This window comes from Pseudocitrobacter sp. 73 (assembly GCF_008369545.1).
Classification (GTDB): Bacteria; Pseudomonadota; Gammaproteobacteria; order Enterobacterales; family Enterobacteriaceae; genus Pseudocitrobacter; species Pseudocitrobacter vendiensis.
Genome location: NZ_VTZO01000009.1, coordinates 288,358 through 346,028, shown reverse-complemented (window position 1 = coordinate 346,028; position 57,671 = coordinate 288,358). Strand labels below are relative to the sequence as shown.

The 57,671-nt window shown below is 54.2% G+C and carries 51 protein-coding genes and 1 riboswitch (1 of these 52 running past the window's edge); of the genes, 21 read left to right on the top strand and 30 right to left on the bottom strand.

Features of this window, described 5'->3' with window-relative positions; all coding sequences use genetic code 11:
- Window positions 1–335: 335 nt before the first annotated feature.
- Window positions 336–1,898, bottom strand: a complete 1,563-nt coding sequence (locus F0Q32_RS11145; protein WP_149463119.1) for a recombinase family protein — start codon at window positions 1,896–1,898, stop codon at window positions 336–338.
- A 40-nt stretch (window positions 1,899–1,938) separates the two neighbouring features.
- On the opposite strand from F0Q32_RS11145, the gene ppdD reads away from it, so the two are divergent.
- From ppdD to hofC, 3 genes are read left to right on the top strand one after another with little or no spacing between them, the layout of a single operon-like run.
- Window positions 1,939–2,340 carry a prepilin peptidase-dependent pilin gene (ppdD, locus tag F0Q32_RS11140; RefSeq protein WP_149463118.1) on the top strand — a complete coding sequence of 134 codons (402 nt, stop codon included), beginning with the start codon at window positions 1,939–1,941 and terminating at the stop codon, window positions 2,338–2,340.
- Window positions 2,341–2,353: 13 nt separating this feature from the next.
- Complete coding sequence (gene gspE, locus F0Q32_RS11135) at window positions 2,354–3,739, top strand: type II secretion system protein GspE (protein WP_149463117.1); 1,386 nt, start codon at window positions 2,354–2,356, stop codon at window positions 3,737–3,739.
- Window positions 3,729–4,931, top strand: coding sequence for a protein transport protein HofC (gene hofC, locus F0Q32_RS11130; RefSeq protein WP_149463116.1), 1,203 nt, complete (start codon window positions 3,729–3,731; stop codon window positions 4,929–4,931). The genes gspE and hofC overlap by 11 nt, the downstream gene beginning before the upstream one ends.
- Before the next feature lie 31 nt (window positions 4,932–4,962).
- Here hofC and F0Q32_RS11125 read toward each other — a convergent pair whose 3' ends face one another.
- Window positions 4,963–6,006, bottom strand: coding sequence for a GMP reductase (locus F0Q32_RS11125; RefSeq protein WP_149463115.1), 1,044 nt, complete (start codon window positions 6,004–6,006; stop codon window positions 4,963–4,965).
- A 228-nt stretch (window positions 6,007–6,234) separates the two neighbouring features.
- On the opposite strand from F0Q32_RS11125, the gene coaE reads away from it, so the two are divergent.
- From coaE to yacG, 3 genes are read left to right on the top strand one after another with little or no spacing between them, the layout of a single operon-like run.
- On the top strand, window positions 6,235–6,855 hold the full coding sequence (gene coaE, locus F0Q32_RS11120; protein WP_149463114.1) for a dephospho-CoA kinase: 621 nt from the start codon (window positions 6,235–6,237) through the stop codon (window positions 6,853–6,855).
- The gene (gene zapD / locus F0Q32_RS11115; RefSeq protein WP_149463113.1) at window positions 6,855–7,598 is read left to right on the top strand and encodes a cell division protein ZapD; all 744 of its coding nucleotides are present in this window, start codon (window positions 6,855–6,857) and stop codon (window positions 7,596–7,598) included. Before coaE ends, zapD begins: the two co-directional genes overlap by 1 nt.
- Window positions 7,599–7,607: 9 nt before the next feature.
- Window positions 7,608–7,802: a DNA gyrase inhibitor YacG gene (yacG, locus tag F0Q32_RS11110; RefSeq protein WP_015965911.1), complete on the top strand. Its 195-nt coding sequence runs from the start codon at window positions 7,608–7,610 to the stop codon at window positions 7,800–7,802.
- Between the two features lie 91 nt (window positions 7,803–7,893).
- Here the strand turns inward: yacG and mutT are convergent, their stop codons facing one another.
- From mutT to leuO, 23 genes are all read right to left on the bottom strand, one after another.
- Window positions 7,894–8,286, bottom strand: coding sequence for an 8-oxo-dGTP diphosphatase MutT (gene mutT / locus F0Q32_RS11105; protein WP_149463112.1), 393 nt, complete (start codon window positions 8,284–8,286; stop codon window positions 7,894–7,896).
- A 58-nt stretch (window positions 8,287–8,344) separates the two neighbouring features.
- Complete coding sequence (gene secA, locus F0Q32_RS11100) at window positions 8,345–11,050, bottom strand: preprotein translocase subunit SecA (protein ID WP_149463111.1); 2,706 nt, start codon at window positions 11,048–11,050, stop codon at window positions 8,345–8,347.
- A 60-nt stretch (window positions 11,051–11,110) separates the two neighbouring features.
- Entirely contained in the window at window positions 11,111–11,623 is a 513-nt protein-coding gene (gene secM, locus F0Q32_RS11095) for a secA translation cis-regulator SecM (RefSeq protein WP_149463110.1), read from the bottom strand.
- A gap of 214 nt (window positions 11,624–11,837) precedes the next feature.
- Entirely contained in the window at window positions 11,838–12,755 is a 918-nt protein-coding gene (gene lpxC, locus F0Q32_RS11090; protein ID WP_015965915.1) for a UDP-3-O-acyl-N-acetylglucosamine deacetylase, read from the bottom strand.
- 100 nt (window positions 12,756–12,855) lie between these two features.
- Window positions 12,856–14,007, bottom strand: a complete 1,152-nt coding sequence (gene ftsZ, locus F0Q32_RS11085; RefSeq protein WP_015965916.1) for a cell division protein FtsZ — start codon at window positions 14,005–14,007, stop codon at window positions 12,856–12,858.
- A gap of 115 nt (window positions 14,008–14,122) precedes the next feature.
- Window positions 14,123–15,385, bottom strand: a complete 1,263-nt coding sequence (gene ftsA, locus F0Q32_RS11080; RefSeq protein ID WP_015965917.1) for a cell division protein FtsA — start codon at window positions 15,383–15,385, stop codon at window positions 14,123–14,125.
- Window positions 15,382–16,215 carry a cell division protein FtsQ gene (ftsQ, locus tag F0Q32_RS11075; protein WP_149463109.1) on the bottom strand — a complete coding sequence of 278 codons (834 nt, stop codon included), beginning with the start codon at window positions 16,213–16,215 and terminating at the stop codon, window positions 15,382–15,384. Before ftsQ ends, ftsA begins: the two co-directional genes overlap by 4 nt.
- A 1-nt stretch (window position 16,216) precedes the next feature.
- The gene (locus F0Q32_RS11070; RefSeq protein ID WP_149463108.1) at window positions 16,217–17,137 is read right to left on the bottom strand and encodes a D-alanine--D-alanine ligase; all 921 of its coding nucleotides are present in this window, start codon (window positions 17,135–17,137) and stop codon (window positions 16,217–16,219) included.
- Window positions 17,130–18,605 carry a UDP-N-acetylmuramate--L-alanine ligase gene (gene murC, locus F0Q32_RS11065; protein ID WP_149463107.1) on the bottom strand — a complete coding sequence of 492 codons (1,476 nt, stop codon included), beginning with the start codon at window positions 18,603–18,605 and terminating at the stop codon, window positions 17,130–17,132. Before murC ends, F0Q32_RS11070 begins: the two co-directional genes overlap by 8 nt.
- A 55-nt stretch (window positions 18,606–18,660) precedes the next feature.
- Window positions 18,661–19,728, bottom strand: coding sequence for an undecaprenyldiphospho-muramoylpentapeptide beta-N-acetylglucosaminyltransferase (gene murG / locus F0Q32_RS11060; RefSeq protein ID WP_149463106.1), 1,068 nt, complete (start codon window positions 19,726–19,728; stop codon window positions 18,661–18,663).
- Window positions 19,725–20,969, bottom strand: coding sequence for a cell division protein FtsW (gene ftsW, locus F0Q32_RS11055; protein ID WP_149463105.1), 1,245 nt, complete (start codon window positions 20,967–20,969; stop codon window positions 19,725–19,727). Before ftsW ends, murG begins: the two co-directional genes overlap by 4 nt.
- Window positions 20,969–22,285, bottom strand: a complete 1,317-nt coding sequence (gene murD, locus F0Q32_RS11050; RefSeq protein WP_149463104.1) for a UDP-N-acetylmuramoyl-L-alanine--D-glutamate ligase — start codon at window positions 22,283–22,285, stop codon at window positions 20,969–20,971. The genes ftsW and murD overlap by 1 nt, the downstream gene beginning before the upstream one ends.
- Window positions 22,286–22,287: 2 nt before the next feature.
- A complete protein-coding gene (gene mraY, locus F0Q32_RS11045; protein WP_149463103.1) occupies window positions 22,288–23,370 on the bottom strand; it encodes a phospho-N-acetylmuramoyl-pentapeptide-transferase in 1,083 nt (360 codons plus the stop codon).
- On the bottom strand, window positions 23,364–24,722 hold the full coding sequence (murF, locus tag F0Q32_RS11040; protein ID WP_149463102.1) for a UDP-N-acetylmuramoyl-tripeptide--D-alanyl-D-alanine ligase: 1,359 nt from the start codon (window positions 24,720–24,722) through the stop codon (window positions 23,364–23,366). The genes mraY and murF overlap by 7 nt, the downstream gene beginning before the upstream one ends.
- Complete coding sequence (gene murE / locus F0Q32_RS11035) at window positions 24,719–26,206, bottom strand: UDP-N-acetylmuramoyl-L-alanyl-D-glutamate--2,6-diaminopimelate ligase (protein WP_149463101.1); 1,488 nt, start codon at window positions 26,204–26,206, stop codon at window positions 24,719–24,721. The genes murF and murE overlap by 4 nt, the downstream gene beginning before the upstream one ends.
- Window positions 26,193–27,959, bottom strand: coding sequence for a peptidoglycan glycosyltransferase FtsI (gene ftsI, locus F0Q32_RS11030; RefSeq protein ID WP_149463100.1), 1,767 nt, complete (start codon window positions 27,957–27,959; stop codon window positions 26,193–26,195). Before ftsI ends, murE begins: the two co-directional genes overlap by 14 nt.
- A gap of 15 nt (window positions 27,960–27,974) precedes the next feature.
- Entirely contained in the window at window positions 27,975–28,340 is a 366-nt protein-coding gene (ftsL, locus tag F0Q32_RS11025) for a cell division protein FtsL (RefSeq protein ID WP_149463099.1), read from the bottom strand.
- Window positions 28,337–29,278 carry a 16S rRNA (cytosine(1402)-N(4))-methyltransferase RsmH gene (gene rsmH, locus F0Q32_RS11020; RefSeq protein WP_149463098.1) on the bottom strand — a complete coding sequence of 314 codons (942 nt, stop codon included), beginning with the start codon at window positions 29,276–29,278 and terminating at the stop codon, window positions 28,337–28,339. The genes ftsL and rsmH overlap by 4 nt, the downstream gene beginning before the upstream one ends.
- Before the next feature lies 1 nt (window position 29,279).
- Window positions 29,280–29,738, bottom strand: coding sequence for a division/cell wall cluster transcriptional repressor MraZ (mraZ, locus tag F0Q32_RS11015; RefSeq protein ID WP_149463213.1), 459 nt, complete (start codon window positions 29,736–29,738; stop codon window positions 29,280–29,282).
- A 591-nt stretch (window positions 29,739–30,329) separates the two neighbouring features.
- Window positions 30,330–31,334, bottom strand: coding sequence for a catabolite repressor/activator (gene cra / locus F0Q32_RS11010; protein ID WP_015965931.1), 1,005 nt, complete (start codon window positions 31,332–31,334; stop codon window positions 30,330–30,332).
- A 177-nt stretch (window positions 31,335–31,511) separates the two neighbouring features.
- On the bottom strand, window positions 31,512–32,003 hold the full coding sequence (gene ilvN, locus F0Q32_RS11005) for an acetolactate synthase small subunit (protein ID WP_149463097.1): 492 nt from the start codon (window positions 32,001–32,003) through the stop codon (window positions 31,512–31,514).
- A 2-nt stretch (window positions 32,004–32,005) separates the two neighbouring features.
- Complete coding sequence (gene ilvI, locus F0Q32_RS11000; RefSeq protein WP_149463096.1) at window positions 32,006–33,730, bottom strand: acetolactate synthase 3 large subunit; 1,725 nt, start codon at window positions 33,728–33,730, stop codon at window positions 32,006–32,008.
- Window positions 33,731–34,117: 387 nt separating this feature from the next.
- Window positions 34,118–35,089, bottom strand: a complete 972-nt coding sequence (gene leuO / locus F0Q32_RS10995; protein WP_149463095.1) for a transcriptional regulator LeuO — start codon at window positions 35,087–35,089, stop codon at window positions 34,118–34,120.
- A 591-nt stretch (window positions 35,090–35,680) separates the two neighbouring features.
- Here leuO and leuL point away from each other — a divergent pair.
- The 5 genes from leuL (at window position 35,681) to leuD (ending at window position 40,550) form a co-directional block, all read left to right on the top strand.
- Complete coding sequence (gene leuL, locus F0Q32_RS26785; protein ID WP_223145800.1) at window positions 35,681–35,776, top strand: leu operon leader peptide; 96 nt, start codon at window positions 35,681–35,683, stop codon at window positions 35,774–35,776.
- 92 nt (window positions 35,777–35,868) lie between these two features.
- Entirely contained in the window at window positions 35,869–37,440 is a 1,572-nt protein-coding gene (leuA, locus tag F0Q32_RS10985) for a 2-isopropylmalate synthase (protein ID WP_149463094.1), read from the top strand.
- Window positions 37,440–38,531, top strand: coding sequence for a 3-isopropylmalate dehydrogenase (gene leuB, locus F0Q32_RS10980; RefSeq protein WP_015965936.1), 1,092 nt, complete (start codon window positions 37,440–37,442; stop codon window positions 38,529–38,531). The genes leuA and leuB overlap by 1 nt, the downstream gene beginning before the upstream one ends.
- A 2-nt stretch (window positions 38,532–38,533) precedes the next feature.
- On the top strand, window positions 38,534–39,934 hold the full coding sequence (leuC, locus tag F0Q32_RS10975; RefSeq protein ID WP_149463093.1) for a 3-isopropylmalate dehydratase large subunit: 1,401 nt from the start codon (window positions 38,534–38,536) through the stop codon (window positions 39,932–39,934).
- 10 nt (window positions 39,935–39,944) lie between these two features.
- The gene (gene leuD / locus F0Q32_RS10970) at window positions 39,945–40,550 is read left to right on the top strand and encodes a 3-isopropylmalate dehydratase small subunit (protein ID WP_149463092.1); all 606 of its coding nucleotides are present in this window, start codon (window positions 39,945–39,947) and stop codon (window positions 40,548–40,550) included.
- 221 nt (window positions 40,551–40,771) lie between these two features.
- On the opposite strand, the gene F0Q32_RS10965 is transcribed toward leuD, so the two are convergent.
- From F0Q32_RS10965 to sgrT, 3 genes are all read right to left on the bottom strand, one after another.
- Window positions 40,772–41,053, bottom strand: coding sequence for a DUF5339 domain-containing protein (locus tag F0Q32_RS10965; RefSeq protein WP_149463091.1), 282 nt, complete (start codon window positions 41,051–41,053; stop codon window positions 40,772–40,774).
- A gap of 308 nt (window positions 41,054–41,361) precedes the next feature.
- On the bottom strand, window positions 41,362–42,540 hold the full coding sequence (locus F0Q32_RS10960; protein ID WP_149463090.1) for a sugar efflux transporter: 1,179 nt from the start codon (window positions 42,538–42,540) through the stop codon (window positions 41,362–41,364).
- Between the two features lie 85 nt (window positions 42,541–42,625).
- Window positions 42,626–42,778: a glucose uptake inhibitor SgrT gene (gene sgrT / locus F0Q32_RS10955; RefSeq protein ID WP_149463089.1), complete on the bottom strand. Its 153-nt coding sequence runs from the start codon at window positions 42,776–42,778 to the stop codon at window positions 42,626–42,628.
- 87 nt (window positions 42,779–42,865) lie between these two features.
- On the opposite strand from sgrT, the gene sgrR reads away from it, so the two are divergent.
- The 4 genes from sgrR to thiQ all read left to right on the top strand — a co-directional run bounded on the left by sgrR (window position 42,866) and on the right by thiQ (window position 47,980).
- Entirely contained in the window at window positions 42,866–44,521 is a 1,656-nt protein-coding gene (gene sgrR, locus F0Q32_RS10950; protein WP_149463088.1) for an HTH-type transcriptional regulator SgrR, read from the top strand.
- A gap of 36 nt (window positions 44,522–44,557) precedes the next feature.
- Window positions 44,558–44,650, top strand: a riboswitch (TPP riboswitch).
- A 30-nt stretch (window positions 44,651–44,680) separates the two neighbouring features.
- Window positions 44,681–45,664 (top strand): thiamine ABC transporter substrate binding subunit, encoded by a 984-nt coding sequence (gene thiB / locus F0Q32_RS10945; protein WP_149463087.1) that lies wholly within the window; start codon window positions 44,681–44,683, stop codon window positions 45,662–45,664.
- Complete coding sequence (thiP, locus tag F0Q32_RS10940; RefSeq protein WP_149463086.1) at window positions 45,640–47,247, top strand: thiamine/thiamine pyrophosphate ABC transporter permease ThiP; 1,608 nt, start codon at window positions 45,640–45,642, stop codon at window positions 47,245–47,247. The genes thiB and thiP overlap by 25 nt, the downstream gene beginning before the upstream one ends.
- Window positions 47,234–47,980, top strand: a complete 747-nt coding sequence (gene thiQ / locus F0Q32_RS10935) for a thiamine ABC transporter ATP-binding protein ThiQ (protein ID WP_149463085.1) — start codon at window positions 47,234–47,236, stop codon at window positions 47,978–47,980. The genes thiP and thiQ overlap by 14 nt, the downstream gene beginning before the upstream one ends.
- Before the next feature lie 39 nt (window positions 47,981–48,019).
- Here the strand turns inward: thiQ and F0Q32_RS10930 are convergent, their stop codons facing one another.
- Window positions 48,020–48,787 carry a DedA family protein gene (locus F0Q32_RS10930; RefSeq protein ID WP_149463084.1) on the bottom strand — a complete coding sequence of 256 codons (768 nt, stop codon included), beginning with the start codon at window positions 48,785–48,787 and terminating at the stop codon, window positions 48,020–48,022.
- A gap of 129 nt (window positions 48,788–48,916) precedes the next feature.
- Window positions 48,917–49,762: an arabinose operon transcriptional regulator AraC gene (gene araC / locus F0Q32_RS10925; RefSeq protein WP_149463083.1), complete on the bottom strand. Its 846-nt coding sequence runs from the start codon at window positions 49,760–49,762 to the stop codon at window positions 48,917–48,919.
- Window positions 49,763–50,100: 338 nt separating this feature from the next.
- Between araC and araB the strand changes: the two genes are divergently transcribed.
- The 6 genes from araB to rapA form a co-directional block, all read left to right on the top strand.
- Complete coding sequence (gene araB / locus F0Q32_RS10920; protein ID WP_149463082.1) at window positions 50,101–51,810, top strand: ribulokinase; 1,710 nt, start codon at window positions 50,101–50,103, stop codon at window positions 51,808–51,810.
- A 10-nt stretch (window positions 51,811–51,820) separates the two neighbouring features.
- Window positions 51,821–53,323, top strand: a complete 1,503-nt coding sequence (gene araA / locus F0Q32_RS10915) for an L-arabinose isomerase (RefSeq protein WP_149463081.1) — start codon at window positions 51,821–51,823, stop codon at window positions 53,321–53,323.
- Window positions 53,324–53,443: 120 nt separating this feature from the next.
- Window positions 53,444–54,139 carry an L-ribulose-5-phosphate 4-epimerase gene (gene araD, locus F0Q32_RS10910; protein WP_149463080.1) on the top strand — a complete coding sequence of 232 codons (696 nt, stop codon included), beginning with the start codon at window positions 53,444–53,446 and terminating at the stop codon, window positions 54,137–54,139.
- 142 nt (window positions 54,140–54,281) lie between these two features.
- Window positions 54,282–54,794: a hypothetical protein gene (locus F0Q32_RS10905; protein ID WP_149463079.1), complete on the top strand. Its 513-nt coding sequence runs from the start codon at window positions 54,282–54,284 to the stop codon at window positions 54,792–54,794.
- Window positions 54,795–54,875: 81 nt separating this feature from the next.
- A complete protein-coding gene (polB, locus tag F0Q32_RS10900; RefSeq protein ID WP_149463078.1) occupies window positions 54,876–57,233 on the top strand; it encodes a DNA polymerase II in 2,358 nt (785 codons plus the stop codon).
- Between the two features lie 132 nt (window positions 57,234–57,365).
- Window positions 57,366–57,671: the 5' portion of an RNA polymerase-associated protein RapA gene (gene rapA / locus F0Q32_RS10895; RefSeq protein WP_149463077.1), read on the top strand. The gene runs 2,601 nt beyond the window's last position; 306 of the gene's 2,907 nt are visible here — the first part of the coding sequence; its start codon is at window positions 57,366–57,368; its stop codon lies off the right edge, out of view.

The window sequence follows — 57,671 nt, the reverse complement described above, 5'->3', positions numbered from 1 at the left end:
TATGTCTATCTAGAAAGTACTTATCTGTTTATTGTACTTTTTTATTGTGCCGCATTGCCGTAACTCCTGCGTTCCTTAGTATTTGGTATCGGATTAACGCTCGGGAAATTGGTACGGGTCTCATTTGCACATCGAACTGCTTGAACTTCTCAACTGCCATCTACATTTTCGATAGGATCAGGTTTTTAACCATTAGTACTTCAGTACTATCAAGCAGAGTTTTACATCTATATTATACCACATTATTTTAATTCGTTTCATTTATTTTATAATACGACAATGTATTTCCTACAACATTATACCATATAAGTAAATTTTATTTCACTAATAATAGTTTAATCATTATTGATTAAGTACTCAATTGATTTTAGATCATCATTTTGCACTGCCATAAAAACAACCTCTCCTGTCTTACTATTAATTACCATAGCCTGTTTCTCATTAACGCCGACATAACTCACAACCAGCATGATAGTATTATCATAACGCTTCATTTTTATATTTTTAATAACACGCTTAACCTTTACATTAAAATCAAGCCTTAACTTTGTATTTTTTGGGTCTAGCAAATCATCAGTATATGAATCTTTTAGATCATTAAAAGTTTCGTAGCCAATATTTGATTGTTTCAGTATAGTAATTTCATTTCGGATCTCACTAATACGACGTTGAATGTTTTTCAGTATACGCCTATCATTAGGGTCAGGTATGTCTTCTTTTTCAAGATCAGCTAGAATTTCATTGCTGTATTTTTCATTAGAAACTAACTCCATTGAAAGATAGTTTATTTTAACCTGTATGTCATTATCATCACTTCTCAGCATAGAGAAGTCAAAATTCCTGAGATGTTCTAGTAACGCATTCTCTACAATCTTGTACTTAAAACCTCTCTCTTTACATTTATCTATTTTTACAAGGCTTCCGCCACATCGAAAATATGTATCACCTTTTTTATCAACACTGTTAACTTGCACATATCTTCCACAATTCATACATATGCATAAACCTGCAAATAAATTATTTGCCTTTACATTTATCTTCCCTAATGGGTTTCTTTGCTTTCTTAAATCATTAACCGCTTCAAATAATTCTGGTTCAACAACGACAGGGTAGATAGACATACCATCTAAAATTTTACGCCCTGTAGAATTAAACCTACCTATAAGCCTCTGATCTTTAATTATTTTCATTAAATGATTGATTGTTGGTTCTCTTTCATTTATCTGCATTCCTCTCTTTTTTAGCTCATCACGGATTGCTGCAGGCCCAAACCCGTCAGCATACATTTTAAAAATAAGATTGTACTTTTCTGACTCACCTTTTTTTAATACATATTTGTTGTTTTTTACTTCAATCCAGGATGGCACGCGATGAGTTAAAACAGACGTTCCGTCGATGGTGTTTTTTATTCTTTCATCCCAATTTTTAATACTTAAACGAGCTTTGCGTTTACTTTCATTATGTGCTCGCTGTAAGCCGCCTGAAATAATATTCAGATCACTATATTGGTGATGTATCATTTCTGTTTCCACCTCATGGATATCGCATCCTGCATTAATCAGACTCAAGAACAACCCTGCTGCTCGGTTCGGTGCGGCTCTACTAAAACGGTCAAGGTTTTCAATGACTAATACGGAATTAGTGATCTTCTTCTGTAACACATCATCTATAAAGGTTTTCAGTACAGAACCATCTTCGATATTTTTTCCGCTATACGCAGACACACCTTCAGCATACAACCAACTTATGTTCCCCAACTCATAGCCACGGTTATGTTGAGAATCATCGTATGCAGCAACGTAATCTCGCAGCATTTCTTGCTGTCTCGACATACCATAGCCATCTTTAGCTTGTCCTCTCGAACTGACGCGAGCATAGCAATACACCGCTTTTTTCATTTAATTTTCCTAAGATCACAACAGTAATAAGCAGTATATCATGGTCGTAATCGGCATCATCGCCATCTTAAGCGCCATTGGAATCCCAGCGTATCAAAACTACTTGCGCAAAGCCGCGCTCACCGACATGTTGCAAACCTTCGTCCCCTATCGAACGGCCATTGAATTGTGCGCCCTCGACCACGGCGGGCTGAACAGCTGCGATGGCGGCGGCAACGGCATTCCCTCGCCCACCACCACGCGTTATGTCTCTGGCATGAGTATCGCCAAAGGTGTGGTCGTGCTCACCGGCCAGGAGAGTTTGAACGGCCTGTCGGTCACCATGACGCCGGGCTGGGATAACGCCAACGGCGTGACCGGCTGGACGCGCGTTTGCGACATCCAGAGTGACAGCGCCCTGCAACAAGCCTGTGAAGATGTCTTCCGCTTCGATGCGCAGTAACCCGGAGGCCGTGATGAATCAGGAACAGCTACTTGCACTGTGCAAAAAACATCACGCCCTGTTGCTTGGCAACGATCAGAGCGTGTTAAGCATCGCCGTTGTCGGCGCGCCGTCGGATGAACTGATGGATGCGCTGCGTTTTGCAACACAAAAACGCGTTGATATCGAGTGCTGGAGCCAGGAGAGGATGGATGAACATCTACAGCTCACGGCAACCGCCAGCCAACCCGCCGCCAATGACGACTCTCGCAGCGCGGTTGATCTGCTGAACCGCTCGCTGGAGCAGGCGTTGCTACAGCGGGCATCAGATATCCATTTTGAACCCGATGCGCATCACCTGCGTCTCAGGCTACGCGTTGACGGCGTACTGCATGTTTTTTCTACGCTACCGCTTTCGCTGGCGGCGACGCTCACCGCACGTTTAAAGGTACTGGGCAATCTCGATATTGCCGAACGTCGCATACCGCAGGATGGTCAATTTACCGTGGAGATCGCCGGCCAGTCCGTCTCTTTTCGTATCGCGACGCTGCCGTGTCGTTACGGTGAAAAGGTAGTTCTGCGTCTGCTGCATAACGTTGAACAGGCGCTGGATATCACTCAACTCGGCATGAACGACGATCAACTGGCGCTGTTTGGCGATGCGCTCAATCAACCTCAGGGGCTGATCCTTGTGACCGGGCCGACGGGCAGCGGTAAAACCGTAACGCTGTATAGCGCCCTGCAACGCCGTAATCACAGCGACGTTAATATTTGCAGCGTGGAAGACCCGATTGAAATTCCCATCGAAGGGCTGAATCAAACGCAAATCAACCCGCGCGCCGGATTGACGTTTCAGAGCGTTCTGCGCGCCCTGCTGCGGCAGGACCCGGATATTGTGATGGTTGGTGAGATTCGCGATGGCGAAACAGCAGAAATTGCCATCAAAGCTGCGCAAACCGGACACCTGGTGCTCTCTACGCTGCACACCAACTCAACCGTTGAAACGCTGGTGCGCCTGGAACAAATGGGCGTGGCGCGCTGGATGATCTCATCGGCGCTCCAGCTTGTCGTCGCCCAGCGGCTTGTGCGTAAGCTGTGTCCGCACTGCCGGGAGAAAAACGGCATGGAAGCGCCACTGCCGCACGCGCTCTGGCCCCGTGCATTGCCACACTGGCAGGCAGCCGGCTGTCAGCATTGCTATCACGGCTATCTTGGTCGCGCGGCGATCTTCGAGATCCTGCCGCTTAACAACGATCTCCGCCACGCCATTGCCGCCGGTCGCGGGACCGAAGAACTGCTACAGAAAGCGCGTCTGGCGGGAATGACAACCCTGTTCGAGAACGGCTGTATGGCCGTCGAGCGCGGGCTTACCACGCAGGAAGAGTTACTGCGCGTGATGGGGCTTGCGCATGGCGACTAATCAACTCTGGCGCTGGCGCGGCCTGACGCTTCACGCCGAAGAACGGCACGGCACGCTATGGGCACTTAATCGTCCGGAAGCGCTGATGTCCTTGCAGCAGCAGGGCATCACCGCCCTGTCGCTACGCCGCTGTACCGTCAGGGCCGCCTACTGGCATTCAAACTGGCGCTGCGAAATTATCGAACAGTTGGCGACACTGCTGCATGCCGGGCTCACGCTCTCGGATGGGCTGGAGATGCTGGCTAGCCAGCATCCTGTTCCACAGTGGCAGGCGCTGCTCGCCACGCTCTCTCAACGGCTGGCGGAAGGCGTTTCGCTTTCCGACTCGTTGCGACAGTGGCCGGAAGCCTTTCCACCGCTCTATCTGGCGATGATTCGCACCGGGGAGGTAACGGGCAAGCTGGATATCTGCTGCCGCGCACTGGCACAACAGCAAAAAGCGCAGCAGGCTATGATGCAGAAAGTGAAAAAAGCGCTGCGCTATCCGTGCATCATTTTGCTGCTGGCTATCGCGGTGGTAGTGGCGATGCTGGGTTTTGTGCTGCCCGAATTCACGGCAATTTACCGCACCTTTAATACGCCGCTGCCCCTGCTCACGCAGGTCGTGATGAACATGGCGGATGCCGTGAAATTGCATTACGGGCTGATTGCGCTGTTCCTGACGCTACCTGTTCTTCCCGGAATATTGCTGAAAAAAAATCCGCGCTGGCAGCGGCTTCAGGCTCGGGTAGCACTGTCACTGCCGGTGATGGGCACTCTTGTTCGCGGGCAAATGCTGAGCCACATTTTTACCGTGCTTTCACTGACGCAAAGCGCAGGCATCGCCTTCCTGCAGGGGCTGGAAACCGTCGAGGAAACCGTCGCTCAGCCGTTCTGGCGGGAAGTCATTAGCAGGCTTCATCATGACATTTCGCAGGGAAGCCCCATCTGGCAGGCGATGGGAAATGGCCAGGTTTTCACGCCGCTGTGTATTCAACTGGTACGAACCGGGGAAGCGTCCGGCGCGCTGGACCAGATGTTGCAAAATCTGGCGGGCTACCACAGTGAGAAGACGCACCAGTTGGCGGAAAATCTGACATCACTGCTGGAACCCATGTTACTGGTGGTGACAGGCGTCATCATCGGCACGCTGGTTGTCGCGATGTATCTGCCGATATTTCATTTGGGGGATGCAATTAGCGGAGCGGGATAAGCGCTGGCGCAGGAAGCGCCAGCGCGAAACATTACAGGCTGTTGAACACGCGGTTCTCTTGTTCCTGCACGCGGATAAAGGTGGTGCGTTTGGTCAGTTCTTTCAGGCGAGAAGCACCGACGTAGGTGCACGCTGAACGCAGGCCGCCAAGGATGTCGCGCGCGGTGTTATCTACCGGGCCACGTAGCGGCAGCTTAACGGTTTTCCCTTCTGCTGCGCGATACTGAGCAACGCCGCCAACGTGACGATTCATCGCAGATTCAGAGCTCATGCCGTAAAAGAGCATGAATTTTTCACCGTTCTCTTCAACCACAGTGCCGCCGCTCTCTTCGTGGCCAGCCAGCATACCACCGAGCATCACGAAGTCTGCGCCGCCGCCAAAGGCTTTCGCCACGTCGCCAGGAACCGTACAACCGCCATCGCTGACGATTTGACCGCCCAGGCCGTGTGCGGCATCAGCACACTCAATCACAGCGGAAAGCTGCGGATAACCGACACCGGTTTTTACACGCGTGGTGCAAACGGAACCCGGGCCAATGCCCACTTTTACGATATCCGCACCGGACAGAATCAGCTCTTCGCACATCTCGCCGGTTACCACGTTACCCGCGCAGATAGTTTTGGTCGGCCAGGCCTGACGTGCTTTCGCCACGAACTGAACGAAGTGCTCAGAGTAGCCGTTTGCGACGTCGATGCACACGAAGTTCAGCATCGGGTGCAGCGCCAGAATCTGTTTGGTTTTCTCGAAATCGGCGTCAGAGGTGCCAGTCGACACCATCACGTGTTTCAGAACCTCTTCAGATTCGTTCTGAGCGAAAACTTTCCAGTCTTCAACGGTATAGTGTTTATGCACTGCTGTCAGAATATCGAAAGACGCCAGCGCTTTTGCCATTGCGAAGGTCCCCACGGAATCCATATTCGCGGCGATAACCGGCACACCGGACCAGCGTTGGTCAGAATGTTTAAAGGTGAATTCGCGTTCCAGTTCAACATCGGAACGGCTTTTAAGAGTAGAGCGTTTAGGGCGGATAAGAACGTCTTTGAAACCTAACTTCAGATCTTCTTCGATACGCATGTGCGGATTCCTGGGGTTAATGGCATTAATTATAAGAGCACAACTCCAGTAACGTTATCATACGCACTAATCAGGGCTTCGCAAGACTGCGATTTTCACTTTTTTTACGCTACAATCCTATAAATTTACCATTAGTTCGGTGAACATGAGCGCACGCAAACAGGCGCTGAAGTGTTTTGTTTTTAACGAATTGATTTATCTAATCAATTCTTATCAGGATTCACAGGAATGGCATATACCGTAGCGTTAACGGGTGGCATTGGCAGTGGCAAAAGTACCGTCGCTGATGCATTTTCTCACCTGGGAATTAACGTTATTGATGCCGATATCCTCGCCCGTCAGGTTGTCGAACCGGGAACCCCGGCTTTACATGCTATTGTGGAACACTTTGGCCCTCAAATCCTGACGCCGGATGGCGCTCTTAATCGCCGCGTGTTACGCGAACGCATTTTCGCAAACCCTGATGAAAAAGCCTGGCTTAACGCCTTGCTTCACCCGCTTATTCAGCGCGAAACCCAGCAACAAATGCGGCAGGCCACTTCGCCGTACGTTCTGTGGGTGGTCCCCCTGCTGGTGGAAAATAATCTCGCCTCTCGCGCCGATCGCGTGCTGGTGGTGGATGTTACACGCGATATGCAAATTCTTCGTACCATGCAGCGCGACCGCGTGTCGCGAGAGCATGCTGAGCACATACTTGCCGCCCAGGCGACGCGCGAACAGCGGCTTGCGGTGGCTGATGACGTCATTGATAACAACGGCACACCAGAAGCGATTACTTCGGATGTTGCCCGCCTTCACGCACGCTATCTTGAGCTCGCGGCGCAGGCTGTATCACAGGAAAAACCTTAATGCACACCCACATCCTTTTTGAGCACCCCCTGAACGAAAAAATGCGTACCTGGCTGCGTATTGAATTTCTGAACCAGCAGCTTCGCACCCAGCTCCCCATCACGGATCACGCCAGCGCATTACACTTTTTTCGTAATTTAGGGGATTTACTCGATGTGTTTGAACGTGGCGATGTTCGCACTGAGATGCTCAAAGAGCTGGAACGGCAACAACGTAAATTGCAGGCCTGGAATGAAGTGCCAGGCGTTGACCAGGGTCGCATTGACGCGGTGCGTCAGCAACTGAAAAACAGCGGCAGCATTCTGATGGCCGCGCCACGCATCGGTCAGTTTCTGCGCGAAGATCGCCTGATTGCCCTTGTGCGTCAGCGTTTAAGTATTCCCGGCGGCTGTTGCAGTTTCGATCTGCCGACGCTGCATATGTGGTTGCATGCGCCACAACAGCAGCGCGATGCGCAGGTAGAAATCTGGCTTGCCAGCCTCGAGCCGCTGAATCAGGCGCTGGATCTGATCCTCGATTTGATTCGTAACTCCGCGCCTTTCCGCAAGCAGACCAGCCTGAACGGTTTCTACCAGGATAACGGCGAAGATGCCGATCTGCTGCGCTTACAGTTGGATCTCTCCTCGCAGCTTTACCCGCAAATTTCCGGGCATAAAAGCCGCTTTGCCATCCGCTTTGTGCCGCTGGACAGCGAGAATGGCGTCATTCCTGAACGTCTGGATTTCGAACTGGCTTGTTGCTAAGGAGACACTATGTCTGAAGAAACTATCGTGAACTGCCCCACCTGCCAGAAGCCGGTCGTCTGGGGCGAACAAAGCCCGTACCGTCCGTTTTGCTCTAAACGCTGCCAGTTGATTGATTTAGGGGAATGGGCGGCAGAAGAGAAGCGCATTCCGAGCGCGGGAGATTTATCCGATAGCGACGACTGGAGTGAAACCCCGCAGTAAATCTGCGCGCTTAACTGTAGGTCGGATAAGGCGCTTGCGCCGCATCCGACACTTAACGCGCACAATGCCTGATACGCTTCGCTTATCAGGCCTACGGGGTTTGCACTAATTTTTCGATAACCGGTGCATTCGCTGGCGGAAATTCTTCGGCAACTAACGCATGCTGTGCAACCCATCGTCCCGGTTGCCCCTCTTTTCCCCACGGCTCACCCTGCCAGTTTTCCACCAGCCAGAACCACAGCGTGATATGGCGATCGGGAAATTCATACTCCAGCTTATCAAAAAGCTGCGGCTCACTGGCGGTAATGCCAACTTCTTCCTCAAGCTCGCGGATCATCGCCTCTTCAGCTGTTTCACCCGCTTCGATTTTACCGCCCGGAAATTCCCATTTATTTGCCATGTGAGCATCAGCGGCGCGTTGGGTAATGTAAATCTCCCCCGCGTCGTTGCGAATAATGCCGACGGCGATTTGCAGTATTTTCATAATGTCTCATCCAAAAAAAAGGCGCAGAGATCTGCGCCTTTTGCTCTTTTATCAGACCTTAGCTCAGACGGCCATGGCACTGTTTGTATTTTTTACCGGAACCACATGGGCACGGATCGTTACGGCCGATTTTACGCTCGCCCGTTTGCGCTGCCAGTTCCTGCGCGGCAGCAGTATTTTCGTCCTGGTGGCTAAGCTGCTGCATCTGTGCCAGGCGCTCGGCCTCTTCACGACGCTGCTGTTCCATCTCTTCCACTTCTTCCGGCATGCGAACCTGTACTTTGCTCAGGGTGCTGATCACTTCATATTTCAGTGATTCCAGCATCGCCGCGAACATAGAGAAGGATTCGCGTTTGTACTCCTGCTTCGGATCCTTCTGCGCATAGCCACGCAGATGGATACCCTGACGCAGATAGTCCATCGCCGCCAGGTGTTCTTTCCACAGAGAGTCGAGGGTTTGCAGCATCACGCCTTTTTCGAAGTGGCGCATCATCTCAGCACCAACCACTTCTTCTTTACGCTGGTAGACTTCAATTGCGCTCTGCAGAATACGCTCGCGCAGAGTTTCTTCATGCAGTTCCGGCTCTTTGTCCAGCCATTCGGAGATCGGCAGTTCAAGGTCGAAGTCGTTTTTCAGACGTTCCTGCAACCCAGGCACGTCCCACATCTCTTCCAGCGACTGCGGCGGAATGTGCGCATCAATGGTCGCTTTAAAGACATCTTCACGAATGCTGTTGATGGTTTCGCTTACGTCGCTCACATCCAGCAGTTCGTTACGCTGGGTGTAAATAGCGCGACGCTGGTCGTTGGCAACGTCATCGTATTCCAGCAATTGCTTACGAATATCGAAGTTGCGGCTTTCCACTTTACGCTGTGCGTTGGCAATCGCTTTGGTCACCCACGGGTGTTCAATGGCTTCGCCTTCTTTCATACCCAGTTTACGCATCATGCCGGAAACGCGGTCAGAGGCAAAAATACGCATCAGCGCATCTTCCATCGACAGGTAGAAACGGGAAGAACCGGCATCACCCTGACGACCAGAACGGCCACGCAGCTGGTTATCGATACGGCGAGATTCGTGTCGTTCGGTACCGATGATATGCAGCCCGCCTGCCGCCAGTACTGCGTCGTGACGTACCTGCCAGTCAGCTTTGATCTGCGCAATTTGCTCTTCAGTTGGGTTTTCAAGCGCGGCAACTTCTGCCTGCCAGCTACCACCAAGCATAATATCGGTACCACGGCCGGCCATGTTGGTGGCGATGGTTACCGCTGCCGGATAACCCGCCTGTGCAACAATCGCCGCTTCGTTGGCGTGGAATTTGGCGTTCAGAACGTTATGCTTGATGCCCGCTTTTACCAGCTCGTTAGAAACCACTTCAGATTTCTCGATGGAGATAGTACCTACCAGCACCGGCTGGCCATTGGCAGTACGCTCTTTAATATCGCCAATGATAGCCTGAATTTTTTCCGCTTCAGTCATGTAAACCAGGTCCGGCATGTCTTTACGGATCATCGGACGGTTGGTCGGTACTACCACGGTATCAAGCTTGTAGATGGAGCTGAATTCGAAGGCTTCGGTGTCTGCGGTACCAGTCATACCGGCCAGTTTTTCGTACAGACGGAAGTAGTTCTGGAAGGTGATGGAAGCCAGCGTCTGGTTCTCGTTCTGGATTTCCACGCCTTCTTTGGCTTCCACGGCCTGGTGCAGACCATCGGACCAGCGGCGCCCCTGCATGGTACGGCCCGTATGTTCATCGACGATGATGACTTCGCCATCTTTCACGATGTAATCAACGTCGCGGGTGAACAGCACGTGCGCACGCAGAGCAGCGGTAACGTGGTGCATCATCATGATGTTGCCTGGTGAATACAGCGACTCACCTTCTTCCATGATGCCTTCTTTAACCAGCAACTCTTCAATCAGAACCAGGCCGCGTTCTGTCAGGTTGACCTGACGAGCTTTCTCATCAACAGAGAAGTGGCCTTCGCCCTGGAAAGTGTCGGAGTCTTCTTTCTCCTGACGCACCAGATGCGGAATAATTTTGTTCATTTTCTTATACATTTCCGAGCTGTCTTCAGCCGGGCCGGAAATGATAAGCGGAGTACGGGCTTCATCGATAAGAATGGAGTCGACCTCATCCACCAGCGCATAGTGCAGTTTACGCTGTACGCGCTCTTCAGGGCTGAATGCCATGTTGTCACGCAGGTAGTCAAAGCCGTATTCGTTGTTGGTGCCGTAGGTGATATCTGCCGCATATGCCTCGCGTTTTGCCGGAGCCGGCAGGCCAGACATGTTGATCCCCACGGTCATGCCGAGGAATTCGAACAGCGGACGGTTGTTTTCGGCGTCACGTTGCGCCAGATAGTCGTTGACGGTCACTACGTGAACGCCTTTTCCGGTCAGCGCATTCAGATACGCCGGCAGAGTTGCGGTCAGAGTTTTACCTTCACCGGTACGCATTTCCGCGATGCAACGATCGTTAAGCACCATACCGCCGAGCAGCTGCACGTCGAAGTGACGCATGCCAAAGACGCGTTTGCTGGCCTCACGGACCACCGCGAACGCTTCCGGGAGCAGGCTTTCCAGGCTGGCGCCTTTTTCCAGGCGAGCGCGGAACTCCGCGGTTTTGCCTTTCAGCTCGTCGTCGGAGAGTTTTTCCATCTCCGGTTCCATCGCGTTAATGACGGTAACAGCTTTGCGCATACGGCGCAGGGTACGGTCGTTACGACTACCAAATACTTTCGTTAATAAATTGATTAGCATAATAAAATCTCAAACGCCCCGCTTTGCGGAGTCAGGAAAATAAAAGAAAGACGACTATTTTCAGACGAGGCGCTGCGGCCCGGCGCGAATGCCCTGAACCTGGCTCACCCACGCAGGGATGCTAAATACGGAAGGTGCGACCGACGGGACAACGGCTGCCTGGCGCACAATGGCCGGCGGCTTGCTTTCAACCGTGAGTAACGCATTAAGTGTGTCCAGCAAAGCAAGGTGCTGGGCGGCCTGCAATGGCGTGGTGGCCGTCGCTTCAGCAACGGGCAGCGCTTGTGGCGCCATGGCAAATGAGAGGTGGCGAATCACCGTGCGGATGGCATGCTGATGCCAGTAATCCACGCTAAACGATGGGCGACGATTCGCTTCCAGCAGGGCCAGCTGCGTGAAATTGACTTTCGTGGCAGGGTTATGGTTACTGGACGTCTCGCGGGCAGGCGAAGCAGGCTCGGCGTTATTTGCGAGCGCAGGCAGGCCGAAACTGGCAGCAACCATCCCCAACAGGAGATGCGGCCAGAAATAGCGTCTACCTAACTGTCGCCAACGCGTCAGTAACCCACTCACGTAATGTCTACCCCAGAGATTATTATTTTTCGCGCACAGATATTACCATTATTGCTGGATGTCGACAGCATCAATGAAGGGATCGTCGCTGAAAAGTGCGCAAGAAAAAAGCATTTGCACAAAAACAGGAATTTTCGAGGGGAAATAAAAAACGACTGGTTCCCTGACCGGAGAGAGTGCCAGGTTGCCAGTCGAATTTATGAAATGGTCAGGCTTATGCCAGAACCATTGTCGGTGCTTTGAACGCCAGCGGCAGTTCGGCGTCGTCTTCGAAGGTCACATATTCCCAGGCTTCCTGTTTTGCCAGGACCGCCTGCAGAAGTTTGTTATTCAGTGCATGACCGGATTTAAACGCGGTAAATGCACCAATAATGTTGTGACCACACATGAACAAGTCACCGATCGCATCCAGCATTTTGTGACGAACGAATTCATCTTCAAAACGCAGACCGTCTTCGTTCAGTACGCGATAATCGTCAACAACGATGGCACAATCGAAGCTGCCGCCCAGGCACAGGCCACGGGACTGCAGATATTCGATATCACGCATGAAACCGAAGGTACGTGCACGACTAATCTGGCGCATAAATGCGTCGGCAGAGAAGTTCATTGCATAACGCTGGGTACTGGCATCAATCGCCGGATGGTTAAAGTCGATGGTAAAGTCCAACGAAAAACCATTGTACGGTTTGAATTCAGCCCACTTGTCGCCATCTTCGACACGTACGGTCTCTTTGATGCGAACAAATTTCTTCGCACAGTTCAGTTCATCAATGCCGGCATCCAGCAGCAGATAAACGAACGGTGCAGCACTGCCGTCCATAATTGGGATTTCTGGCGCATCGACTTCAACAACGATGTTGTCGATACCCAGCCCCGCCAATGCGGCGTTGAGGTGCTCTACGGTCGAAATCCGCACGTCATGCTCGTTCACCAGACAAGTACAGAGCATTGTATCACGCACAGATTTGGCATCGGCCGGAAAATCTACCGGTGGATTCAAGTCGGTGCGACGATAGATGACCCCGGTATTGGCCGGCGCAGGGCGTAAGGTCAGTGTGACTTTCTTGCCGGTGTGTAAACCGACGCCAGTCGCCTGAACGATACGTTTAAGTGTCCTTTGTTTGATCATCGTATAATCTCGCCAAATTAACTATCCAACCGAAGTGTACTATACATTCGGACGGCCAGTTTAGCACAAAGAGCGGGGATTCCCAACTTTGAGCTAATTCTTAATCAGCCTGCTTACGTAAAAACGCCGGGATATCCAGGTAATCTGGTTCCTTAGTGGTCTGCGGCGTATTGTCGTTAACCACTTTAGCGGCTGGTTTCTGCTCCTGCGTTAGCGGCGTCATACCGTGCTGCTGGTAGCGATCCATAACCGGCTGCTGAGTCTGCTTGTTTGTCACCAGGGTAATTTCCGGACGTTTGTCCATACCGATACCGGTTGCAACAACAGTCACGCGCAGTTCGTCGTTCATATCCGGGTCGAGAGAAGTACCGATAACCACGGTCGCGTTATCCGAGGCAAATGCACGGATGGTGTTACCCACAGTTTCGAACTCATCCAGACGCAGGTCAAAGCCAGCGGTGATGTTGACCAGCACGCCACGAGCGCCAGACAGATCGATATCTTCCAGAAGCGGAGAAGAGATCGCCATTTCAGCCGCTTCTTCAGCACGGTCTTCACCGCTTGCCAGGCCAGAGCCCATCATGGCATAGCCCATTTCTGACATCACAGTACGCACGTCAGCAAAGTCGACGTTCATCAGGCCCGGGCGAGTAATCAGCTCGGCGATACCCTGAACCGCGCCCTTCAGTACGTCGTTTGCCGCGCCGAAAGCGTCGAGCAGAGAGATACCGCGACCCAGCACTTTCAGCAGCTTGTCGTTCGGGATGGTGATCAGGGAGTCCACGTGCTTGGACAGTTCAGTGATACCCTGTTCCGCGAATGCCATACGCTTTTTGCCTTCGAAGTTGAAAGGCTTAGTCACGACAGCAACGGTCAGAATACCTAAATCTTTTGCCACTTCAGCCACAACCGGCGCCGCACCCGTACCGGTGCCGCCACCCATGCCTGCAGCGATAAAGACCATGTCTGCGCCATCTAAAGCAGCGCGCAGTGCTTCGCGGTCTTCATCAGCAGCGTTACGGCCCACTTCCGGGTTTGCACCCGCACCCAGACCTTTGGTAATACCGCTACCGATCTGGATAGTCTGGCCAACAGCAGTTTTACGTAACGCCTGAGCGTCGGTATTCACTGCGAAAAATTCAACACCTTCGATGCGCTCGCGCACCATGTGCTCAACGGCATTACCGCCGCCGCCACCGACGCCGATGACTTTAATCACCGCGTCGTTGGTCAGTTCCATAGGTTCAAACATAGTCTCTCTCCGTTTTATACACTTTTTCAATCAGACCGCTCTACCACAGCCGGAAAGACATCGTGTATGTGCCTGTCGCCTGAAAGCGCTAATTTTCTGCGCTCTCTTAAAAAAATTAAAACTCTTTTCGCAGCCAGCTGTTCAATCGCTTAATCCATGAACCAACCGATGCGGTTACGCGCTTGTCTACTTCTGCTTCACCACTCAAGTGGGACTCTTTCCCGTAGTGCAGCAGGCCCACAGCCGTTGAGTAATACGGCTCCTGGGCGTAATCCGTCAAACCAGTGATGTTCAGCGGCGCGCCAATACGTACCTGCGTATGGAACACGCGCTGGGCGCAGGCCGCCAGGCCTTCAATTTGCGCCGCGCCACCGGTGAGTACAATCCCCGCCGCGAGGTGATGTTTGACCCCTTGCTGGCGAAGCTGTTCCTGTAACTGCAAAATTTCTTCGTTGACCAGATTGAGCAACTCGGTATAGCGCGGCTCAATCACTTCTGCCAACGTCTGGCGCTGCAGGCTGCGCGGCGGACGCCCACCCACGCTCGGCACTTCAACGCTCTCATCTTTGCCCACGATGGAGCCCAGTGCACAACCATGGCGCACTTTAATCGCTTCGGCATCGCTCGGTGGCGTACCGAAGGCGTAAGCGATATCGCTGGTGACCACGTTCCCCGCATAAGGGATGACTTTGGTGTGACGCAACGCCCCGCCAGTATAAACGGCGATGTCCATTGTACCACCCCCGATATCCACTACGCAGACACCCAGCTCACGTTCATCTTCCGTCAGGACCGAATAACTGGCAGCCAGACCGGCAAATATCAGTTGGTCAACTTTCAGGCCACAACGTTCCACGGCTTTAACAATGTTTTTCGCCATATCGTTGTGGCAGGTAATCAGATGGACCTTGGCCTGCATACGCACGCCAGACAAGCCGACCGGATTTTTGATGCCTTCCTGGTAATCAATCGCGTATTCCTGCGGAATCACGTGCAAAACACGGTGCTCATCGCGGACGCGAACGGATTTCGCCGTATGCACCACGTTTTCGACATCTTCCTGCGTCACTTCTTCTTCTGAGATAGGCACCATGCCAATCTCATTTTGACAGCTTATGTGTTTGCCGGAAAGCGCCAGATATACAGAGGAGATCTGGCAATCCGCCATCAATTCAGCCTGGTCGATAGCGCGCTGTACGCATTTCACTACCGACTCGAGGTCATTTACCCCGCCTTTGTCCATACCTCGCGATGGGCAACTGCCCACGCCGATGATATTGACCATGCCGTCGGGCAGAACTTCCCCTACTAAAGCGGCGACCTTCGCGGTGCCAATCTCCAGTCCAACTACCAGTTTTCTGTCCGTCGCCTTGATCATTGTTGTTCTGCCTGTGCCTGATTCTGTTGTTGACTGGTTTCTTCGACAGGGGCAGGCTCCCAACCTACTGACGCCCCTGAGTCATAGCGCAAATCAACGTAGCTAATCCGATTACCTTCTGTTTGCGCCTGCTGCTGAAGAACCGGATACAGTTCTAAAAAGCGCTCAAGCCGCTTCATGGTGTCACCCCGTCCCAGGTTGAGCTTGATACCATCGCCCAACGTCAACTGCCAGGAACGGCGCGCCGTCATTGCCGCCACTTTTAATGTGAACTTCCCTTTCGCCAGCACGGCCCCCATGTCGCGGTATCCCTGCAAGACTTCGCTTTCGCTGCCTTCAGGGCCGTACAACATGGGCAAACTCTGCTTGTTGGCGCGATCGGCGGGTACGCTGAAGGAGTTGCCTTCGGCATCCACCATATGCTGATCATTCCAACGTGCAATCGGCACATATTCAACCAGATGAATCTTCAATTCGTCTGGCCACTGCTTTCTTACGCTCGCCTGTTTAATCCACGGCAGGCGTTCAATTTGCCCCTGAACGATATTCACGTCCTGAGTCATAAAGGTTCCTGGCGACCCGAGCGCCAGAATAGACTGGCGGATGTCGTCGTTGCGCGTGTAGTGCCGCTCACCGGTGACCACCAGTTTCGAGATAGGCAAACGCTGCGCATCTTCCATCCAGCCCAGCACGACCCAGCCGCTAATCAACACGGTCAACAACACCGCCAGCAGGAAGACAATTCCTGCAAGACGCGTTCCATTATTGCGCCGCGAAGAATTGTACTCTTCTTCTTCACGGTTCCGCGTATTCAGCGCAGCCTGCGACATATCACCCCGCCAGGTCCAGAATTCGTACTACCAGTTGCGAGAAGCTCATTCCCGCCTGACGCGCCGCCATCGGCACCAGACTGTGGCTGGTCATCCCCGGAGAGGTATTCGCCTCCAGCAGATAAAGCTGACCATCACGGTCTTGCATCACGTCAATTCGACCCCAGCCACGACAGCCAAGAACAGTCCATGCTTTTAACACCAGAGACTGCATTGCTGCTTCCTGGGCGTTATCTTCGCAACCAGGACAGAAATACTTCGTCTCATCAGAGAGATACTTCGCATCATAATCATAGAAGGTTCCGGCAGGTTGGATGCGAATTGACGGTAAAATTTCTTCGCCAAGCACCGCAACGGTGAATTCGGGGCCACTGAGCCATTTCTCCACCAGAACTTCTTCATCATGTTGAAACGCCAGCGTTAACGCCTGGGTCAATTCACCACTCTCGTTAACTTTTGACATCCCAACGCTTGAGCCTTCACGGCTCGGCTTGACGATGAGAGGCAAACCAAGTTCGGTAAGCTGCTGTTTCACTTCGTCATTCAGCCCTAATTCAAACTCTTTACGCGTGATTGCCACCCATGGTGCGACCGGTAAACCCGCGCCCTGCCACAACAATTTACTGCGCAGTTTATCCATCGAAATGGCCGATGCCATCACGCCGCTACCGGTGTAAGGCAGTTTTAGCAGTTCCAGTAATCCCTGTAACGTGCCATCTTCCCCGCCTCGACCATGGAGTGCAATAAACGCTTTCTGAAAACCCATATTTTTCAGCTGGGTAACATCGACCTCTTTCGGGTCGACCGGATGCGCATCAACACCCGCCTCACGCAGGCCAGCCAGCACGGCGGCCCCGGAGTTCAGCGAAACCTCACGCTCTGCGGAGGTGCCCCCCAGAAGGACAGCGATTTTATCAGCCATGACGCTCTTCCTCCTGAGTTTGCGGCTTGAGTTTGATTTCAGCTAAGTTACGCGCGATTTTGCCGATATTTCCAGCACCCTGAATCAGTACTAAGTCGTTACCCGTCAGTACCGGCGCCAGCATTTCAGCGACCTGAGCCGGGTCGGAGACCAGAATCGGGTCAACTTTACCGCGACCGCGGATCGTGCGGCACAACGAGCGGCTGTCTGCGCCCGGAATCGGTGCTTCGCCAGCCGGATACACATCCAGCATCAGTAACGCGTCAACCTGCGTCAGCACGTTGGCAAAATCATCGTACAGGTCGCGCGTACGGGTATAACGGTGCGGCTGGAACACCATCACCAGATTTTTATCCGGCCAGCCCGCGCGTGCGGCTTTAATGGTGGCGTCCACTTCCGTTGGGTGATGGCCATAGTCATCAACCAGCATCGCAGTACCCGCTTTGCCATTCACCTCGTCCAGCGGATATTCGCCAAGGAAATCGAAGCGGCGGCCTGTGCCCTGGAAGCTTTCCAGCGCGCGCAGAATCGCATCGTCTTCAATGCCCTCTTCCGTGGCGACCGCGACGGCGGCGGCAGCGTTCAGCGCATTATGACGCCCAGGCGCATTCAGGGTGACGTGCAGATTTTCTTTATCCTGACGCACCAGCGTGAAGTGCCCCTGCGGACCCACCTGCTGATAGTCTTCAACGCGCACATCCGCATCATCGCTAAAACCGTAAGTGGTGGTCTGCCGGCCTACGCGCGGCAGCAGCTCGCGGATCACCGGATCATCCACACACATCACTGCACGACCGTAAAACGGCAGGTTGTGCAGGAAGTTGATAAACGTCTGCTTCAAATTCTCGAAGTCGCCCTGGTAGGTATCCATGTGGTCGGCTTCAATGTTGGTGACAATCGCCACCATCGGCTGCAGATGCAGGAACGACGCATCGCTCTCATCCGCTTCCGCAATCAGGTAACGGCTGTGGCCCAGACGCGCATGCACGCCTGCGGCTTTTACCAGACCGCCGTTAACGAAAGTCGGGTCCAGCCCGGCTTCCGCGTAAATACTGGAGACCATCGCGGTGGTGGTCGTTTTACCGTGTGTCCCGGCGATGGCGATGCCGTGACGAAAACGCATCAGTTCAGCCAGCATTTCGGCGCGGCGGATCACCGGGATACGCGCTTCATGTGCAGCAACAATTTCCGGGTTATCGGCGGCAATCGCCGTCGATACCACAACCACGCTCGCATCGCGGACGTTTTCCGGGCGATGGTTGAAATAGATAGTGGCGCCGAGTTGCGACAATTGCTGCGTCACTGGGTTCGGCGCCAAATCGGAACCGCTGATCTGATAACCTTCGTTGGCCAGAACTTCGGCGATACCGCCCATACCGGCACCGCCGATACCCACAAAGTGAATGTGCCGGACGCGACGCATCTCGGGCACAATGGAACGCAGTTTCGCCAGTTGTTGTGTATTCATTCTCTCAACGCCATCGACTTCTAAAATTCGTGCAGCGCAACGCGCGCCGCGAGGGTTAAGCCTGAGCTGCCAGGCTTACTGCTTTTGCTACTCGCTCGGTCGCATCCGGGATTGCCGTCGCGCGTGCGCGCTCTGCCATTTCCAGCAGGGTTTTGCGATCCCAGAGTTCGAGCGTCGTGGCAACCGCTTCAGCGGTAAACTGCGGTTGCTCATAAATCTTCGCTGCGCCAGCTTGTTCCAGCGGCAGCGCATTCCAGTACTGCTGTCTGTCTTTATGCTGGAACGGCACAAAGATAGCCGGCAGACCGGCCGCCGCGATTTCGCTGACGGTCAGCGCACCGGAACGGCACACCACCACATCAGCCCAGGCATACGCGGCAGCCATATCATCGATAAACTCGGTGACTTTATGCTGCGGCTCGCCCGCGTCTTCGTACGCCTGCTCGACAGTTTGCTGCGCGCCCTTACCGCTCTGATGCCAGATGGTAATGGTTTCGCCCAGCTTCGATGCCACCTGCGGCATGGTCTGGTTCAGGATGCGCGCACCCTGCGAACCGCCAACCACCAGAACACGTACCGGGCCTTCACGCCCCGCCAAACGCTGTTCCGGTAGCGGCAGCGCCAGCACATCGACGCGAACCGGGTTACCTACCACTTCCGCGTTTGGGAATGCGCCGGGAAACGCCTGCATCACGGTTTTCGCGATCTTCGCCAGCCATTTGTTGGTCAGGCCAGCAATGCCATTCTGTTCGTGCAGCACGACAGGAATTCCCAGCGACCACGCCGCCAGACCGCCAGGGCCAGACACATACCCGCCCATTCCCAGCACCACGTCCGGTTTAAAGCGTTTCATGATCGCGCGCGCCTGACGCCAGGCATTAAAGATGCGCAGCGGCGCGAGCAGCAAGGCTTTTACACCTTTGCCACGCAAGCCAGAAATACGAATAAAGTCGATCTCGATACCGTGTTTCGGCACGAGATCCGCTTCCATACGATCAGCGGTACCCAGCCAGCGTACTTGCCAGCCCTGGTCCATTAAATGGTGCGCAACCGCCAGCCCGGGGAACACATGCCCGCCGGTACCGCCTGCCATCACCATTAACCGCTTCGTTTCACCGCTCATCTGGAACCTCGGGTAAACGCCTGGGCTTTTTCCAGACGTGTTTCATAATCTATACGTAACAGGAACATAATCGCCGTCGACATAATCAGCAGACTGGAACCACCGTAACTGATAAGCGGCAGTGTCAGACCTTTGGTCGGCAGCATACCGGCCGCCGCGCCGACGTTAACCAATGCCTGGAAACTGAACCACACGCCAATGGCGCAGGCCAGAAAACCGGCGAATCGCTGGTTGAGTTCCAGCGCTTTCCGCCCGATGGACATCGCGCGGAAAGCGACGAAGAATACCATTAAAAGCGCCAGTACCACACCGATATAACCGAGTTCCTCGCCGATAATGGCGAAGATGAAGTCGGTGTGCGCTTCCGGCAGATACTCCAGTTTTTGCACCGAGTTACCCAGCCCTTGCCCCCACATTTCCCCGCGACCAAAAGCCATCAGGGATTGGGTAAGCTGGTAACCGCTACCAAACGGATCTTCCCACGGGTTCCAGAACGAGGTCACACGACGAATACGGTACGGCTCGGCGAGGATCAACAGCACCACCGCTGAAATCCCCATGCCGATAATGGCGATGAACTGCCACAGCTTCGCCCCCGCAAGGAACAGCATCGCAAGCGTAGTGACGAACAGCACCACAACCGTACCGAGGTCCGGCTGCGCCAGCAGTAAAATCGCCAGCACGAAAATAACGCCCATCGGCTTTAAGAAGCCGCGCAGGTTGTTACGCACTTCGTCGGCTTTACGCACCAGATAGTTGGCGATGTAGCAAAACAGCGACAGCTTGGTGAACTCCGCTGGCTGAATACGTAGTGGGCCGAAGGCGATCCAACGCGATGCCCCGTTAACCGAGCTACCCACAACCAGTACAATCAATAGCATGACGATAGAAGCAATCAGCATTGAAGTGCTGTAGCGCTGCCAGAACTCCATCGGCAGTCGCAGGGTGATCATCGCCAGTGCAAACGCCAGCACGATATAGAGACCATCACGTTTGGCGAACAGGAAAGGATCGTTCGCCAGACGCTGACCAACCGGCATGGATGCCGAGGTCACCATGATGAAACCGATCGCCGCCAGGCCGAAGGTCAGCCACAGCAGGGTGCGATCGTACATCACCAGACTGTCGTTATCCTGTGCCCGGGAGCCCATCACCCAGCCTTTCAGCGCAGCAAATACCCATGCCAGGATAGCAAACCCTGGCAAGCGAGGCATTTTCAGGCGCGGGAGGGATAAACGCATCAACCTAACTCCTTCGCAAGTCGCGCAAACACGTCGCCACGTTGCTCAAAGCTTTTAAACTGATCAAGGCTGGCGCAGGCCGGTGACAGCAGCACCATATCGCCCGCTCTCAGCTGCGGCGCAATGGCGCGCATCGCCTGTTCCATCGTCTCCGTTTCGGTGGCGATTTCCGGGCGTAACGCGGCAAGCTCGCTGCCGTCGCGGCCAAAGCAGTAAAGACGAATATTATCGCCAGTCAGATAGCGCGCAAGCGGGCTGAAATCGGCGGATTTCCCGTCACCGCCCAGCAGCAGCCAGAGCGTGCCATCAACGTGTAAACCGTTGAGCGCTGCTTCCGTACTGCCGACGTTGGTTGCTTTTGAGTCGTTGATCCAACGGACGCCATTGTGATTCAGCACCACCTGGAAGCGATGAGCCAACCCGGCGAAGGTGGTCAAGGCCTTCAGGCTGCTGGCGCGCGGCAGGCCTACGGCATCCGCCAGCGCCAGCGCCGCCAGCGCATTACTGTAGTTGTGCTGCCCGGTGAGGGTCATCTCTTTGACGTTGAGGATCTTTTCACCTTTCACACGCAGCCAGGTTTCCCCCTGCTGGCGATTAAGGTGATAATCACCGACATCAACACCAAAGCTCACACAGCGCTCATCAGCGCCGCGAATCGGCATGGTCAACGCATCATCAGCGTTCACCACACAGGTTTTGGCATTTTCATAGACGCGCAGTTTGGCAGCACGATACTGCTGCAGGCCAAACGGGTAGCGGTCCATATGATCTTCAGTAACGTTAAGAATGGTTGCCGCCGCAGCCTGTAAGCTGGAGGTGGTTTCCAGCTGGAAGCTGGAGAGTTCCAGAACATAGAGTTCGCGCGTCGGGTCGAGTAGCATCAGCGCAGGCAGGCCAATATTGCCGCCAACACCAACATTCACGCCCGCCGCTTTGGCCATTTCACCGACCAGCGTGGTGACGGTACTTTTCCCGTTGGAACCGGTGATCGCCACGATCGGCGCCTGCGCTTCGCGGCAGAAGAGTTCGATGTCACCGACGATCTCGACGCCGGCATCAGCCGCCGCGCTGAGCGACGGATGCGCCAGCGCGATACCGGGGCTTGCCACAATCAAATCTGCAGCCAGCAACCAGTCATCATTCAGACTACCAACGTAACGCTCAACCTCTTCCGGCAGTTTATCCAGCCCAGGGGGAGTGGCTCGCGTATCCATCACGCGCGGCGTTACACCACGCGCCATGAAGAAATCGACGCAGGAGAGCCCGGTCAAACCAAGACCGATAATGACAACATTTTTACCCTGGTAATCTGCCATGATTAACGTACCTTCAGCGTAGCCAGGCCAATCAGCACCAGCATCAGCGAAATAATCCAGAAGCGCACAATGACGCGCGGTTCCGGCCAGCCTTTCAGTTCATAGTGGTGGTGAATCGGCGCCATACGGAAGATGCGCTGACCGCGCAGCTTGAAGGAACCGACCTGCAAAATCACCGACAGTGTTTCAACCACGAATACGCCGCCCATAATCACCAGCAGGAACTCCTGACGCAGCAGCACGGCGATAATGCCCAATGCGCCGCCCAGCGCCAGCGAACCGACATCGCCCATAAAGACTTGTGCCGGATAGGTGTTAAACCACAGGAAGCCCAGCCCTGCCCCGACAATCGCGGTGCAAACAATGACCAGTTCACCTGCGTGCCGCAGATACGGAATATGCAAATAGTTAGCGAAGTTCATGTTACCCGTCGCCCAGGCGACCAGGGCAAACCCCCCGGCAACGAAGACGGTTGGCATAATCGCTAAGCCGTCCAGACCATCGGTCAGGTTCACTGCATTACCGGTACCGACAACAACAAAATAGGCCAGCAGAATGTAGAACAGACCCAGTTGAGGCATCACGTCTTTAAAGAACGGCACTACCAGCTGCGTCGCTGGCGTATCTTTACCCGCCAGATAGAGCGCGAACGCCACGCCCAGTGCAATCACCGACATCCAGAAATATTTCCAGCGCGCGATCAGGCCCTTGGTGTCCTTACGGACAACTTTGCGATAGTCATCGACAAAACCAATAATGCCGTAGCCGACCAGCACCACCAGCACGCACCAGACGTACGGGTTGGACGGATAAGCCCACAGCAACACGGAAATCACAATCGCGGTGAGGATCATGATCCCGCCCATTGTCGGCGTACCGCGTTTGCTGAAGTGCGATTCCGGACCGTCGTTACGTACTACCTGACCGAAAGAGAGTTTCTGTAAATGGGCGATCATGCGCGGGCCCATCCACAATGAGATGAACAGCGCGGTCAGCAGGCTGACGATGGCGCGAAACGTCAGATAGGAAAAGACGTTAAAGCCGGAATAATATTTGACCAAATGTTCGGCCAGCCAAACTAACATGTCCCGTTCTCCTGTAATGCGCGTACTACCTCTTCCATGGCGGCACTACGTGATCCTTTCACCAGAATGGTGAGGGTTTGCTGTTCATTAATGAGCGTTTTAAGACGCGCAATGGCTGCTGCTTTGTCGGTGAAATGTTCGCCGACGCCGCTGGCAGAACTGATTGCCTGGCTTAATTTACCTACGCTTAAGACTTTATCGATGCCCGCCACTTTCGCAGCTTCACCAACCTGAATGTGGCAGGCTTCGCTTTCTGCACCAAGTTCGGCCATATCGCCAACGACCAGCACCCGATAACCTGGCATCTCTTCGAGCACCTGCACCGCGGCGGTCATCGAACCGACGTTGGCGTTATAGGAGTCGTCGAGCAGCAGTTGGGTGTCGCTCAGGTGAATCGGGAACAAACGCCCCGGAACAGAGGTCAGCTTCGCCAACCCGGCTTTCACCGCGGTTAAGTCTGCACCCACCGCCATCGCCAGTGCCGTCGCGGCCAGCGCGTTAGCAATGTTGTGGCGACCCGGCAGCGGCAGCAATACGTCTATGTCGCCGGTTGGCGTTTGCAGCGTAAATTCGGTGCCATGGCTGGTAATGTGAATGTTGGTGGCGGTGAAATCACTGTTCGCCGCATTCGGCGAGAAGCGCCACACTTTGCGCGAGCCAATAATCGCTTGCCAGTTCAGCCAGTCGTTATTGTCGGCATTCAGGATCGCGATGCCGTTTACCGGCAGACCAGTGAAAATCTCACCTTTGGCTTTTGCCACGCCCGCCAGCGATCCGAATCCTTCCAGATGCGCCGCCGCAAGATTGTTCACCAGCGCCGCTTCCGGGCGAGTCAGGCTCACCGTCCAGGCGATTTCGCCCTGATGGTTGGCGCCCAGTTCAATCACCGCGTATTCGTGTTCTTTCGTCAGGCGCAGCAATGTCATCGGCACACCGATGTCATTATTAAGATTGCCTGCGGTATAAAGCGTATTGCCGCACTGACCCAGAATGGATGCGGTCATCTCTTTCACCGACGTTTTACCGGAGGAACCTGTCAGGGCAACCACGCGAGTGGGCACCTGCTGGCGAACCCATGCTGCCAGGTCACCGAACGCCAGACGGGTATCTTTCACTACCAGTTGTGGCAGATCGATATCCAGTTTACGGCTGACTAACAGTGCACCCGCTCCCCCCTCTTTCGCTTTTTCAACGAAATCATGGGCATCGAAACGCTCGCCTTTCAGGGCCACAAACAGGCAGCCCGGCGTTAATTTACGCGTATCGGTGGTGACATCGTCGATACGCAGGTCAGCACCGTTCAGTTCACCGTGCAGGATGCCAGCCAGTTCGCTAAGCGTTACGCTAATCATGCGATCACTCCCAGCAGACGCGCTGCGGTTACACGGTCGGAATAGTCGAGACGTTGAGTGCCGACAATTTGATAATCTTCATGACCTTTACCGGCCAGCAGCACCAGGTCATCAGGCTTCGCCTGCATGATGGCGTTAGTAACCGCTTGCGCACGTCCTTCCACTACTTTGGCGTGGCCGGCGTCAAGCATGCCCGCCAGGATGTCGTTGATGATGGCACGCGGCTCTTCGGTACGCGGGTTGTCATCGGTAACCACGGCGATATCCGCAAACTGCTCGGCAATCGCGCCCATCAGCGGGCGTTTACCTTTATCACGGTCACCGCCGCAGCCAAAGACGCACCACAGTTTGCCTGCGCAGTGCAGACGCGCCGCTTCGAGCGCTTTTTCCAGCGCATCCGGCGTATGAGCGTAATCGACAACGACCGTCGGTTTACCCGGCGCGCTAAACACTTCCATACGGCCACAAACCGGTTGCAGGCGGGAAGCGGTTTTCAGCAGATCCGCCAGCGGATAACCAAGCGCCAGCAGCGTGGCCAGCGCCAGTAACAAGTTGCTGACGTTGAACGCGCCCATCAGGCGGCTTTCGATTTCGCCGTCGCCCCAGGTCGAGCTGAAACGGATGGTTGCACCGCTGTCGTGATAATTCACCTCGGTCGCTTTTAACCAGCGTCCGTGGCAGTTCGGATTGATGTTACCTTCCATTGACACCGCAACCGCGTCCGGCAGTTTTGCCAGCCAGCGACGGCCCACTTCATCGTCGGCGTTAACAATCGCCTGGCCGCAGTGGTGCGTGGAGTACAGCAGCCATTTCGCTGCTTCGTAATGTTCCATATCACCATGATAATCAAGGTGATCGCGGCTCAGATTGGTAAACACAGAAGCCACAAATTTCAGTGCCGCCACGCGGTGCTGTACCAGCCCGTGGGAAGAGACTTCCATTGCCGCCAGCGTCGCGCCCTGGTCTACCAGGCCGGACAGCACGTGCTGAACATCAACCGCTGAACCGGTGGTATTTTCTGTTGGGATCACTTTACCCAGCAGGCCGTTACCGACCGTGCCCATCACCGCGCTGGTTTCGCCCAGCAGTTGTCCCCACTGTGCGAGCAGTTGGGTGGTGGTGGTTTTACCGTTGGTGCCGGTCACGCCCACGAGGCGCAAACGGTCAGACGGTTCATGGTAAAAGCGCCCGGCCAGTGCCGATAAGCGTTCATTCAACTGGCTGAGGTAGATAACCGGGACGCCGTGCATTTCACGGATTTCGCCATCGGTCGCTTCATCTTTTGCCTCGGCTATAATGGCAGCTACACCTTGCGCAATTGCCTGCGGGATATAACGACGCCCGTCCGCCTGATGACCAACCACCGCTACGAAGAGATCGCCCGAGGCAGCCACACGGCTGTCGAGTGTCATCTCTCGCAGTGCTCGCTCCGGCGCATTTGGCACCCACGGAGCGAGAAGGTCGCGCAAATTACGATCTGCCACCTGTTCCCTCGCCTTGATTAATCACAAATTCACTTTTTTCGCCCGTTGCCAGCGCATCCGGTTCGATGTTCATGGTGCGCAGAACGCCGCCCATGATGGCACCGAAGACCGGCGCGGAAACGGCGCCGCCGTAGTATTTACCTGCCTGCGGGTCGTTGATGACCACCACCAGCGCAAAACGCGGCTGGCTGGCTGGCGCAACGCCCGCGGTGTAAGCAATATATTTGTTGATGTAACGCCCGTCTGGCCCCACTTTTTTCGCCGTACCGGTTTTGATGGCGATGCGATAGCCTTTGATCGCCGCTTTCACGCCGCCGCCGCCAGGCAGCGCCACGCTTTCCATCATGTGAACCACGGTACGTACGATGGATTCCGGGAAGATACGTTCGCCAGGAACCGGAGGGTCAACTTTGGTTATCGACAGCGGTCGGTAAACCCCGTAGCTGCCTATCGTTGCGTAGACTCGCGCTAACTGTAACGGCGTTACCATTAGCCCGTAGCCGAAAGAGAAGGTGGCCCTCTCTATGTCAGACCACCGTTGTTTTTGAGGATATAAGCCACTGCGTTCTCCGACCAACCCCAAATTGGTCGCTTTTCCCAATCCAAAACGTGAGTAAGTCTCTACTAACGCTGAGGACGGCATCGCTAACGCCAGCTTGGAAACACCGACGTTACTCGACTTCTGTAGTACCCCGGTCAGGGTCAATTCACTGTAGCGCGCCACGTCTTTAATTTCGTGGCCGTTAATACGGTAAGGAATAGTATTCAGGACAGTATTTTCGCGCACCACGCCCCGCTGCAGGGCGGTCATCACGACCATCGGTTTAACCGTTGAACCGGGTTCAAACACGTCAGTGATGGCGCGGTTACGCATGGTGTCTTTTGCCGTGCCGGAGAAGTTATTCGGGTTATAAGACGGGCTGTTCGCCATCGCCAGCACTTCGCCGGTATTCACATCCACCAGCACCGCACTGCCCGATTCCGCTTTGTTAAACGCCACGGCGTTGTTCAGTTCGCGGTACACCAGCGCCTGTAAGCGCTCATCGATACTCAGCGCAAGGTTGTGCGCCGCCTGGCTGTCTGTTGAGGAGATATCCTCGATAACGCGCCCGTAGCGGTCTTTACGTACAATACGTTCGCCCGGTTGGCCGGTTAGCCACTTATCAAAGCTCTTCTCGACGCCTTCGATCCCCTGGCTATCGACGTTAGTAAAGCCGATGAGGTGAGAGGTGACTTCGCCTGACGGGTAGTAACGACGTGACTCTTCACGCAGATGAATCCCCGGCAGTTTAAGTTTTTTGATGTAGTCCGCCATGTCAGGGTTAACCTGGCGAGCAAGATAGATAAAGCGCCCTTTCGGGTTCGCATTGATACGGTTTGCCAGTTGATCCAGCGGCAGATTCAGCGCGGTGGAGAGCGCGTTCCAGCGATCGCCGACGCTCACGCCGCCCGCATCATGCACTTCTTTCGGGTCGGCCCAGATGGCTTTTACCGGTACGCTCACCGCCAGTGGTCGGCCAGAGCGGTCGGTGATCATCCCACGAGACGTGGATACTTCCTGAACACGCAGGGAGCGCATATCGCCCTGACGCACCAGCATATCCGGGTTGATTATCTGCAACCAGGCAACACGCCCCAGCAGAAAGCCGAGAGCCACCAGAATACAGCCGCACAGCAACGCAAAACGCCAACTGATAAAGTTGGCCTGTTCTTCCTGACGTTTTGGTTTAAGCGTCTTTCCCGCTGCTTTCATGCGTTGCGATAATCCTTATTTCTGTACAACTATGTTTTCTTTTGACGGATCAACATGTTGCATTTGCAACTTTTCCGTAGCGATACGCTCAACCCGGCTATGATCGCCGAGGGCGTTCTCTTCTAAAATCAGGTTGCGCCATTCGATATCCAGCGCATCACGTTCCAGCACCAGCTGCTCGCGTTGGGCGGTTAACAGACGGGTATGGTGAGCCGTCGTCACCACCGTGACAGCCGTAACAATGATGCAAATGAACAGGCAGAGTGGCAGCTTCCCAAACCGCAAAAGATCGTCTCCGATGACGCCAGGCAAGGCATGGCGCTCGTTACTTCCAATCGATCCCTTAACTTTGCTTAGGGCTTCTGACACTCTGCTGATCATGCGTTCGTCCTCTCTGCGATACGCAGCACTGAACTACGGGCACGTGGATTTTCAGCCACTTCTTCTTCGCCCGGCATCAACTTGCCTAGCGCTCGTAAATGACGGCCACCCAGCTTCCTGAGTTGCTCTTCAGTCATCGGTAACCCTGCCGGAACCTGCGGACCGCGGCTTTGCTCACGCATGAAGCGTTTTACAATACGGTCTTCCAGCGAGTGGAAACTGATAACCGACAGCCGCCCACTCGGGGCCAGCACGTCTATCGAGCCTTTTAGCGCCTGCTCTATCTCCTCCAGTTCACTGTTTACCCAGATGCGCACCGCCTGGAAGGTACGGGTCGCGGGATGTTTGAATTTGTCTTTCACCGGCATCGCCGCCGCCACCACTTCAGCCAGTTCTTTGGTGCGGGTCATGGGCTCAATGCGGTTACGCTCAACGATGGCGCGGGCAATACGCTTGCCGAAACGCTCTTCGCCATAGGTTTTAATCACCCAGGCGATATCCGCTTCGTCAGCTGTTTGCAGCCATTCGGCGGCAGACTGGCCGCGCGTCGGGTCCATACGCATATCGAGCGGCCCGTCGCGCATGAAAGAGAAACCGCGTTCAGCATCATCAAGCTGTGGTGAAGAGACACCAAGATCGAGCAGAATGCCGTCGATCTTGCCTGTAAGTTCGCGCTCACTAACATAGTCAGCCAACGCGGAGAAAGGACCATGAATGATGGAGAAGCGAGGATCATCAATGGTGTTTGCTACGGCAATAGCCTGCGGGTCGCGATCGATAGCCAGCAGTCGCCCCTGCTCGCCAAGCTGCGAGAGGATAAGACGCGAGTGGCCACCGCGACCAAAAGTACCATCGATGTAGATACCATCCGGGCGAATATTCAGGCCGTTGACGGCCTCGTCCAGCAGTACCGTTTTATGTTTAAAAGTTTCCATCATTTTATAAGGACAAATCCTGCAACCGTTCCGAAAGCGCGTCTGAAGCGGTTTGCTCAGCGTCGATATCTTCCCTGACCCGTTGATACCAGGTCGTTTCATCCCACAGTTCAAATTTGTTGAACTGCCCAACCAGCATCACTTCTTTTGTCAATCCGGCATGTTGCCGTAAAACTGGCGCGATCAAGAGTCGCCCCGCGTTATCCATTTGGCATTCGCTGGCATGCCCTAACAACAAGCGCTGTACGCGGCGCTCTGCGGGATTCATGCTCGACAAACGCGAGAGTTTTTGCTCGATGATTTCCCATTCGGGCAGGGGGTAAAGCAGCAGGCATGGGTGATGGATGTCAATGGTGCACACCATTTGACCGGTAGCGTTCTCAATCAGCGAATCCCGATACCGGGTAGGGACGGCTAAACGCCCCTTGCTGTCGAGATTGACTAACGTTGCCCCCCGGAACATGCCAGCTTCACCCCTTCTCGCCACTTTAACCCACAAATTCCCACCTGAAGGAGTTTACGGAGCAGAGGAAAAGCTTGTCAAGCCAGCATCTATGCCAACGGAGCTGAAAAACCCACTCTTTGCGGCCATTAATAGCCCCGATTAAATTCCGTACTACTGTCGAGGCAAATTAACGTCATGAATATGTGTAAGAAAAAAACTCAACAGATTCGTAACATTTTAAGGTCACTAAATATCGTCAATAGAATATATAAAGTGTCAGTTTGCGACGCGGACGGCATTTTAGGACATTCTGATGCCCGTTAACAGTCCTTGTTATGTCCGTTATCGGTATTTAAAAGGCTTGTCTGGCGCGGCGCGGAGCGGGGTCGGGAGAAGTGGCTGTTATTTCAGCATTCATGGATGTGAATGTAACAAAATAATTCATAACTGAGTTAATTTTACTTTCTATTTACTTAATTGACGACGTATCAAACGGATAATGCGGTAAATGAAATAAGAACCTTAAAAAAATGAGGATTATTCTGAATAATATAAGGCAGCTAATGATCTGGCGATAAAGACAATATAGATGCTCTATCGCCAGCAGGCTTAACGACGGCTCAGACTGCCCCGACGGTAAAGATTACGACGAATACGGCTCAGGCCTGGCTTCGGTTTGCGCGGTTCATCGAGACTTGCCAGCACAATTTCCAGCACGCGTTCAGCAACATCGCGGTGACGTTGCGCCACTGCCAGCACCGGGCACTGCAGGAAATCGAGCAGTTCATTATCGCCGAAGGTGGCAATCGCCAGTTCAGAAGGCAGTTTCCCTTCGCGGCGCAGCGTTACATCCATCACGCCCTGCAACAACGCAAATGATGTCGTGAACAGCGCATCCGGCATCGGGTGGGTTTCCAGCCATTTCTCGAACAGTACCGCCGCGGCTTCACGTTCATAACTATTGGCGTAGAGATAATGAACTTCGCGAGGGTCATCTTTCCACGCGGTACGGAAGCCCTGCTCACGCAGGAAGCTCACGGAGAGTTCCGGTAATGCGCCTAAATAGAGAACCGTTTCTGCCGGGAACTTACGCAACTCTTCGGCCAGCATTTCGGCATCGTCCTGATCGGCCCCGACGACGCTGGTGAAATGTTCGCGATCCAGCGCGCGGTCCAGTGCGACGATGGGGAATGAATCATTTGCCCAGCGCTGATAGAAAGGATGTTCCGGCGGCAGAGAAGTGGAAACGATGATGGCATCGACCTGGCGTTGCAGCAGATGCTCAATACAGCGCATCTCGTTGTCGGGCTGATCTTCTGAACAGGCGATCAACAGTTGATAGCCACGCTGACGCGCCTGACGCTCAAGATAGTTCGCAATACGGGTATAGCTGGTGTTTTCCAGGTCAGGGATCACCAACCCAATAGAACGCGTGCGTCCCGCACGTAAGCCGGCAGCGACGGCGTTAGGATGGTAGTTATGCTCACGCACCACGGCCATCACTTTTTCGACTGTTTTATCGCTGACGCGATACTGCTTGGCCTTACCGTTAATCACATAGCTGGCGGTGGTTCGCGACACACCGGCGAGCCGGGCGATTTCATCCAGTTTCACAATTGCCCCTTGCTTCAATAGTACAATCCATAACCATTGTTAAATTATGGAATAAAATTTATAACATCTAACCGCAGATTCCTGGCAGCGGCAATAGCTTTTGTTCGCAGTTATTGCCCGATTCGCAAAAAAAAGCCCAACGCGACGTTGGGCTACGTAAAATGCATCAGTTCTGCGCTACCGCATGATCTTATCGCCGCGCGACAGCCCCACAATGCCCGAGCGCGCCACTTCCACGATTCGGGCAACATCCCGTAGCGACGCGAGGAAGGCATCCAGCTTGTCGCTGGTGCCCGCGAGTTGAACGGTGTAAATAGAGGGCGTCACATCGATAATTTGCCCACGGAAGATTTCCGTGTTGCGTTTCACTTCGTCGCGCCCGTAACCGCTGGCCTGCACTTTAACCAGCATGATTTCACGCTCAACGTACGCGCCCTGGCCGATTTCATTCACCCGCAACACATCCACCAGCTTATGTAATTGCTTTTCAATCTGCTCGATGGCTTTGTCATCGCCGACCGTTTGAATGGTCATACGCGAGAGAGTGGGATCGTCGGTGGGTGCAACGGTCAGGCTCTCAATGTTGTAGCCACGCTGTGAGAAAAGACCAATCACGCGTGACAACGCGCCCGATTCGTTTTCCAGTAATACAGATAATATCCGGCGCATAATCAGGTTCTCTCCGTTTTACTCAACCACATCTCGTCCATTCCGCCACCGCGAATATGCATCGGATAGACATGCTCACTGCCATCAACCGCCACATCGACAAACACCAGGCGGTTATTGCGCACCTGCTCCAGCGCCTGCGACAGTTTGCTTTCCAGCTCGTCAGGTGAAGTGATGCGTATTCCCACGTGACCATAGGCTTCAGCCAGACGCACGAAATCCGGCAACGACTGCATATAGGATTGCGAGTGGCGGCCGGAATAAATCATGTCCTGCCACTGCTTCACCATACCGAGATATCCGTTATTCAGGTTCAGCACCAGCACCGGCAGGTTGTACTGCAAGGCGGTGGAGAGTTCCTGAATGTTCATCTGGATACTGCCATCGCCGGTTACGCAGACGACGGTTTCCTCCGGCAGCGCCATTTTCACGCCCAGCGCAGCAGGCAGACCAAAGCCCATCGTGCCAAGACCGCCGGAGTTGATCCAACGGCGTGGTTTGGCAAACGGATAATAGAGCGCAGCGAACATCTGATGCTGCCCCACGTCAGAGGTGACGTAAGCCTCGCCTTCCGTCAGACGCCAGATCGTTTCAATGACTGCCTGCGGCTTGATTTGATCGCTGTTTTTGTCGTAGCTCAGGCAGTGACGCGCGCGCCATTGCGCGATCTGCTGCCACCAGTCGCGGATCTCATCGAGCGGCTGCGATGTCTCTTCTTGCTCCAGCAGTTCCAGCATCTGCTCCAGCACCAGCCGCGCATCGCCGACGATCGGAATATCCGCCGCGACGGTTTTCGAGATCGACGTCGGATCGATATCAATGTGCAGCACGATGGCATCCGGGCAGTACTTCGCCAGATTATTGGTCGTACGATCGTCAAAACGAACGCCAACGGCGAAGATCACATCGGAATGGTGCATCGTCATGTTGGCTTCGTACGTGCCGTGCATGCCCAGCATTCCCAGCGCCTGCTGATGCGTGGCCGGGAATGCGCCAAGCCCCATCAGCGATGACGCCACCGGGAGATTGAGTTTTTCAATCAGCGTACATAATTGTTCATGGCACTCTGCGTTGACCGCCCCGCCACCGACGTAAACTACTGGTTTTTTAGCTGCCACCAGCGTTTGCAGCGCGCGCTTAATTTGCCCTTTGTGACCGGTCGTGGTCGGGTTATAGGAACGCATGCTGACCGATTCGGGATAGTGATACGGCAGCTTATTCGCCGGGTTGAGAATATCTTTCGGCAGATCCACGACCACCGGGCCAGGGCGACCGCTGGCCGCCAGCCAGAAGGCTTTTTTCAGTACACCCGGAATATCTTCCGTTTGCTTCACCAGGAAGCTGTGCTTCACGACCGGGCGGGAGATCCCCACCATGTCGCACTCCTGGAAGGCGTCATAGCCAATCAGCGAGGTCGCCACCTGACCGGAAAGCACCACCAGCGGGATGGAGTCCATATAAGCGGTTGCAATCCCCGTAATCGCGTTGGTCGCGCCCGGCCCGGATGTCACCAGCACCACGCCAACTTCGCCAGTTGCACGTGCAAGGCCATCTGCCATATGTACCGCCGCCTGCTCATGGCGCACCAGCACATGATCGATTCCGCCAACGGTATGCAGCGCATCGTAGATATCGAGGACCGCGCCCCCGGGATAGCCAAAGACCTGCTTCACGCCCTGATCGATTAACGACCGGACGACCATCTCGGCGCCAGACAACATCTCCATGGTTTGCCTCCAGGCTGATATTTTGATGATGGCAGAATTCATTTCCGCGCAATCATGCCGCACGGTCAGCCAACTGACCGCGCATGCTTATGTCATTACCCTAAAGAAACAACATAACCGCTCAGCATCAGGCAGGCAATCGGCGTAACTACGGAGTCTTAAAGGGGAAAAAGAAGAAAAGAAAGCAAACAACAATAAAGGTGGTGGAATAATTCAACGATAAGAAAAGCGTTTGGCAGATACTCGGAGGAATACGCGTTTCGTAGCAAAACCTCCATTTTTTATCACTCGACGACAAATCGTCACGGTCGACAACAGAATAAAATTCTTGTTTTTACCTTTCATGCAAAATAAACCGGATGCTTTCGCATCCGGCTAATTTTTATATTACTGATGACGGCAAACGTTCACCAGCAGCTCTTCCATCCACTGATGACCGCGGTCTCTGCCAGCGGCTTCATGCCAGGAAAGATAACAAGTTCGGCTATTTACTTTCATTGGCAGCGGCAGAACTTGCAGCGCCAGCTTCTCGGAAAACTCTTCCGCCAGCCAGCGTGGCGCAATAGCGACAAGATTTGTTTGCGATACCACATTCAATACGCTGATTAGCGCCATGCCCTGATAGGCAATGCGACTTTGTTTATCCGGGGTGTCATACCACGGCTGGCTAAATGACGCGTAACGATCCAGCGCCACAACGGCATGTTCTTCCTGATACACCGTATTTTCGGTTAACGGCCCATTGATGCGCGGATGTTTTTTGCTGGCAACCAACACCATCTCATCATTAAATAACGGTACGCAGGCAAATTCCGGGCGACGGAACTCTTCATATCCCAGAACGAATTCAATTTCCTGGTAGCGCAACTGATGTTCGGTATTCTGATTTAAGGATGACTTAAACACTAAATGGATATTGGGTGCTATTTCTGCAACACGATTAAAAATAATCGACGTTAAATAGTTATCCAGTGGGCTACATACGCAAAGATTAAATACGCGTTCGCTGCTGACAGGTTCAAAACCCGACCCTGGCAGTTCATTTTGCACCAGTTGTAAAGCCTGGCGAACAGAACCGAAAAGCTGGAATGCACGCGCGGTGGGTTGAATACCACGACCATAGCGCACAAATAGCTCATCATTAAACATCACCTTCAAACGCGCCACCGCGTTACTGACCGCAGGCTGCGACATACCCAGCATATGTGCGGCACGAGTAATGTTTTGTTCCTGCATCACGGCGTCAAACACAGTCAGCAAGTTGAGGTCAACCATTCTGAGTTGAGGTTTGCTACTTTCATGAAGATTACCGCTACGTTGTTCCGCTTTCATTACTACACTTTCTGACTCCACTGTCATGCTAAACTCCCTTTGCAAAATCGCAGAAATATATTATGACAATATGATTTACCATGCATATAAGATCCAAAAAAGAGAAATTGATAAAATTAGGAATTCATAAAGGCACTGAAGAGCCGGGTCCACAGATACCTGAAGGGGAATTCATATCACAGAAACTAATTGTATATAGTTTACTCATAGATTTGATAAATAAACAACAGCACTAATAATTAATAATACTTTAAGTTTTATTAAACTGTTATATTCCCCATTGATATTTATTAACGTTTTCTTAGCAATCCCCCTTCCCATACATTCACAATAGAAATGTTTAACAAAAATAAACACTATTGAATCAGCGTGATAAGCCAACGGCCCAGCCCCTCTGACATCGTAAGTAACTGCCAATAAATATTTTAATTTGCGACAAAATATAAAAATGATTACCAGCCCAAAAAATGATCCTCTGCATTTTGTGACATCCGTCAGCACAATTAGCTAATTTAAACCCTCTCCAGGGAGGCCATTAACATAAGCTTTTAACCAACAAGTGTTGACATCAATCATCATATCCAGTACCACTAAAAGCATATCGAATTCATCTGGAGCATGACGACAATGATCCGCACCTCTCGTTTCAACGGTCTACTACTACTAAACGCCTCTTCTGTGCGCGGTAGACTGCTGGACGACGTTAAGCGTTAAGTCATCATCCAGTAAGCATCAGAACCCGCGCCGTTGCGCGGGTTTTTTTTCGCTCGTAGCAAGGCGCCCCAAGTGAACTAAGGACCTCAAACATGAGCCAACAAGTCATTATCTTCGATACCACCTTACGTGACGGCGAACAGGCGTTACAGGCAAGCCTGAGTGTGAAAGAAAAACTGCAGATTGCCTTCGCCCTTGAGCGTATGGGCGTCGATGTGATGGAAGTCGGTTTTCCGGTCTCTTCACCGGGCGACTTCGAATCGGTACAGACCATCGCCCGCAACATCAAAAACAGCCGCGTCTGCGCACTGGCACGTTGCGTCGAGCACGACATTGATGTGGCAGCCGAGTCCCTGAAAGTGGCGGAAGCATTCCGTATTCATACCTTTATCGCCACTTCACCGATGCACATTGCCACCAAGCTGCGCAGCACGCTGGACGACGTGATTGAGCGCGCGGTGTATATGGTCAAACGCGCCCGTAACTACACTGACGACGTTGAGTTTTCCTGCGAAGATGCCGGCCGCACCCCAATTGATCAGTTAGCGCGCGTGGTCGAAGCGGCCATTAACGCGGGCGCCACCACCATCAATATCCCGGACACCGTGGGCTACACCATGCCGTTCGAATTCGGCAATATCATCACTGGCCTGTATGAGCGCGTACCGAATATCGATAAAGCGATTATCTCCGTTCACACCCATGACGATTTAGGCCTGGCCGTTGGCAACTCCATTGCCGCAGTCCATGCCGGTGCCCGTCAGGTTGAAGGCGCGATGAACGGTATCGGCGAGCGCGCCGGTAACTGCTCGCTGGAAGAAGTCATCATGGCGATTAAGGTGCGCAAAGACATCATGAATCTGCACACCAACATCAACCACAACGAAATCTGGCGTACCAGCCAGACCGTCAGCCAGATCTGCAACATGCCGATTCCGGCGAACAAAGCGATCATTGGCAGCGGCGCCTTCGCGCACTCCTCCGGTATTCACCAGGACGGCGTGCTGAAAAACCGCGAAAACTACGAAATCATGACCCCGGAATCCATTGGCCTGAATCAGGTACAGCTGAACCTGACCTCTCGCTCGGGCCGTGCGGCGGTGAAACACCGCATGGACGAGATGGGCTATAAAGAGTCCGATTACAGCATGGATCAGCTGTACGACGCCTTCCTGAAGCTGGCAGACAAAAAAGGCCAGGTCTTCGATTACGACCTGGAAGCGCTGGCGTTCATCAACAAACAGCAGGAAGAGCCAGAGCATTTCCGTCTGGACTATTTCAGCGTGCAGTCAGGCTCCAGCGATATCGCGACCGCCTCGGTCAAACTGGCCTGCGGCGATGAAGTGAAAGCTGAAGCCGCCAACGGTAACGGCCCGGTCGATGCTATTTACCACGCGATTAACCGTATCACGCAATACGACATCGAACTGGTGAAATACGGCCTGAGCGCCAAAGGCCACGGTAAAGATGCGCTGGGCCAGGTGGATATCGTCGTTACCCATAACGGTCGTCGCTTCCACGGCGTTGGCCTGGCGACGGATATCGTTGAATCCTCAGCGAAAGCGATGGTTCACGTCCTGAATAACATCTGGCGCGCCGCCGAAGTTGAAAAAGAGTTGCAACGCAAAGCTCAGAATAACGAGAACAAAAAGGAAACCGTGTAATGTCGAAGAATTACCATATTGCTGTGTTACCAGGTGACGGTATTGGCCCGGAAGTGATGACACAGGCTTTGAAAGTACTGGAAGCGATTCGTCAACGTTTCGATATGCGTATCACCACCAGCCACTACGATGTGGGCGGAATCGCGATTGATAATCACGGTACCCCGCTGCCGAAAGCGACCGTAGAAGGCTGCGAGCAAGCAGACGCCGTGCTGTTTGGCTCCGTGGGCGGCCCGAAATGGGAACATTTGCCGCCGAACGATCAACCTGAGCGCGGCGCGCTGCTGCCGCTGCGTAAGCACTTCAAACTGTTCAGCAACCTGCGTCCGGCCAAACTGTACCAGGGGCTCGAAGAGTTCTGCCCACTGCGCGCCGATATCGCCGCCAACGGTTTCGACATTCTGTGCGTGCGTGAATTGACCGGCGGTATCTACTTCGGCCAGCCGAAAGGCCGCGAAGGCAGCGGCCAGTATGAAAAAGCGTTTGATACCGAGGTGTATCACCGTTTCGAAATCGAGCGTATTGCGCGTATCGCGTTTGAATCGGCGCGTAAACGCCGTCACAAAGTGACCTCGATTGATAAGTCCAACGTGTTGCAGTCCTCCATTCTGTGGCGTGAAATCGTTACCGAAATTGGCCGGGAATATGCGGACGTTGAACTGAACCATATGTATATCGACAACGCCACCATGCAGATGATCAAAGATCCGTCGCAGTTTGACGTGGTGCTGTGCTCCAACCTGTTCGGCGACATTCTCTCTGACGAATGCGCGATGATCACCGGCTCAATGGGCATGCTGCCTTCCGCCAGCCTGAATGAGCAAGGTTTTGGCCTGTATGAACCGGCGGGCGGCTCTGCGCCGGATATCGCCGGGAAAAATATCGCCAACCCGATCGCTCAGATCCTGTCGCTGGCGCTGCTGCTGCGCTACAGCCTGGACGCGAACGACGCGGCCGATGCCATTGAAAACGCGATCAACCGCGCGCTGGAAGAAGGTATCCGTACCGGCGATTTAGCACGCGGCGGCGCGGCGGTCAGTACTGATGAAATGGGTGATATCGTGGCCCGCTATATCGCTGAAGGGGTGTAATCATGGCAAAGACGTTGTATGAAAAATTGTTCGATGCCCACGTGGTTTATGAAGCGCCCAGCGAAACGCCGCTGTTGTACATCGACCGCCATCTGGTGCACGAAGTCACGTCTCCGCAGGCGTTTGATGGCCTGCGTGCGCACAATCGCCCGGTACGTCAGCCGGGTAAAACCTTCGCCACCATGGACCATAACGTTTCAACGCAAACCAAAGATATCAACGCGTCCGGCGAGATGGCCCGCATTCAAATGCAGGAATTGATTAAAAACTGCAACGCGTTCGGCGTTGAGTTGTACGACCTGAATCACCCCTATCAGGGCATCGTGCACGTGATGGGGCCGGAACAGGGTATCACCCTGCCGGGCATGACCATCGTCTGCGGCGACTCGCACACCGCCACCCACGGCGCATTCGGCGCGCTGGCGTTCGGCATCGGCACCTCCGAAGTGGAGCACGTGCTGGCGACGCAAACCCTGAAACAGGGTCGCGCCAAAACCATGAAGATTGAAGTCAAAGGCACCGCCGCACCAGGTATCACCGCGAAAGACATCGTACTGGCGATTATCGGTAAAACCGGCAGCGCAGGCGGCACCGGATATGTGGTTGAATTCTGTGGTGACGCAATCCGCGCGCTGAGCATGGAAGGCCGCATGACCCTGTGCAACATGGCGATTGAAATGGGCGCGAAAGCCGGTCTGGTTGCCCCTGACGACACCACATTCAATTACGTGAAAGGTCGTCTGCACGCGCCGAAAGACAAAGATTTCGACGATGCGGTCGCCTACTGGAAGACCCTGCATACGGATGAAGGCGCGAAATTTGACGCAACCGTCACCTTACAGGCCGAAGAGATTGCTCCGCAGGTGACCTGGGGCACCAACCCAGGCCAGGTTATCTCCGTTAATGACAACATCCCTGATCCTGCTTCGTTTACCGATCCAGTTGAACGCGCATCAGCGGAAAAAGCGCTGGCCTATATGGGCCTGAAATCGGGCGTACCGCTGACGGAAGTGGCGATCGATAAAGTGTTTATTGGGTCCTGTACTAACTCGCGCATCGAAGATTTGCGCGCGGCGGCTGAAATCGCCAAAGGGCGTAAAGTCGCACCTGGCGTGCAGGCGCTGGTTGTGCCGGGTTCCGGCCCGGTAAAAGCGCAGGCAGAAGCGGAAGGTCTGGATAAGATCTTTATCGAAGCAGGCTTTGAGTGGCGCTTACCGGGCTGCTCCATGTGCCTGGCGATGAACAACGACCGCCTGAACCCAGGCGAACGCTGCGCATCCACCAGCAACCGTAACTTTGAAGGCCGTCAGGGCCGTGGCGGACGGACGCATCTGGTCAGCCCGGCAATGGCCGCCGCCGCCGCCGTTAGCGGTCATTTCGCCGATATTCGCAGTCTGAAATAAGGAAACCATCATGGCAGAGAAATTTACCCAACATACCGGGCTGGTGGTTCCGCTGGACGCGGCGAACGTCGATACCGACGCCATCATTCCAAAGCAGTTTTTGCAGAAGGTAACGCGCACGGGTTTTGGCGCGCACCTGTTCAACGACTGGCGCTTCCTGGACGATAAAGGCGAGCAGCCGAACCCGGAATTCGTGCTGAACTTCCCGGTTTACAAAGGCGCGTCGATTCTGCTGGCGCGAGAAAACTTTGGCTGCGGCTCCTCGCGTGAACACGCGCCGTGGGCATTGACCGATTACGGCTTTAAAGTGGTCATTGCCCCAAGCTTCGCCGATATTTTCTACGGCAACAGCTTCAATAATCAGTTGCTGCCGGTGACGCTCAGCGATGCCCAGGTTGATGAACTGTTCGCGCTGGTGCAGGCGAATCCGGGTATCACCTTTGAGGTGGATCTGGAAGCGCAGGTGGTGAAGGCAGGGGATAAGTCTTACAGCTTTAAGATTGATGATTTCCGCCGCCACTGCATGCTGAACGGTCTGGACAGCATCGGCCTGACGCTGCAACACGAAGATGCCATTTCGGCGTATGAGAATAAGCAGCCGGCGTTTATGCGCTAGTATTATGCTATTTATTATTAGCCCGGAAACTTCTTCCGGGCTAATTTATTTTCGCAACAAATACACTATAAATATTTTTATTGCCGAACCGAATACTGAACCATCGGTATGAATATCAGTTTTCGAGATTAATCCAGAGAAGCATTCTCAGTAATTAACGCAGTTAATACACTGGTATTTGACAGAGAATGATCTTTTTATAGATTAATACACACTACGTATTATTTAATTCCCAGGGCCTTTTTCATTTGTGCCAATGCCTGCATGCCTTGCTGGCAACCTTTGTCCTGATCGGCGTCTGGCAACCCTTCCAGTTGCTTACGCGCAGCATCAAGTTGAGGCTTAACCGCGTCCATTTGTTGCTTGGCCTGATCGCTGGTTTTTGCTGCCTGTTCAACAAGCGCATCAACATCTTTAAAATAATTCTGACAAGTCTCTGTCAGAGCAGCAAATGAAAATTGAGATGTCATCAGTAAAACAGACAATAAAAAAAGCTTTTTCACGTAATCCTTCCTCGATTATTAATCCATGTGCAGTAATGAATGATGCGAGGAAGATAGTAATATACAAGAAGTTATAAATCTGCACCCGGCAAAATTATTCGGAATTCATTTAGTTTTCATCGTAACAAATCAATTAATAGCAAATGAACCAGCATTCACATGAATACATTCAATCAATACCAATACGCCTCTGGTGAGAGACTCAATCATCCCAGTCATGTAGATCGGTACATGGCTGGGATGAGTCGTCAGGCGGCACTGCGAAGGATGGAGAGAGACACGCATGCCATACGCATAGCCACTTTCAACTAGACATCCTTCACCCGGCTGGTCATAAACAGCGTCACCAGCGAAATACCGGCAATCACCCAGTACACCATCGCGTGTCCATAACTTTGCGCAATGGCCCCCTGAATCACCCCGGCCAGGATCACGCCCGTTGAAATACTGTTGGTAAACAACGTCGTCGCTGACCCCGCACGGCCCGGCATCAGGTCCTGGAACCACAGCATGCCAATCCCGGCGACAATCCCGATAAACACCGCGTTAAACAGCTGCAAAATCAGCAGCGCCGTTTCGCTGTGGAACAGAATCAACCCGATATAAAACAGCACGCCAAACGCCACCGATGTCACCATCATACGACGCTTGCCAAAGCGTTTAACGTAATACCCCGCAAGGATCATCGCCGGAATTTCCAGTCCGGCGGCGGTCCCCATCAGGATCCCGGCCAGTTTATCCGGCAGGCCGAGATCGCTGCTGATCCACAACGGCATGTCGATGATATACATGGTGTTGCAGGTCCACATCAGCGTTGAGGCGATAAACAGCATCCGCACGTTAGGGTCATTCCAGCCGCTGACCTGGGTAATTTCAACGTCCGCCGCCTGCTCAATTCGCGCCACTGAAGGCAACATTAGCGCAATCATAGCCAGGCTAATGGCAAAAATCCCGGCGGCGATGGCGAACATCATCGTAAAGCCGTAATTCAGCGCCAGCATAAACGCCAGCGGTGGTCCAATGACCCATGCCAGCGAGAGCTGGGCACGCATCACCGAGCTGAACATCACCACTTCCCGCGCCGAACTGTCGGCATATTCGCGGGCCAATGCAAACAGTTGCGGCATCGCGGCGTTGGCAATAGACGCGAGCAAAACGCCGCAGGTGATCAGTGTTAAATAGTGGCGATTAAACGCAAACAACAGCGCGTTTCCCACCGCCATCAGGCAGCAGAACATAATGAGCTTGCGACGATCGCCCTGGCTATCGGAGCGTTTCGCCAGCCACAGGCTGACCAGTATCCCGGCGATGGCGTTCACCGTGTAAAACAGCCCCACCCAAAACGGCTGAGCGCCGACTTCCCGGCTGAGAAACAGGCTCAGCGTCGGCGCCTGCAGCGCCCCCGCTACGCCCATCATAAATGCCACCAGCATAAAGGCCGCGTAGACACCGTTGAGACGTCGTCCCATCGTCATAATCCAGAGCATGAGAAATCCTTTAGCGCGCGAGAAATAAAAAAAGCCAGCAGATAATACCTGCTGGCAAATACTCAGTCACACATGATTTGGCGATTTAGTGTTCAGAGGTCGAGCGCGTAACCTCCCACTGCATCAGGTTATCAAGCATTTTGTACCGCATCCCTGCCATCTGGCGGGCCAGCCAGGAAACATGACGTGTTGCGTAAAAATAGCGCTGATAAAACTGACCTGTGGTTGACCTCATCATATTCACCTCCTCACTTCATCGAAGAGAATTATTGGCTTAATATAGGGATTAATAAATTGCTGAGTTTTTATCAGGAGTTCCCCTTTTATGCCTTCTGGTCGACTGCAACAACAATTCATCCGTCTGTGGCAATGCTGCGACGGCAAAGCGCAGGAAACGACGCTGAACGAACTGGCGGAGCTGCTGAGCTGCTCGCGTCGCCATATGCGAACCCTGTTAAACACCATGGAAGCGCGCGGCTGGCTGACCTGGGAAGCCGAGGCCGGGCGGGGTAAACGTTCGCGTTTAACCTTCCTTTATACCGGTCTGGCATTGCAGCAGCAGCGTGCGGAAGACCTGCTGGAGCAAGACAGAATCGACCAACTGGTACAACTGGTGGGCGACAAATCGACAGTGCGACAGATGCTGGTTTCTCATCTGGGGCGCAGCTTTCGCCAGGGGCGGCACATTCTGCGTGTGCTCTACTATCGCCCGATGCAAAATCTGTTGCCCGGTACGGCGTTACGTCGATCTGAAACCCATATCGCGCGACAAATTTTCAGTGCCCTGACGCGCATAAATGAGGAAAACGGGGAACTGGAAGCCGATATTGCGCACCACTGGAAGGAAATATCCCCTTTGCACTGGCGCTTTTATTTGCGTCCAGGTATTCATTTTCATAATGGTCGCGAACTGGAGATGGAAGACGTCATCCATTCTCTGGAACGCATTAACAGGCTGCCCCTTTATTCTCACATCACTCAAATCGTATCGCCGACCGCATGGACGCTGGATATTCATCTCTCACACGCGGACCGCTGGCTACCGTGGCTGCTCGGTCATACTCCGGCAATGATCCTGCCGCACGAGTGGTCATCCATGCCACATTTCTCCCGCCAGCCGGTAGGAACTGGCCCTTATGCGGTTGTGCGCAACAACCAGAACCAGCTCAAGATCCACGCCTTTGAGGAGTACTTCGGTTTTCGCGCACTTATTGATGAGGTAAATGTCTGGGTGCTGCCGGATGTCGCGGAAGATGTTAGCTGTGGGCTGACGTTACAAGGCACGACGCAGAGTGAACAGGCCGTTGAGAGCCGTCTTGAAGAGGGCTGTTATTATCTGCTATTTGACGCTCGCGCCCCGCGCGGCGCCAACCTCAGGGTTCGTCAGTGGTTAAGCCACGTGCTCTCTCCAGCCAACCTTCTCTACCACGCCAGCGAGCAGTATCAGCAGTACTGGTTCCCCGCTTACGGATTGCTGCCACGCTGGCACCATGCGCACAGTAAAACCAGCGAAAAACCGGCTGGCCTGGAGCGGGTCACCCTCGGCTTTTACCGTGATCACGTTGAGCATCGGGTCATAGCCGAAATAATGCGAAAACTGCTGGCAGAACACCATGTTACGCTTGATATAAACGAAGTCGATTACGATCAGTGGCACAGCGGAGAGGTGGTTAGCGATGTGTGGCTGAACAGCGCTAACTTTACCCTGCCGCTCGATTTCTCGCTGTTTGCGCATCTTTGCGAAGTGCCGCTGCTCCAACACTGCATCGTGCGCGACTGGCAGGCAGATATCCGGCAGTGGCATGCGGGGGAACTGGATCTCCCCACCTGGTGTAAACAGTTGCTGGAACATCAGGCCATTGTGCCACTCATCCACCACTGGTTGCGCATTCAGGGGCAACGGAGTATGCGCGGCGTGCGTATGAACACCCTGGGCTGGTTCGACTTTAAATCCGCGTGGTTCGCCCCTCCGGATCCTTAGCGCTTTTGATTTATTCACGTAATCATTACAATAGCGAGCTACTCAACGGGGTGCAGAAGTCTGCTGAGATTAAACCCGTCGAACCTGATCCGGATAACGCCGGCGGAGGGATTTGAGGCCAACTCAAAATCCTTTGCCACCTGCTTACTGAGGTGCAAAGTGTTAAAAAAATGTCTGCCGCTGCTGGCGCTTCTCGCCCTGCCAGCTTTCGCCAAACCGGTGCTCACGGTTTATACCTACGACTCTTTCGCCGCCGACTGGGGCCCTGGCCCGGTGGTGAAAAAAGCCTTTGAAGCCGACTGTGACTGCGAGCTGAAATTTGTGGCGCTGGAAGATGGCGTTTCACTGCTCAATCGCCTGCGTATGGAAGGGAAAAAAAGCAAAGCCGACGTGGTGCTGGGCCTTGATAACAATTTGTTGCAAGCCGCCAGCCAGACAAAACTGTTCGCCAAAAGCGGCGTTCCGGCTAGCGCCGTCACCGTTCCTGGCGGCTGGAAAGATGACACCTTTGTTCCCTTCGACTACGGCTATTTCGCTTTTGTTTATGACAAAAACAAACTGAAAAATCCGCCGAAAAGCCTGAAAGAACTGGTCGAGAGCGACCAGAAATGGCGCGTGATTTATCAGGACCCGCGCACCAGCACACCGGGCCTGGGCCTGCTGCTGTGGATGCAAAAAGTGTATGGCGATAAAGCACCTGAAGCCTGGCAGAAACTGGCGGCGAAAACCGTCACCGTGACCAAAGGCTGGAGCGAAGCGTATAGTTTATTCCTGAAAGGGGAAAGCGACCTGGTGCTGAGCTACACCACCTCTCCGGCGTATCACATTATCGAAGAGAAAAAAGATAACTACGCCGCCGCCTCCTTTGCCGAAGGGCACTACCTACAGGTAGAAGTGGCCGCGCGTACCGCTGCCAGTAAACAGCCTGAACTGGCTGAAAAATTCCTCAAGTTTATGGTTTCCCCGGCCTTCCAGCAGGCCATTCCGACGGGTAACTGGATGTATCCGGTGGCTGACGTGACGCTGCCCGCAGGCTTTGCGGCGCTCGCTAAACCGAAAACCGCACTGGAATTTACCCCGCAGGACGTCGCCGCACAGCGTCAGAACTGGATTGCGACATGGCAACGCGCCGTCAGCCGTTAATTCCCGGCTGGATTTGGCCTGGCACAACGGCGGCGACGCTTATCGTCGCCGTGGCGCTGGCCGCCTTTCTGGCGCTTTGGTTTAGCGCCCCGGAGGCCAGCGGGAAGATGCTGCTGGCAGACAGCTATCTCTGGCACGTCGTGCGCTTCTCCTTCTGGCAGGCGTTTCTCTCCGCGCTACTCTCGGTTGTGCCTGCTATTTTTCTCGCCCGCGCGCTCTATCGCCGTCGTTTCCCTGGCCGAGAAATTTTGTTGCGCCTGTGCGCCATGACGCTGATTTTGCCCGTGCTGGTCGCGGTATTCGGCATCCTCAGCGTCTACGGGCGTCAGGGCTGGCTGGCACAGATATTCACATCACTCGGGCTGGAATGGCATTTCTCGCCTTATGGATTACAGGGAATCCTGCTGGCGCACGTCTTCTTCAACATGCCAATGGCGACCCGCCTGCTGCTTCAGGCGCTGGAGCAAATCCCCGGCGAGCAGCGCCAGCTTGCCGCTCAGCTTGGGATGCGTGGGTTTAGCTTCTTTCGTTTCGTGGAATGGCCCTGGCTGCGTCGGCAAATTCTGCCCATCAGCACGCTTATTTTTATGCTTTGTTTTGCCAGCTTTGCCACCGTGTTATCGCTGGGCGGCGGGCCGAAAGCCACGACGATTGAACTGGCGATTTATCAGGCGCTCAATTTTGATTATGACCCGGCGCGGGCGGCGATGCTGGCGCTGATCCAGATGGCGTGCTGCCTGACACTGGTGTTAATTAGCCAACGTCTGAGCAAAGCAATTGCCGTCGGTAATACGCAAATGCAGGGCTGGCGCGACCCGGACGATCGTTTACACAGCCGCCTTAGCGATGGCCTGCTGATTACGCTAGCGCTGCTGTTGATGCTGCCGCCGCTGCTGGCGGTATTGGTCGATGGCATCAACCCGGCGATGCTCAATGCCCTGCTACAACCGCCGCTCTGGCAGGCATTGTGGACCTCACTGCGCATCGCCGTCGCCGCTGGCGTACTCAGCGTGGTGTTGACCATGATGCTGCTGTGGAGCAGCCGCGAGCTGCGCGCGCGTAATGCACAACTCGCCGGACAAACGCTGGAACTGAGCGGCATGTTGATTCTTGCCATGCCGGGGATTGTGCTGGCGACCGGCTTTTTCCTGCTGCTGAACAACACCGTCGGCCTGCCCGATTCCGCCGATGGCATTGTGATTTTCGCCAATGCGCTGATGGCCATCCCCTACGCGTTGAAAGTGCTGGAGACGCCGATGCGCGATATTACCGCGCGTTATACACCGTTGTGTGAGTCGCTGGGGCTGGCCGGTTTTAATCGTCTGAAGGTGGTGGAACTGCGCGCGCTAAAACGCCCTCTGGCTCAGGCGCTGGCTTTCGCCTGCGTCCTGTCGATTGGCGATTTCGGTGTGGTGGCGCTGTTTGGCAATGATGATTTCCGCACACTGCCGTTTTATCTTTACCAGCAAATAGGCTCTTATCGCAGCCAGGATGGCGCGGTGACCGCCCTGCTTCTGCTGCTGCTCTGTTTCCTGCTTTTTACCGTGATTGAAAAACTCCCGGGACGCCATGCTAAAACTTAATGATGTTACCTGGCTTTATCAGCATTTACCGATGCGTTTTAGTCTCTCCGTGGCGCAGGGCGAAACCCTCGCCATTCTTGGGCCGAGCGGGGCGGGGAAAAGTACGCTGCTGAATCTGGTTGCCGGATTTCTGACGCCAGCCAGTGGTGAAATTGTGATTAACGGCGAGGCACATACCCGCACGCCACCCGCACGTCGCCCGGTATCAATGTTGTTTCAGGAAAACAACCTGTTCAGCCACCTGAACGTGCAGCAAAACATCGGGCTGGGGATGTCGCCTTCGCTGAAACTGAACGACACGCAAAAACAGACGTTGCAGGCTATCGCCCAACAGATGGGCCTTGAGTCCTTGCTGACGCGCCTGCCCGGTGAGCTTTCCGGCGGTCAGCGTCAACGCGTGGCGCTGGCGCGTTGTTTGGTCCGTCAGCAGCCGATTTTGCTGCTGGATGAACCTTTTTCCGCCCTCGACCCGGCGCTACGTCAGGAGATGTTGCAACTGGTGAAAGCGGTATGTGAACGTGAGCAGATGACGTTGTTGATGGTGTCGCATAGCGTGGAGGATGCCGCGCGAATTGCGCCCCGCGCGATCGTGGTGGCCGACGGACGCATTGCGTGGGATGGCGAAACGACGGCGCTGCTGAGCGGGCACGCCAGCGCGTCGCACTTACTCGGTATCGCTGCGTCGGCTGGCGCTTCGCTTACACAGCCTACTCGTTCCAATCAATTGTTGTAGGCCGGATAAGGCGTTTACGCCGCCATCCGGCAAACTATGCTATAGCCCAACCACCTTGCATAAAATTTCAATGTAAACAGGCATTAACGGATGCCGGATAGCCGCCACCAGCGCCACCACACCAATGCCAAGCATTAACGGGGCCACCCACAGTAAACGCTGGCGCGGAAGATAGTCGGACAAACGATCTTTCGCTGCTTTTCCGCTACGCCATAAGCGCCAGCAAAGCCACGCAGCAATCCACAGCAGCAGCGCCGTGCCAAGCAGCAGCCACTTAAAGCCGCCGCTTTGCATATCCGCAGGAATATCAATCGCGGCACCCGCCAGAATCCCCGGCAGGAAGTAAATCGGCGGCCAGAGCAGGCAACCAATAATGTTCGGCGGAATAAACTTCGATACCGGCAGGTCGAGCATTCCGGCAACCATCGGGACCACCGGGCGCGTTGGCCCGACAAAGCGCCCGACCAGAATGGTGAACATGCTGTGCTGATGCAGCGCGTGCTCAGTTTTATCCAGTAGCGCCTTGTTCTTTTTCATAAACGACCAGCGATGCAGCGGTTTCTTAAAGCGCCAGCCAAGCCAGAAGGAGATCCAGTCGCCCAGCAAACACCCCACAATACCGACCAGCCACGCCTGCCAGAAATTAAGCTCGCCGCTGCCAATCAGCGCCCCGAGGCCCGCCATCATCACCGTACCCGGCAAAATCAGACCGACCAGCGCTAATGATTCGAGAAAAGCCACCAGCGCGACCGCGACAAGTGAATAGGTCGTGGACTGGGTAATAAAGTGTTCCAGCAGTGCTTGCATAGTGTGTCCGGTTTGAAAACGAATCGGGGATTCTGGTCATCACCCCGACTTTCGTCAAGCCATCAATTGTCTGAATAGTTTACTGGCAATGACGCTTTCCGACACACCGCCTTTCCTTTTCTTTACTTTTTATTCACACCCTGCACGGAATTCACTTGGGCTGGCACCGGTACATTTCTTGAAAACGCGAGAAAAATAGAGCTGATCTTCAAAACCTACGTTACGCCCCACGGTAGCAATCGGCATACGCGTGGTGCTGAGCAGCAGTTTCGCCTGGCTGATGCGTTGATCTTCACGCCAGCTCAACACGCTGACACCAAGCTGCTGACGAAACAAATGCGACAGACGCGACGGCGACAGGCAAACATGCTGAGCTACGCTTGCGATATCAAAATGGCTATCAGCCAGGTGATCGCTGATATACTGGCAGGCATCGCGTACCCGGTTATCCATCGGCGGATGCAGCGATTCATTAATGGCTTCCATACGTCGCAGCAGAAGCTGCTCCAGCAGGTTGATCGCCAGCAACTCGGAGTAACGCCCAACGCCCTGCCCGGCATCAATAATTTGCCCAAAAAGCGCGGAAATCGACGCCTGATGCGCTTCATCAGGGCGGAAAAAACCGGTTTGCGCATGAATGGTCGGCCAGTTCAGCCATTCATGCCAGTAGGCGCGGGGGCGGAAATAAACCCACTGGTGATACCATTCGCTGGCGTCAGGATGACGCCCGTAGTGATGAATTTCGCCTGGCGGAAAGAGCAGCATATCGCCTTCGCGACAAATAAACTGCTGCCCCTGATTTTCAATTATTCCCTCCCCTTTAACCGTCAGATTAAGAATAAACCCCTTCATGCCCAGCGGCCGGTCGATAAAGAAATCGAGATACCCTCCGGCATCAATCGGCGTCAGCCCGGCGACCAGGTGCGCGTTAAAGGAGTAACCCGGCAGCAGGGGATCGTTTTGCAATTCAGGCATTTTCAGTCTGATCTCCGCATGTTGTGAAGAAACCAATTATCCATATTCACGTTTTCACCCTTCCCGGCGACCTGTGCAAACCATCACCGCTCACGATAAACATTTAACCCCGCGACAAGCCGCGATTTTGATAACAATTCCGCGAGAGATACGGTTTCTGGCGTGTAACAGAAGTGTCTATAAAGACGGCAGAAAAGTCCACATTGAATATTTGCACAGCGTCACACTTTGGGATGTGACAGCAAAATTATCCATAAGATTAGCGGTTCCTGCCTGACGATTTTTCCGGGCCATCGCTAGTGTTAACACATCCTGTTTTATTACGATGGAGTGACACGATGGCAATCGCAATTGGCCTCGATTTTGGCAGCGACTCGGTCCGCGCCCTGGCAGTGGAGTGCGCGAACGGTGAAGAGATCGCCACCAGCGTTGAATGGTATCCGCGCTGGCAGGAGGGCCGCTTCTGCGACGCCCCGAATAACCGTTTTCGCCACCACCCGCGCGACTATATTGAGTCGATGGAAGCGGCGCTGAAAAGCGTACTGGCGCAGCTCACCGACTCCCAACGGGCTGATGTCGTCGGAATTGGCGTCGACAGCACCGGTTCAACCCCTGCGCCGATTGACGCCGACGGCAACGTACTGGCGCTGCGCGACGAGTTCGCCGAAAACCCGAACGCCATGTTCGTGCTGTGGAAAGACCACACCGCCGTGGAAGAAGCCGAAGCCATCACTCGCCTGTGCCATCAACCGGGCAAAGAAGACTACTCGCGCTACATTGGCGGTATCTACTCCAGCGAATGGTTCTGGGCCAAGATTCTGCACGTCACTCGCGAAGATAGCGCGGTCGCACTGGCTGCTGCATCGTGGATTGAGCTGTGCGACTGGGTTCCGGCCCTGCTTTCCGGCACCACGCGCCCGCAGGATATTCGCCGTGGCCGCTGTAGCGCCGGGCATAAATCCCTGTGGCATGAAAGCTGGGGCGGCCTGCCACCGGCGTCGTTCTTCGATGAACTCGACCCTATCCTCAATCAGCACCTTCCCTGCCCGCTGTTTACCGACACCCTGACCGCCGATGTTCCGGTGGGCACGCTCACCGCGGAATGGGCGCAGCGTTTGGGGCTTTCCGAAAAAGTGGTGATTTCCGGCGGCGCATTTGACTGCCATATGGGCGCAGTCGGCGCGGGCGCACAGCCTAACGCGCTGGTGAAAGTCATCGGGACCTCCACCTGCGACATTCTTGTCGCGGAGAAAGAGAGCGTGGGCGATCGTACGGTGAAAGGTATTTGCGGCCAGGTTGACGGCAGCGTAGTACCTGATTTTATCGGCATGGAAGCGGGCCAGTCGGCGTTCGGCGACATCTACGCCTGGTTTGGTCGCGTGCTGGGCTGGCCGCTGGAACAACTCGCCGCACAGCATCCTGAACTGAAAACGCAAATTAAAGAGAGTCAGAAGCAGCTACTGCCAGCCCTGACTGACGCCTGGGCGAAGAATCCGTCTCTCGATCATCTGCCAGTGGTACTCGACTGGTTTAACGGTCGCCGCACGCCGAACGCCAATCAGCGTCTGAAGGGCGTGATTACTGATTTGAATCTCGCTACCGACGCGCCAGCCTTATTTGGCGGGCTGATCGCCGCCACCGCCTTTGGCGCGCGCGCCATTATGGAGTGCTTCACCCGCCAGGGTATCCCGGTCAATAACGTGATGGCGCTGGGCGGCATTGCGCGTAAAAACCGCGTCATCATGCAGGCCTGCTGCGATGTACTCAATCGCCCGTTACAGATTGTCGCCTCTGACCAGTGCTGTGCGCTGGGCGCGGCCATCTTTGCTGCCGTCGCCGCCGGCGTTTACCGCGATATCCCCGCCGCACAGTTACTGATGGCCAGCCGTGTCGAAAGCACGCTCCAGCCCGATCCGCAACAGGCGAAACGCTTTGAACAACTCTATCAACGCTACCAGCAATGGGCGCTGAGCGCCGAACAACATTATCTCCCTGCCGCTGCGCCATCGGCTACCACGCCGTCCGCCACAGCAGCGCTGACTCATTAAGGATACGACAATGACCATTTTTAATAATTATGAAGTATGGTTCGTGATTGGCAGCCAGCACCTTTACGGCCCGGAAGCCCTGCGTCAGGTGACACAGCACGCGGAGCAGGTAGTTAATGCCCTTAACGCAGAAGCGAAACTGCCGTGTAAACTGGTGCTGAAACCGCTGGGCACGCGCCCGGATGAGATCACCGCCATCTGCCGTGATGCCAACTACGATGATAAATGTGCAGGCATGGTGGTGTGGCTGCACACCTTCTCACCGGCGAAAATGTGGATCAACGGCCTGACCATCCTTAACAAACCGCTGCTGCAATTCCATACCCAGTTCAATGCCTCCCTGCCGTGGGACAGCATCGATATGGACTTTATGAACCTGAACCAGACCGCGCACGGCGGCCGCGAGTTCGGCTTTATCGGCGCGCGCATGCGTCAGCAGCACAGCGTAGTGACCGGCCACTGGCAGGATAAACAAGCCCACGAACGTATCGGCTCGTGGATGCGTCAGGCGGTATCGAAGCAGGATACCCGTCACCTGAAAGTGTGCCGCTTTGGCGACAACATGCGCGAAGTGGCGGTCACTGACGGCGATAAAGTCGCGGCGCAGATCAAATTCGGGTTCTCCGTCAACACCTGGGCGGTAGGCGACCTGGTGCAGGTGGTCAACGCGGTGAGCGAGGGCGATATCAACGCGCTGGTCGACGAATACGAAAGCAGCTACCGCCTGACGCCTGCTGCGCAAATCAACGGCGACAAACGCCAGAACGTGCTGGATGCCGCACGTATCGAACTGGGGATGAAACGCTTCCTCGAAGAGGGCGGATTCCATGCGTTCACCACCACATTTGAAGATCTTCACGGCCTGAAACAGCTTCCGGGCCTGGCGGTACAACGTCTGATGCAGCAGGGCTACGGCTTTGCAGGCGAAGGCGACTGGAAAACTGCCGCCCTGCTTCGCATCATGAAGGTGATGTCAACCGGTCTGCAGGGCGGCACCTCCTTTATGGAGGATTACACCTACCACTTCGATAACGGCAACGACCTGGTGCTCGGTTCGCACATGCTGGAAGTGTGTCCGTCGATCGCCGTGGAAGAGAAACCGATCCTCGATGTACAGCCTCTGGGTATCGGTGGCAAGGCCGATCCGGCGCGCTTGATCTTCAATACCCAAACCGGCCCGGCGATTGTCGCAAGCCTGGTGGATCTGGGCGATCGCTTCCGTCTGCTGGTCAACACTATCGAAACGGTAGCAACGCCGCACGATCTGCCGAAACTCCCGGTCGCCAACGCGCTGTGGAAAGCGCAGCCGGATCTGGCCACCGCCTCCGAAGCGTGGATCATCGGCGGCGGCGCGCACCACACCGTCTTCAGCCACGCCCTGACGCTGGACGATATGCGCCAGTTCGCTGAACTGCACGGTATCGAGATTACGGTTATCGACAACGACACCCGCCTGCCCGCGTTTAAAGACGCGCTGCGCTGGAACGAGGTTTATTACGGGTTACGTCGTTAACACCCTCACCCCGGCCCTCTCCCTGAGGGAGAGGGTGAAAACCCCACACCCGCACAGTTAGTCCCCTCTCCCTCAGGGAGAGGGTTAGGGTGAGGGTAAAAGGCATTATCTGGAGCCAACATGCTAGAAGATCTCAAACGCCAGGTGCTTGACGCCAACCTGGCGCTGCCAAAACATAACCTGGTCACCCTCACCTGGGGCAACGTCAGCGCCGTTGACCGGGAGAATGGCGTTTTTGTGATTAAACCCTCCGGCGTGGATTACAGCGTGATGACCGCAGACGATATGGTAGTGGTCAGCATCGCGACCGGCGAGGTGGTGGAAGGTCGCAAAAAACCCTCCTCCGATACGCCCACCCACCGCCTGCTCTATCAGGCATTCCCGACCATTGGCGGCATCGTGCATACCCATTCCCGCCACGCCACCATCTGGGCGCAGGCGGGGCAAGCTATTCCTGCGACCGGCACCACGCACGCCGACTATTTCTATGGCACCATTCCCTGTACGCGCAAAATGACCGATGCGGAAATCAACGGCGAGTACGAATGGGAAACGGGTAACGTGATTGTCGAAACCTTTGAGAAACAAGGTATCGACGCCGCGCAAATGCCGGGCGTGCTGGTGCACTCTCACGGCCCGTTCGCGTGGGGGAAAAACGCGGAAGATGCGGTACACAACGCTATCGTGCTGGAAGAAGTGGCCTATATGGGTATCTTCTGCCGCCAGCTTGCGCCGCAGTTGCCGGATATGCAGCAAACGCTGCTGGATAAGCACTATCTGCGCAAGCATGGTGCGAAGGCGTATTACGGGCAGTAACAAGAAGAGGGTCTGGAAACAGACCTTCTTTTATTTTTATTCTGTTTCAAGCCTCTCTTTAACTTTATTTAAAGGCACGCTATTTTATCCATCATTAAAAATAAGTATTCATTCATATTAAGAATGAATCAGGATTAATAACGTGTCTCCTGAAATTAAATACTCCCTGAATAAAAAAGTAATCTCACGTATCGTTCTCGAAGATAACTTTTTTATTGTGGCAACCATTCCCGTCAGCCTGCTGATTCTCCTCATTTTTTCAATGTTTATCGGCGTGCCGTTTCTCTCAATGGCGCTGGGTGCGCTTGGCGTAACACTGATTGCAGAGCTTCTGCTGGCGCTGGCCATCTTTGTTTATTCTCACTGGATTAAATCAAGAACGCCGGCGCAAATCGTTCTTACCGCTGATGCCATCACGATAGATAATAAAAGCTGGCAATGGAAAAACATTGAGACCATAAAACTCACCCCAAATATTTACCCAATGAATAAAAAATACCATCTGGCGATCGCAGACCACGCGGGGCAGAAAACCACCTGGTTTCTGGGATACGGCCACGGCACAAAGTGGGTCATTTTTTCCGACTACCAGTCGCTGTGTGAGCAGGTGGCGTTTTACTGCGAAGGCGAGCCGGGGAAATTTCAATCGTATTGAAAACGCACCTGTACAAAAAACCAGTTAAAACCAACTAAACCAGGTTATAATCAGCGCTTATTCATCAGGTGAGAAACGCGTGTGGCGCAGGCGCAAGCTGGCTTTATCTTAACCCGCCACTGGCGGGACACTCCTCAGGGGACAGAAGTCACCTTCTGGCTGGCGACGGATGCAGGCCCGCTAGCCGTGACGCTGCCGCCTCAGGAGTCCGTCGCCTTCATCCCGGAAGCGCAGCGAGCGCAGACGGAACGTCTGTTAAAGGGTGAGCGCGATGCTCGCCTTGCCCCGCTCACCTTAAAAGATTTTCACCGCCAACCGGTATTTGGCCTCTATTGCCGTTCTCATCGCCAGTTGATGCGCCTTGATAAACTGCTGCGCGAAAACGGTATCACCGTTTATGAAGCGGATATACGCCCGCCAGAACGCTATCTGATGGAGCGATTTATCACCGCGCCGGTGTGGTTTGACGGCGACGCGCGTGGTGATGGGCTGGTGAATGCGCGTCTAAAACCCCATGACACCTATCGCCCTGCGCTAAAGTGGGCCTCTATTGATATCGAAACCACCCGCCACGGCGAACTATACTGTATCGGCATTGAAGGCTGTGGCCAGCGCGTGGTTTACATGCTCGGCCCGGCTAATGGCGATGCATCAACGCTGGATTTTGAGCTGGAATACGTCACCAGCCGCCCGCAGCTTTTAGAAAAACTTAACGCCTGGTTTGCGCTATACGACCCGGATGTGATTATCGGCTGGAACGTGGTGCAGTTCGATTTACGCGTGCTGCAAAAACACGCCGAACGTTACCGCATTCCACTGATGCTGGGGCGCGGCAACAGCGAGCTGGAGTGGCGCGAGCATGGGTTTAAGAATGGCGTATTCTTCGCCCAGGCAAACGGGCGGCTGATTCTCGACGGCATTGAAGCGCTGAAATCCGCATTCTGGAATTTCTCTTCGTTTTCGCTGGAGGCAGTGGCGCAAGAACTGCTGGGCGAAGGCAAAGCGATTGATAATCCGTGGGACAGAATGGACGAAATTGACCGCCGTTTCGCCGAAGATAAGCCCGCGCTGGCGAAATATAACCTCAAAGATTGCGAGCTGGTGACGCAGATTTTCCACAAAACGGAGATCATGCCATTCCTGCTGGAACGCGCCACGGTTAACGGACTGGCGGTTGACCGTCACGGTGGCTCGGTTGCCGCCTTCGGCCACCTCTATTTTCCGCGTATGCATCGCCTGGGTTATGTTGCGCCTAATTTAGGCGAAGTGCCGCCGCAGGCGAGCCCCGGCGGCTACGTGATGGACTCGCGCCCCGGTTTGTACGATTCGGTTCTGGTGCTGGATTATAAAAGCCTGTATCCATCAATCATCCGCTCTTTTTTGATTGACCCGGTGGGGCTGGTTGAAGGGATGAGCCAGCCGGATACGGAGCACAGTACCGAAGGTTTTCTCGGCGCCTGGTTCTCACGCGATAAACATTGCCTGCCGGGGATCGTCGGTCAAATCTGGCACGCTCGTGATGAAGCTAAAAAGCATAAAAATAAACCACTTTCACAGGCGCTGAAGATCATCATGAATGCGTTTTACGGCGTGCTTGGCACCAGCGCGTGCCGCTTTTTTGATCCGCGCCTTGCGTCGTCGATCACCATGCGCGGGCACGCGATCATGCGCCAGACCAAAGCGCTTATCGAATCCAAAGGTTACGACGTCATCTATGGCGATACGGACTCCACCTTTGTATGGCTAAAAAAAGCGCATGATGAAGACGCCGCGGCGAAAATTGGCCGCGAGCTCGTTGAATTTGTTAACCAGTGGTGGGCCGATGAGCTACAAAAATCAGGCTTAACCAGCGCGCTGGAACTGGAATTTGAAACCCACTTTTGTCGCTTCCTGATGCCGACCATTCGCGGCGCCGATACGGGCAGTAAAAAACGTTACGCCGGGATGATTCAGGAAGGTACGGAACAAAGAATGCTTTATAAAGGTCTCGAAACGGTTCGCACCGACTGGACGCCGCTGGCGCAACAGTTCCAGCAGGAGCTCTATCTGCGCATCTTCCGCAACGAGCCTTACCGCGACTACATTCTTGAAACCATCGATAACCTGATGGCAGGTAAGCTCGACAGTAAACTGGTCTATCGCAAGCGCCTGCGCCGTCCGCTGGCTGAATATCAGCGCAACGTGCCGCCACATGTGCGCGCGGCGCGTCTGGCGGACGAACACAACGCACATCTGGGCCGCCCGCTGCAGTATCAGCAACGCGGCAGCATCAAATATGTCTGGACCACCAGCGGCCCGGAACCGCTGGATTATCAGCAGTCACCGCTTGATTATGAGCACTACCTGACAAAACAATTAGCGCCCGTTGCTGAAGGAATTCTCCCCTTTGTCGACGACGATTTTGCTACAATAGTGACAGGGCAACTGGGGCTATTTTGACAGGTGACTAACGCCGCGCCATCCAGTACCATAGCGCCCTTTCCATTCCTGGACCTCATTCATTCGCCGCCTCTCCTTCAGGCGGTGGATGGGTATTGCCTGCAATTTACAAAGAGATAGAGCCGAACACTTATGCCTTTTACACTTGGTCAACGCTGGATCAGCGATACAGAAAGCGAACTGGGACTTGGTACTGTTGTTGCAATGGATGCACGCACCGTCACCCTGCTCTTTCCGGCTACCGGAGAGAACCGTCTGTATGCCCGAAGCGACTCCCCCGTGACCCGCGTGATGTTCAATCCTGGCGACACGATCACAAGCCATGATGGCTGGCAGTTGCACGTTGATGAAGTTATTGAAGAAAAAGGCCTGTTGGCCTATGTTGGCACCCGTCTGGATACGGAAGAAGCCAATGTCGTGCTGCGCGAAGTGCTGCTC

Coding starts and splice junctions, on each gene's coding strand:
- F0Q32_RS11145 (WP_149463119.1), bottom strand. CDS start 1,898: ATGAAAAAAGCGGTGTATTGCTATGCTCGCGTCAGTTCGAGAGGACAA.
- ppdD (WP_149463118.1), top strand. CDS start 1,939: ATGGTCGTAATCGGCATCATCGCCATCTTAAGCGCCATTGGAATCCCA.
- gspE (WP_149463117.1), top strand. CDS start 2,354: ATGAATCAGGAACAGCTACTTGCACTGTGCAAAAAACATCACGCCCTG.
- hofC (WP_149463116.1), top strand. CDS start 3,729: ATGGCGACTAATCAACTCTGGCGCTGGCGCGGCCTGACGCTTCACGCC.
- F0Q32_RS11125 (WP_149463115.1), bottom strand. CDS start 6,006: ATGCGTATCGAAGAAGATCTGAAGTTAGGTTTCAAAGACGTTCTTATC.
- coaE (WP_149463114.1), top strand. CDS start 6,235: ATGGCATATACCGTAGCGTTAACGGGTGGCATTGGCAGTGGCAAAAGT.
- zapD (WP_149463113.1), top strand. CDS start 6,855: ATGCACACCCACATCCTTTTTGAGCACCCCCTGAACGAAAAAATGCGT.
- yacG (WP_015965911.1), top strand. CDS start 7,608: ATGTCTGAAGAAACTATCGTGAACTGCCCCACCTGCCAGAAGCCGGTC.
- mutT (WP_149463112.1), bottom strand. CDS start 8,286: ATGAAAATACTGCAAATCGCCGTCGGCATTATTCGCAACGACGCGGGG.
- secA (WP_149463111.1), bottom strand. CDS start 11,050: ATGCTAATCAATTTATTAACGAAAGTATTTGGTAGTCGTAACGACCGT.
- lpxC (WP_015965915.1), bottom strand. CDS start 12,755: ATGATCAAACAAAGGACACTTAAACGTATCGTTCAGGCGACTGGCGTC.
- ftsZ (WP_015965916.1), bottom strand. CDS start 14,007: ATGTTTGAACCTATGGAACTGACCAACGACGCGGTGATTAAAGTCATC.
- ftsA (WP_015965917.1), bottom strand. CDS start 15,385: ATGATCAAGGCGACGGACAGAAAACTGGTAGTTGGACTGGAGATTGGC.
- ftsQ (WP_149463109.1), bottom strand. CDS start 16,215: ATGTCGCAGGCTGCGCTGAATACGCGGAACCGTGAAGAAGAAGAGTAC.
- F0Q32_RS11070 (WP_149463108.1), bottom strand. CDS start 17,137: ATGGCTGATAAAATCGCTGTCCTTCTGGGGGGCACCTCCGCAGAGCGT.
- murC (WP_149463107.1), bottom strand. CDS start 18,605: ATGAATACACAACAACTGGCGAAACTGCGTTCCATTGTGCCCGAGATG.
- murG (WP_149463106.1), bottom strand. CDS start 19,728: ATGAGCGGTGAAACGAAGCGGTTAATGGTGATGGCAGGCGGTACCGGC.
- ftsW (WP_149463105.1), bottom strand. CDS start 20,969: ATGCGTTTATCCCTCCCGCGCCTGAAAATGCCTCGCTTGCCAGGGTTT.
- murD (WP_149463104.1), bottom strand. CDS start 22,285: ATGGCAGATTACCAGGGTAAAAATGTTGTCATTATCGGTCTTGGTTTG.
- mraY (WP_149463103.1), bottom strand. CDS start 23,370: ATGTTAGTTTGGCTGGCCGAACATTTGGTCAAATATTATTCCGGCTTT.
- murF (WP_149463102.1), bottom strand. CDS start 24,722: ATGATTAGCGTAACGCTTAGCGAACTGGCTGGCATCCTGCACGGTGAA.
- ftsI (WP_149463100.1), bottom strand. CDS start 27,959: ATGAAAGCAGCGGGAAAGACGCTTAAACCAAAACGTCAGGAAGAACAG.
- ftsL (WP_149463099.1), bottom strand. CDS start 28,340: ATGATCAGCAGAGTGTCAGAAGCCCTAAGCAAAGTTAAGGGATCGATT.
- rsmH (WP_149463098.1), bottom strand. CDS start 29,278: ATGATGGAAACTTTTAAACATAAAACGGTACTGCTGGACGAGGCCGTC.
- mraZ (WP_149463213.1), bottom strand. CDS start 29,738: ATGTTCCGGGGGGCAACGTTAGTCAATCTCGACAGCAAGGGGCGTTTA.
- ilvN (WP_149463097.1), bottom strand. CDS start 32,003: ATGCGCCGGATATTATCTGTATTACTGGAAAACGAATCGGGCGCGTTG.
- ilvI (WP_149463096.1), bottom strand. CDS start 33,730: ATGGAGATGTTGTCTGGCGCCGAGATGGTCGTCCGGTCGTTAATCGAT.
- leuO (WP_149463095.1), bottom strand. CDS start 35,089: ATGACAGTGGAGTCAGAAAGTGTAGTAATGAAAGCGGAACAACGTAGC.
- leuL (WP_223145800.1), top strand. CDS start 35,681: ATGACGACAATGATCCGCACCTCTCGTTTCAACGGTCTACTACTACTA.
- leuA (WP_149463094.1), top strand. CDS start 35,869: ATGAGCCAACAAGTCATTATCTTCGATACCACCTTACGTGACGGCGAA.
- leuB (WP_015965936.1), top strand. CDS start 37,440: ATGTCGAAGAATTACCATATTGCTGTGTTACCAGGTGACGGTATTGGC.
- leuC (WP_149463093.1), top strand. CDS start 38,534: ATGGCAAAGACGTTGTATGAAAAATTGTTCGATGCCCACGTGGTTTAT.
- leuD (WP_149463092.1), top strand. CDS start 39,945: ATGGCAGAGAAATTTACCCAACATACCGGGCTGGTGGTTCCGCTGGAC.
- F0Q32_RS10960 (WP_149463090.1), bottom strand. CDS start 42,540: ATGCTCTGGATTATGACGATGGGACGACGTCTCAACGGTGTCTACGCG.
- sgrT (WP_149463089.1), bottom strand. CDS start 42,778: ATGATGAGGTCAACCACAGGTCAGTTTTATCAGCGCTATTTTTACGCA.
- sgrR (WP_149463088.1), top strand. CDS start 42,866: ATGCCTTCTGGTCGACTGCAACAACAATTCATCCGTCTGTGGCAATGC.
- thiP (WP_149463086.1), top strand. CDS start 45,640: ATGGCAACGCGCCGTCAGCCGTTAATTCCCGGCTGGATTTGGCCTGGC.
- thiQ (WP_149463085.1), top strand. CDS start 47,234: ATGCTAAAACTTAATGATGTTACCTGGCTTTATCAGCATTTACCGATG.
- F0Q32_RS10930 (WP_149463084.1), bottom strand. CDS start 48,787: ATGCAAGCACTGCTGGAACACTTTATTACCCAGTCCACGACCTATTCA.
- araC (WP_149463083.1), bottom strand. CDS start 49,762: ATGCCTGAATTGCAAAACGATCCCCTGCTGCCGGGTTACTCCTTTAAC.
- araB (WP_149463082.1), top strand. CDS start 50,101: ATGGCAATCGCAATTGGCCTCGATTTTGGCAGCGACTCGGTCCGCGCC.
- araA (WP_149463081.1), top strand. CDS start 51,821: ATGACCATTTTTAATAATTATGAAGTATGGTTCGTGATTGGCAGCCAG.
- araD (WP_149463080.1), top strand. CDS start 53,444: ATGCTAGAAGATCTCAAACGCCAGGTGCTTGACGCCAACCTGGCGCTG.